Here is a 57,671-nt window from a genome sequence, read left to right on the forward strand (position 1 = left end):
AGCTGCAGGTAACACAGTGGTTATTCAACCATCTTCTTCAACGCCTTTATCATTAATTGAACTTGCTAAAATTTTCCAAGAAGTTTTACCTAAAGGTGTAGTGAACGTTTTAACTGGTAAAGGCTCTGAATCAGGCGACGCTATCTTTAACCATGAAGGTGTAGATAAGTTATCATTCACTGGTTCAACAGATGTAGGTTACGGCGTAGCAAAAGCAGGAGCTGAACGCATTGTACCTACAACATTAGAACTTGGTGGTAAGAGTGCCAATATCATCTTTGATGATGCGAATTTAGAACAAGTTGTTGAAGGCGTTCAGTTAGGAATCCTATTTAACCAAGGTGAGGTTTGTAGTGCAGGTTCAAGATTGCTAGTACAATCTTCAATTTATGACGAATTATTACCTAAACTAAAAGAAGCTTTTGAAAATATCACAGTTGGCGATCCATTTGATGAAAACGTAAAAATGAGTGCGCAAACTGGTCCAGATCAATTAGAAAAAATTCAAAGTTACGTAAAAATTGCAGAAGATGATGATAAAGCTAATATCTTAACTGGTGGTCATCGTATTACAGACAATGGATTAGATAAAGGTTATTATTTCGAGCCGACTATTATTGAGTTAAAAGATAATAAACACAAATTAGCTCAAGAGGAAATCTTTGGTCCAGTTTTAGTAGTTGAAAAATTTGATGATGAACAACAAGCGATTGATATCGCGAATGACTCAGAATATGGTTTAGCTGGTGGTATTTTCACAACTAATATCAACCGTGCATTAAATGTTTCTAAAGCAATGAGAACTGGTCGTATTTGGATTAATACGTATAACCAAATTCCAGCAGGCGCACCATTCGGCGGCTATAAGAAATCTGGTATTGGTCGTGAAGTTTATAAAGACGCAATTAAAAACTATCAACAAGTTAAAAATATCTTTATTGATACAAGTAACCAACCAAATGGTATGTATTAATATAAATAAAAAATTAAAAGAGGGCGAAAGCCCTCTTTTTTTATGTGTTTAACACTAAGTTTTTATCACCATGAATCTTAATGTCAAAGCCTTCTGGTGATGTTAAATGTTTAATCTCTGCATTAGGTTGATATATATATATATACATGAGTTAACCCATATGATAGTTGATTATGTGTTCTTGCTATATTTGACTGCCAAGTATTCACCGCAATGTGGTGATGATATTTCTGCGTGGACATGAAGAGTGCTTGGGGGAAATTAGAAATTTGTTCTAACCCTAGATCATCAATATAAAATGCGCGTGCTTGTCCTAGATCATGTGTTTTAAGATGTAAATGTCCAATTATCCCATCTTCTGGCCAACCTTGCCATCCTTCTTTAGAACGTTGAGCAATTAAATCATTGGCATCAACTTGTAGTGTATCCATTTTGACAAATCCATCATTCCATTGCCATCCTTCATCAGGACGGTCTTGATAGACCTCAATGCCGTTACCTTCTGGATCATTAAAATATAAAGCCTCACTTACAAGATGATCGCCACCACCAACCGCGATATTGAGTTGGCTAGCATGATAAAGGAAGTTTGCTAAGTCAACACGCGAAGGGAGAAGGTAGGCGATATGGAATAATCCAGATTCTCTCAATCCAGGTTGACGACCATCAATCAATCTATTCAAAGTTAATGTATGTCCATGTTTACCGATATAAAAAATGGTTTGTTGCTCAGTTTGTTTATTGATTGTAAAACCTAAAACATTAGAGTAAAAGTCAGTCATTGTATTTAAATCTTTAACGTTCAGAGTGATATTTGTAACTTGCGTTACCTCTGATGAGTGAAAGGTATGCAAAGTGTAGTCCTCCTCAAATGAAAAAGTCATCCTCATTTAATATTTATACTAAGTATAATAAATATACTACTAGGAGGTGAAAAGAGCAAGTTTGAATCAAAAAAATTCCAAGAAGAAAGTATCTCCTTGGAATGATTAAATATCAATGTATTAACCTAAATAAACATCTTGCGCGTGGTCATCTTTTTCTAAAACATCTTTAGCAAATGGGCAAGAAGCAATGATTTTTAAGTTATTATTACGCGCATATTCTACAACGCTATTCACTAATTTTTTCCCTAAACCTTGTCCACCTAGTTCATCAGATACACCAGTATGGTCAATATCGATTTCATTGTTATCTACGTCTTTGAAAGTAATTACTGCTTGTGGATTATTCTCATCTTCTCCCACATAAAATTTATGATCGCCTTGTTTAATTTCTTCAGCCATTAACGTTCACTCCTTTAAAATGTTTATACATATATTTATCACTCATCTTAAATTTTAAAACATGATTAATGTTTTAAAGGCTTAGCTATTGCTTTTTTAGAAGGTTACCGATATAGTGATAAACGAAATAATTACGCTTTGTGGAGGGCTCATTTTGAAAAGAAAGGCAATTATCTTTATTACGTTATCATTAATTTTAATATTAAGTGGATGTAGTAAGAGTATAAATTCTAGCAAAAAAGACAATGTCAATAGTCACAACAAAATGAAAATATATACAACCGTCTTTGCATTTCAAAGTTTTACAGAACAAATTGGCGGTAAATACGTCGATGTAGAATCTATTTATCCTCCAGGTGCTGATTTACATTCTTATGAGCCTACACAAAAAGATATGATCAATATTGCGAAAAGTGATTTATTCATCTACTCTAGCGATGACTTAGATCCGGTTTCAGCTAAAATAACTCAATCAATGGAAAATAAAAATATGAAATTAGCCCTTGCAAGCGATTTAAATCAAAAAGAATTAATCCATTCCGATGATCACGATGAAGATGAAGGTCATAATCATGCTGAAACTGAAAACGACCCACATGTTTGGCTAGACCCAGTATTAGATCGCATTTTCGCTGAGAAAATCAAAGATAAGCTTATTCAAAAAGATCCTAAACATAAGTCATACTATGAAAAAAACTATAAAAAGTTAGATAAAGATATCGCAAATATCGATAAAAAGATGCAAAAAATCACTAAAAGCCCTAAACGTGAAAAAATTATTATTTCTCACGATTCTCTAGGCTATCTTACTCATCGTTATCATTTTAAACAAGAGGGCGTTAATGGAACGAATGATGAAGAACCAAGTCAAAAGAAGATATTGAGTATCGTAAAGAACATCAAAAATTCCAAGCTCCTTATGTATTATATGAACAAAATATTACTTCTAAAATTACAGATGTGATAAAAAGAGAAACAGATACCCAACCTTTAAGTTTCCATAATTTAGCAGTACTTACTAAAAAAGAAAAAGACAATCAGTCAATCACTTATCAATCACTAATGAAAAAAGATATTGAATCGTTAGACAAAGCTTTAAATCAATAATTAAAAACCCTTTTAGAATGGCATGTTCACTCTAAAAGGGCCTTTTCATATACTACTGATATCTTAAATAACTTACTGTAGTGTTATAGTATTCTTCAAAGCCGTGAATACCATCAGCGCCTCCTAAACCAGATTCGCGCCATCCTGCGTGATAACCGTTCACTACTTCTTCTGCTTCACAATTGGCGTAAACTTCACCAAATTTTAAACGTTCTGAAGCGGTCATCACTTCTTTAAAGTTTTCGGAGAAAATGTATGAAGATAAACCAGCATTTGTATCATTAGCGTCATCAATCACTTGATTGAAGTCGTTATACGTTGTAACCGCTAGGACTGGTCCGAATATTTCTTCTTTAAATACACTATCTTCAGGATTTACATGATCTAATACAGTTGGTTCGTAGAAGAAACCATCACGTTGTAATTTTTGTCCGCCCAATACTAATTTGGCACCGTTTTTCACTGCAGTTTCGACTTTTTCATGAATACTATTGAGTTGAGTTTGGTTAATAATAGCTCCGTAATCTGAATTCTCATCGAGTGGGTCTCCTACAGTTAATTGACTCATTTTGTTAGAAACCTTTTCAATAAATTCGTCATGAACATCTTCGTGAACAAAGATACGTTCAGGGCATGTGCACACTTGACCAGCGTTATTAATACGAGCTGCGACAATATAGTCTACAGCTTTGTCGATATCCGCATGAGGTGTAACGATAACAGGTGCGTTACCACCTAACTCAAGGTTTACCTTCTTAACTGTTTGTGCTGCATGTTCATATACTGATTTACCAGCACGCATACTACCTGTAAGTGAGATGAGTTGAATATCTTTATGCGTTGCAAGTTGTGTTCCAACCGTTTCGCCCGTGCCTGGAACAATTTGAATTAATCCAGCTGGTATTGTTGAAGCACGGAATAGTTCAGCTAATTTTAATGTTAAAAGTGTCGTTTCTTCACTTGGTTTAATAACGACTGAGCATCCCGTAACAACAGCGGGAATAACTTTTCGCATTAAAACCATAATAGGGGCATTCCAAGGAACGATGCCCGCTGTGACACCAATAGGTTTCTTCGTAATTTGGATAATTTCGTTTTCTACGCTATTTTGAAGTACTTCGCCTTTATTACTCATACTTAAACTAGTCATATAATCAATAAATGCGATAGACTTATCAATTTCACCATAAGCTTCAGCTAACGTTTTTCCTTGCTCTTTCACATATAATTGTGCTATTTCATCGCGATTTTGTTCTAATAATGGAATGAGTAATTTCACATGTTCAGCACGTGTAGGTTGAGGAACACGTTCCCATTCACGTTGAGCATGTTTAGATTTTTCAATTGCGTTATTGACTTCTTCTTTAGTCGCAAATGTAATTGTATCGAATTTTCCCCTGTAGCAGGATTAATCACATCCATCGTTTCATTCGATTGACTCTCGATAAATTCATTATTAATAAATAGTTGATTTGTCATTTAAGACACCTCCACAATTTATATTCCCGAAATTTTTTATCCTAATTTTGAAAATTAAAAACATATGGAGAGTAATAATCTTTGAGAAATATGAAGGGGAAGTAAGATACATTTAACAAAAAAGCCAGACGAGCATTAACAGCTCGCCTGACTCATATTTAGTGTCTAAGAAAACCTTTATATATGACAGGGATAAGCAAGATAAAACCAAATAATCCCATAATAGGGAATACCTTACCAATCAGTGAGATAAATCCAATAAATGTACAAATGAAAGTAATGATAGCCATCATAATAATTAAACTAAAATAACGTTTTGTAAAGGGTTGGCTAAAACGTGTAGCAAATGCATACATTAGACCTACAACAGTGTTATATATTACTAACACCATAATCACAGACATAATTGTGCCGATAGAAGGTGAAATCTGTTTTGCTAAGAGTAGCGATGGTAATGCCACATGTTTTATTTTATCGAACTCAGTAATTAATCCTAGATTAATCATTAGCAATAGGAAAGTAATGATGAGACCACCAATTAAGCCACCATAAATAGTCGATTTCTGAAACTTCAACTTACCACCCATAACTGTTAGAAAACTGAAAGCAGCGGCAATTTGTAAACTGGCGTAGTTGATTGCATCGAACCACCAACCTGGAGAAATTGATTTATTGTTATTAGAATATTGATTCGCGGCAGTAAAATCAATGTGACCAGTAACAAAATAATACACAGCAATCATTACTACTACAGCGACTAGGAAAGGTGTAACCCCACCAAGTACAGCAATTAATCGATCAAACTGTAAAAACAACGTGAGTAATATTAGCACTACTAAGATTAAAGAACTTAGCCAAAAAGGTATGCCAAAGCTCTCATTAATTGTTGATGCACCACCTGCCGTCATAATTATAGCAAGTGAAAATAAAAATATAGTCAGTATGATATCGAAAACTTTTGCAATCAAAGGATGTAAATAGAAATTGATTGATTCAGAATGATTTTGAGATTTAAGACGGAAGCCAGTGTTTAAAACAAATATTCCACCTAAAGTAACGATAAGACCAGTAATGATAATTCCAGCGATACTATAGATACCATTACTTGTGAAAAATTGAAATATTTCCTGACCTGTCGCAAATCCAGCTCCAACGACCACGCCAACGAAAGCGAAGGCAACGATGATGGATTCTTTAACAGTATTCATTTAACATGCATATCCCTTCAAATTTATATATTTTAAAGATGTTGTATGTATTCATTTATTTTAAAAAATTGAAAAATCACATCTATCTATTGTAGATGATATAGACGAAAAAATAAACAGTGAAGTTCATCACATATGTACTATTGTATAAATGTGACGTACGATAATTTGACTTTAGTGTATAATAAATATGTATCATAAACTTAAGGTACTCAGTAATTGTAAGTTTAATTTTAATCAATTTAATTATTTTTATACATTTACAAAAGTTTTAAGCAAATAATAATGCATTTACACATCATTTTTGATAGTATTAGGCAATATTGAATATATTAGGCAAATAAATATATTAAGAAGGTGTTCATATGTCATTGGACTTACCCATTATGCTGATGATAGTTCTATTTCTAGCATTAGGGATTTTTAGTCAATGGTTAGCAGATAGAATTAAATGGCCATCTATAGTAGTTATGGCGATTGTTGGTTTACTCGTTGGCCCGATATTAGGTATCACTAATCCTAAAGAAGCGTTAGGATCTGAAGTGTTTAGTCCAATCGTTTCCTTAGCTGTTGCAATTATTTTATTTGAAGGTAGCAGTAATTTAGATTTTAGGGAACTTAAAGGAATTTCTAAAGCGGTTATTCGAATCATAACAGTCGGCGCAGTTATTGCATGGATTTTAGGTGCGATAGCCTTACATACAATCCTAAACTTTCCAATCTCCGTATCCTTTGTCATGGGAGGACTCTTTTTAATTACAGGTCCAACTGTGATTCAACCATTATTGAAACAAGCGAAAGTAAAGAGGAATGTTGACTCTATATTAAGATGGGAAAGTATTATTCTCGACCCAATTGGTCCGATGCTTGCATTGACAGCATTTTATATCTTCCAAATCATTGAACAAGGTATAAGTTTCATTGTTATTCTCATATTCGTACTGAAAATATTAGCCGTTGTCGTAATCGGCTTTGGTGCGTCATATTTATTTAATTGGTTCATACGCCAAGATATGATTCCACAAAATTTAATGCCACCTATCCAATTCGTTTTTATTCTCTTAACATTTAGTGTTTGTGATGCAATATTATCGGAATCTGGATTATTAGCGGTGACAATTTTTGGTTTAATAATGGCACGTAAAAAACGTCATGATTTAATCTTTAAAGAATCAGATCATTTCATCGATAATGCATCTTCTATATTAGTAAGTACAGTCTTTATTTTAATCACGTCATCACTTACGAAAGATGTATTACTTAATGTAGTATCATGGCAACTCTTTATTTTCTGTATTGTCATGATTGTCTTAGTTCGACCTATTTCAGTGCTTTTCTCAACATTTAAAACTGAAATTTCTAAGAAAGAACGAGCGATTGTTGCAATGATGGCGCCAAGAGGGATTGTCGTATTAACAGTGGCCCAATTTTTCTCAGGATTATTTATGGATGACAAAGTAGCTATGGCGAAGTATATCACGCCCGTGACATTCGGCTTAGTATTTATTACCGTGGTCATTTATGGCTTTATCTTTACACCATTAAGTAAATTATTCGGTGTCGCTAGTAATGAACCGCCAGGTGTAATTATAGTAGGTGAGAGTGAGTTCTCATTCCACCTAGGGGTGAATTTACGAGATCATGGTATTCCAGTTATGATGTTCAATTTATTTGAAAATACATCTGAGAAAGCACATGAAGCGGGATTTGAAGTCTTCAAAGGTAATTTATTATCAAGTAATGATCGTATTTACTCCGACTTACTTCGATATAATAAATGTATCTTAATGACACAGTCATTTATTTTCAATAGTCTGGCATTTAATGAATTAGTACCAGAATTCGGTTTAAATAATGTAGATATGATGCCTGTTTCTTTCAATGATGAACAGGCGAGAAATAATTTAAGTGGCCCGATTCGTAATCATATATTATTTGATGAAAATCACAGCCCACGCTGGTTTAATAACTACATTACACAACACAATATCGTAGAAGTGCCAGCAGAAGAGTACCATGAACTTACAGATAAAGACATGTTGATTTACTACATTAGTGAAGATAAAGAAGTCACATTTAAACGTAGTAATAGAGAATTACCAGAAAATGACACAGGGGTTTATGGTATTTTAAGAGATGCACATGCATGATAATGACTGAGGTCATTTTAATGTAAACTAATAACCCGTAGATGAAGTTGAGTTATCTACGGGTTTATTTGTGATTCATTGATATGGTTAGGGCATAATGACCCATTAATAAGTAAACAACTCATCAACTGTAACTGAGAACTGTTTAGCTAATTTAAACGCTAATACTAATGATGGGTCATATTTGTTATTTTCAATAGCATTGATAGTTTGTCTAGAAACCCCAAGATTCTTACTTAATGTTTCTTGAGATATTTTCATCTTTTTACGATAGTACAAAATATTATTTTTCACTTTATTACCTTCAAGCTGAGTATTTTTTCTTAGTATGATAATAGAATATTATTAAAAATCCTGATATTAAAATTAAATAATGTAACTCTGGATAATTGCTAAAAAATCTGGTGAAAACATTTTTTTGTGAGTCAGTAAAATCACAGACTTTTAATAGTATAGCAACAATCAAACTAAATACCGTCCATAATAATGTTTTGGCGAATATTTCAACGACCATTTGAGATTGTCTTTCGTCATATTTTTTATTTTTCACATCGGTTAAAATAGTTGGCAAATATTTGTTTATGATTATATTCCATAATACTCCAAAGACTAAGAATACTACTAATAAAAGAATAATTTTCATCATTTCCACTCCATAATGTAAAAAGTTTTTGACATTATTATGATAACGTACTGATATAAAATGTCAAAAGAATTTTACATTTTGAAATGACCAAGATATAAAAAGGTCATCCGGCTCCTGTGGGAATAGGGCGAGTTAAAAACTTGCTGAGCAAGATTGAGACCGTCCCCACGGAAAGCAAGATGACCTTTAAATAGAATTCACTTTATTTATGACAAGAAACTAAGGATTTTATGCTTAGTATTCCTATTTATTTTAAATATCTATCATGCATTAGAATTTTTAAGATATCAATTTGGTTTTGTAACTCTTTACCAACATTGGTATCTTTTATTTTTTTACGTTGCAATTCTTCATCTACAACACGCTTCACTGATAGCTCATCAGAACCATCTGATAATACTTTTTCTTTAGTATTGAACTCTTGATGAGCCACCAATTGCATACCGAATGAGTTATAAAGCAGTGTATATCCTGCAATGCCAGTCGTGGATTGATAGGCTTTAGAGAAACCACCATCGATGACAAGCATCTTACCATCAGCTTTGATTGGATCTTCACCGTCGATTTCTTTAACAGGAGTGTGACCATTAATAATACGACCTTCATCTGGATTTAATCCAAAGTCTTTCAACATCTTGCGAATCATATCAACATCTTCACGTAAGTGATAATATGGATTCTTCTCCTCTTTATGAGAAGCTTTGTTTTCTATAAAGTAGCGTTCAAATGTTGTCATTGCACGCTTACCAAATAGAGATGAATACTTACCAGTCCATAAATACCATACTAGGTCAGTTGATATATCATCAGTGATTTCTTTGTGGTCAAAAGCTATGCGTACATGGTATTCAAAGACATCTAATAACTCACGTCCACTTAACTGCTCGCCTTCTATTTCGAAAGATTCCATTTCTCCATTTTCATCAACGGGGATACACCCATGAATCAGAAGGTTGCCATTGTAAGGAAGGTATAGTTTACCTTCGCGCATTAAGAATGACATATGACGACGTAATTTCTCAGATTGTTGGAATGAAAGAAGTAATTTATCTACAACTTCCTCTTCTTCAGGCAGTAATTTCGCCGGATCGTTTCGGTCTACAGTTTGGAAACAAGTATCTTTAAGGGGATAAGTTTTGCCATAAACTGTAATTTCATTGTTGTCGTAATCAATTTTTTCTAATACTAAACGTTCTTCCATTTCGAAAGAAGGGCGACGCTTAATAATAGGCATTTCGAGTTTAAATTGAATCATAGCAATTGCTTGATGTATTTTAGTGATTTGGCTTTCTTCACGTTTAGTTAGACTTACATCTTTATCAGGACGTTTCTTAGGCTTGAAAGCAGGGTTCTCAGCGTCGTAATACTTTTCAGCTAAAGTAAGTAAAGGACGTAAGTTAATGCCATAAGCATCTTCAATAATATCTAAGTTATCATAGCGCGCACAGATACGAAGTAAGTTAGCTAAACATACTTTAGAGCCTGCATAAGCGCCTATCCACAACACATCATGGTTACCCCATTGAATATCAACTGAATGATAGTTTATGAGTGTATCCATAATCTTGTCTGGTTTCGGTCCACGGTCATAAATATCACCAACTACGTGAAGATGATCGACTACAAGACGTTGGACGGTATATGATAAACCGATAATAAGATCGTCAGATTGTTCTAATTCAATAATTTGGTTAACTAAAGTTTCATAATAGGGCTTTTTATTATGAAATTCATTACTTTTATATAGTAGCTCTTCAATAATATAAACAAATTGTTCAGGTAAAGCTTTACGTAGTTTAGATCTAGTATATTTTGATGAACAATATGTAATGAGTTCTATCAGACGTTCGATAGTAGTGATATACCATACGTTGAGTTTACCTATGGAATCAAAATTATTTTTTACTAATTTTAATTTTTCTTCTGGATAATACACTAAGGCTGCTAAGTCATCAATCTCTTGTTGAGATAATTTATTTTCGAATATATCATTGATTTTTGCGCGAACGTTTCCTGAACCATTACGTAAAACGTGCTGGAAAGATTCATATTCACCGTGTAAATCACTCACAAAGTGTTCTGTGCCTTTAGGTAATTCTAAGATAGATTCTAAATTAATGATCTCTGTTGCTAATTTCTCAGCACTATCAAATTTTTGAGAGAGTAAATCTAAATATTTTTGTTTCATTTCACTTTCAGTAATAGGAGTCATGCTTAGTCACCTCTGTTAAATATTTCCATCACATATGCATTATTTTAAAAAGTAACGCGCTTACATAAATTATCTTTAAAATGTAGTGTTTTTTCAATGATAGCGTACTAAAAATTTTAATTTGTATGAAAAAGCTGAGTAAGCCCTAAATAAGGCTTACTCAGCTAAACTTATTTAACATTTTTGCGTCTTTTCATGAAGTAACGGATAACGAAGTAAATAATAGCGATAATGATAATGACATACATGATACGTGAGTATGTATGAATGCCATTCATCAGAGCGCCGAAACTATCACTTAATAAGCGTCCAAGTAAAATAAGTGCGAAATTCCAAATTGTTGTTCCTAATAAGGAAAGGATAGTAAATTGAACTACATTCATACGGTTAATGCCAGCTGGTATAGTAATCAGCACACGTAATACTGGTACGAAACGACATAAGAAGACAGCCCATGCGCCATATTTTTTAAACCAATCATTGGCGCGTTTTAAATCTTTGCTTTTTAATTTCATCCATTTACCATGACGGTCCACAAATCGATATAATTTTTCCTCAGATATAAGTCTACAAATATAGTACAAAATGAGTAGACCAATAAACGAAGCTATAGTAGCAATAATTAATAGTGTCCATATAGATAAGTGGGATTTCACTGATAGTAAACCAGCAAAGGTAAGAATAATCTCTGAAGGAACTACAGGTAAGACGTTCTCTAATAAGATTAAAATAAATATAGCGGTATAGCCCCACTTACTAATAAACTCTGTAATAATCTGTTCCATTAATAACTCGTTTCTCCTTTAAATTAAGCAATGTTAATACATTGTATGTTAATTATAATAGATAATAACAATAATTGCTTAAAATTGATAATAAAGGCAAACCTAATTTGTACGAAATTATCGAATAGATTTGATTAAAGTATGATATAAACCACTAGCTTCTTCATCACTATGAACCCCGTAAGCATTCATACGTCCATCTTTAAATAGAGTAAATTCATAATTTTCATATTTGATAAGTTTAGCGAATGAAGTAGCTTTTACAATATTTCCAGGGAAATGATTTGAGTAATCAAATGCATGTTTAGGCATTCTAAATAGGTACGTATGACCACACATTTGCTCAATAGTATTTTCTTGTTTTGTTTCTAATAAGTCATATTGATGGTTTTCACACACTGGGCATTCATCATTCTTCAATATATCTACGTTCATCGCTTTATAACTAAGATCAAACGCATCGATGGTAATCATTTGCTTTGAAAATCCTTTTCCACTTAAGTAGCGAATCACTTCAGCCACTTCATAACTTGCTACAATTGAGACAATAGGTGGGAGAACACCATTAATAGCACAACTTTCTCCAGTCTCAGGTATGGTTTGCATGAGACATTTTAAACAAGGACCTTGGTAATCAATGCCGTAAACAGTTCCTTTACTACCTACAGCTGCTCCATAGACCCACGGTATTTCATACTTATGACACACTTCATTTATGAGAAATCTCACTTTAAAATTATCCATTCCATCAATAATAATGTCTGGATTAATCTCACTTACGATATCCTCAATATTTGAAGAAGTGACTTCAACATCATAAGCAGTAAGAGTGACTTCTGAGTTGGTTTGACTCACCTTATTTTTTACAGCTTCAACTTTAGAAACAAGATGATAGGCATCTTCTTCGTCATAAAGCGTTTGACGATGTAAATTTGATGTTTCAACGATGTCCATGTCTATAACTGTAAGATGATTAGCACCCATGCGAGCAAGCTGGTCTATGATATGGCTCCCTAGAGCTCCAGCACCAAAGACAAGTATTTGTGATGTAGAGAGTTGATGTTGTCCGTCTTCGCCAAAAGGGTGAAATCTCGTTTGTCTATCGTAGCGTGACATTATAGAAAACCTAAACCTTCAGTAGGGCTTGATGCTTGTGCAGTATATTTTACTGGTATACGTCCAGCTTCGTATGAAAGTCTACCCGCATTAATTCCAAGCTTCATTGCTTCAGCCATTTTAACAGGATCTTTAGCTGCAGAAATCGCTGTGTTGAGTAATATACCGTCAGCGCCTAGCTCCATTGCATGACATGCATCTTTCGGTGAACCGATACCTGCATCAACAATAACCGGTACATTTGCATTTTCAATAATATAACTTAAATTAAGTGGATTATTAATACCACGACCAGTTCCAATAGGGGATGCAAGTGGCATGACTGCATGTACACCTAGTTCTTCCAAACGTTTCGCCAAGACGAGGTCATTTGAGATATATGGACATACGATATATCCTTTTTCTAAAAGTACCTTACAACCTTCATATGTTTCAAATGGATCAGGAAGTAACGTTTCGTCATCGCCAATAACTTCAACCTTAATCATGTCACATACACCTGCATGGTTAGCAATTTCAGCAATTCTAATTGCTTCTTCAGCTGTTTTAGCACCTGCTGTATTCGGAAAAGTAATAAAGTCTTCTAAGTTAACGTTAGCTAAAGGATTAGGTAAATCACGATCATATAAATTCATACGACGAACAGCAAAGGTTAAAACATTGGTTTCTGAAGCTGCAATCGCTTGTGATTGAATATCTTCATTGTCAAATTTACCAGTACCTAATAATAAACGAGATTGTAATTCTAAATTTCCAATTTTAAACATTTTATCCGCCTCCAACAATTTCTAATAATTCTAATCGATCATCTTCTCTAACAGTATGTTCATGATACTTATCTTGTTTAATTAATTCTTTATTGAATTCAACGATGACGCGCTTAGGATCTAATTCTAGCGCTGTTAAAACATCATAAATTGATTGTTCTTGGTCAAAGTTGAATGAGTCTCCATTAATAATACACTTCATAATTGTTCCTCCTTTTCACACTAAAGCTTGAATAACGGGGTGGTTTAATGCCAGAAATTAACCAATTTGCTATATCGCGTCCAATTACGGGAGATAATAAAATCCCATTACGGTAGTGCCCTGTAACAACGAACAAGCCATCATCAATTTGATCCATCATTGGCATTTCATTATTCGTGTAAGGACGAACACCTGACCATTCTTTTAGAACACGACTATTCTTAAGTTCTGGAACACGAGCGCTTGCATGATCTAAAAGCCAATTTAAACCGCCTTTTGATGTGCCTACAGAGTAATTGTTAAATTCACTTGTTGCTCCTATTAAGAAACGATTGGGTTGTTTTGGAACGATATAACATCCATTAGTCATAAATAATGTCTCTTTAAGTTCTAGTTCATCATGTTCCAGTAATAGAACTTCGCCTTTAACTCCAATGACTTCTCTAGGAAGAGAGTAGTTTTTTAATAATTGAGAGGACCAAGCACCACTTGCAATGATCACTTTATGTGCTTCAATAGGTGACATTTGGTCAGTACACACAGCGTAGTAGCCATTTCTTCTATCAATCGATTGAACCTCTTGGTGATAATATCGTGTGATGTGATGTTGTTGTAACGATTTAAACAAAGCTTTCGTGTATTTATTAGCATTGATTTGACCATCATTTGGTATATGAATTGCGCCATAAGCTGGTTCAACATTCCCATTGGTAAGCTGTATAAGTTCATCATTGGATAGTAGTTTGACACTAGAATCCATTTGTCTAAGGAACTCATATTGACGTGTGAGTGATTCGAGGTCATCTTCTTGGTTAGCAATCTTAATAAGTCCTGAATCTTTGAACTGTATGTCGATTCCAGTCTCATTTAATAAAGATTCGCTTAATTTAGGAAACATCCCACGCGATTCAATGGCTAATTTATATAAATCGTTATCTTCAATAAACTCATTTTGTGCTCCTAACATGCCTCCAGCTTTATATGAAGCATGTTTACCTGGAACATCTCGGTCGATGATCGCGATGTCATAATTTGTTGCGCTTAATTGTCTAGCAATTGACATACCTATGACACCAGAGCCAATAATAAGTACATCATGCATGTTGCAACCACTTCCTTCTTAATTCCTTAATTTCTTTTAAAGACGCATTCATGAAAAATGAAATAGCACAAATACCATCAAATCCATATTCCAGCTTTGAAATCGTTTGTTCAGAAATTCCTCCGATAGCATAAATAGGTATAGGTAGAGTTAATGCTTCTACAATTTCATCATGTGAACGTGGCGCGTCATGCGGATGTGAGGGAGTAGGGAAAATATGACCGTAAAAAACATAATCAATTCCTTCATCTATACATGTATAAATAGTATCTATGCTATGTGTGGACATACCCACTTGGATTTCTGGATGTGATTTTTTATATGCAAAAGCTGTTTTAACATTTTCTTTAAAATGAATACGACTAAGGTTTAATTCTTCTAATAATGCCGTGTCACTATGAATAATCATTTTATCCTTAGGAAAACCTTGGTTAATGAGTTGAATCAAAATCTTCTTTAATTCATTTTTTGGCATAGACGTCCGAATTAATAGGGCATCAATACCTTCCTCGATATTTAAGAAGTGTTCTAAGTCTTGTGTTGTAAGTGTCTTATCGTAAGTTATTGCGATAAATATGTGCATCACCTCAAATTTATAAATAAAAAAACGCTACCTCCCTGAATGGGAAATAGCGCTTAAATCATCTATATAAGTCCTAAAACTCTCTTGTCGCCACTTCCCTACGCCAGTATGAACTGGATCAGGTTCTAGGAATTATAAAGTCACTTCTTTACTCTCAGCCCTAAACAAAGGCACTTCCAGTGGATTGATATGAAATTGTATCAAAAAATTTCAAACTTTTTCTTTGAATTCAGTTTACTATTTTTAGGAATATTCTTCAAACTTCTTTAGCTTTTATTAATCATATTCAATTTATGCATAAAATTACATATATGCTTCATATAATGAATAAAAAATAATTACTTTAATGTTTTAAGCTACTCAATTTTATAAAAAATATGGTTTTAGACACCATTATATAAGTGAATCTAAATCACATGCTTAAAACTGGAGATTCCAGTAAAATATACGAAAAATATACATTTTTTAAAGAAATTTCGTCTAAACTATTGTAACCGTTTTCACAACGTGCTATATTATATAAAAATTGTAGCGCTACAACTTTAAAAAGTTGTTCTAAAAAGGGTAGTTTTAACAGTCATCGCAGGGAATTTCTGAAACTTAACGACATCTTATATAGAAACAACATAATTTAAATGGAAGTAGGAAACAAATATGAATGAAAAACGCAGTAATGTACGCTGGTATTTTGCAATTGGGTTCTTCCTCATCGGTGTAATTGCATATATGGATAGGTCTAATATTTCATATATTGCAGCTCCAATGATGAAAGATTTAGGTATGACAAAAACACAATTTGGTTTATTAGCCTCATTTTTCTCACTAGGTTATGCATTTATGCAAGTGCCTTCTGGAATGTTATCTGAGAAATTTGGTCCTCGTAAAATGATTACTATAGCTCTCGTATGGTGGAGTGCATTCACAATTTTGACAGGTATGATTAAACATCACGGTTTATTATATTTTGTAAGATTTTTATTCGGAGTGGGTGAAGCCCCAATGTACCCATCGAATGCTGTATTTAACTCATTTTGGTTTGCTAAAAACGAAAAAGGAAGAGCTTCGAGTGCTCTTCTAGCTGGGTCTTATTTTGGACCAGTACTAGCACCGATTATCACAATTGCAATTGTTAATGCCTTTAACTGGCAAGCAGCATTTTATATCTTTGGTGCAGTTGGTACTGTTATGGCTATCTTATGGGCAATCATTGCTAAAGATTTACCTGAGCATCACAAAATGGTAAGTGAAGCGTAGAAGAAATATATCACTGAGCATCGTGATATTGTTGCAACTGAAAAGTCTTTACCACCTTGGAAACGTTTCTTAAGTCACTTTAGTTTCTATGCAATTGCACTACAATATTTTGTAGTACAATTCGTTATCGCATTATTCTTAATTTGGTTACCAACATATTTGGCTGAGCAATATCATGTGGATTTCAAAGATATGGCAATCAGTTCATTGCCATGGTTGTTTATGTTCTTCCTTATACTCTCAGCTGGGGCAATCTCAGACAAAATTTTAAATTCTGGGCAGTCACGATTTGTAGCGCGTGGTGCGATTGCTATCGCTGGATTTGTAGTGTTCTCTGTATCAATCTTTTTAGCAGTTCATACTGATAACTTATACATGACAATTGTTTGGTTATCCTTATGTTTAGGTGGCGTAGGTATTTCAATGGGTATGAGCTGGGCAGCAGCGACTGACCTTGGTCGTAACTTCTCAGGCACAGTGTCTGGTTGGATGAACTTATGGGGGAACATCGGCGCACTAATTAGCCCATTACTTGCCGGTATAGTAGTCGATCAACTAGGTTGGTCAATGACATTACAATTATTAATTGTTCCTGCAGTTATAGCTGCTATTCTATGGTTCTTCGTTAAACCAGATCAACCACTTGTTGTAGATGAAGAACAATCAAATTAATATTTTTATCTCGAACATACTAAGATTCCCAAACCACTCATCTTAGTATGTTTTTTATTTTCTTCTGAATTTACAAGAGTTTAAAGCATGATGTTTCAGGTTATCTATGTATTAAACTGTTAAGAAGTTGAGGAGATGATTCATATGATTATCATTAATGCTAAGATTAAAGTTGATGAAAATAAACGCGAAGATTACTTACAATTAATGGCTGACTTAGTGGAACATTCTAGACAAGAAAAAGGAAATTTATTCTATCATCACTATGAAGATGTAAGCGAAGCGAATACATTTGTGGTCGTTGAAAATTATAAAGATGAAAATGCTGTTGAAGAACACAATCAATCTGAACACTTCCAAACATTTAGCCAAAATATTAGTAAGTTTATTACTGAGGAACCTAAGATAGATGAAAGTCGAACAGTAGAAAAATAATTCAATTCGCACGTTCAACATAAATGAATAATCAGTGTTATAATTGGTAAGTAAATGCAACACTTATGAACATCATAGATTATAAAAAATGAACGAGACAATGTTATTCAACTCATAAAATTAAATTGTCTCGTTCTTTCTTATGTTCTTATTTGGGGATGTAAATTAGAAAGGAAGATTAAAGTGAATCACGTACTTAATTCACTGACCCGTGTTGATAAATCTAAAATTGATTATTATAAAGGGCTAAGACAAGGATTATTACTTATTATACCTGCTTTAATAGGCTATTTTTTTGGATTTTTCAATTTTGGCTTATTAATATCAACAGGTACACTTGCACATGTCTATGTGTTTAAAGGCTCAACGCAATCTATGTTAAGAACAGTTATTATCTGCTCACTGTCGTTCTCACTTTGTATGATGTTAGGTACGTTAACGATTATACAGCCGATAGTATTTGGTCTTATCTTACTTGTTGTAGTTGCGGTACCGTATTATATTTTTAATGCACTCAAAGTAGCTGGACCGTCTTCTACCTTCTTCTTAGTAACATATTGTTTGCCTATTAATTTACCTCATGCGCCAGAAGAAGCATTACTACGTGGGTTAGGCATTCTTATTGGTGGTATATTAGCGACAATAACTGTAATGTTAACCATCTTATTTACCAAAGTTAAAGCAGAAGATAGAGCGATTAACGCGGATTTTGCTACAATTCATAACTTGTTACATCATTATAATGACCCTGAAGCGTTTAAAACATACGCGAGAAATGCTGTAACTGAATTTAGAACATCGGAAAAGCTCCTTATCACTTCTACATCAGGTGGTAATGGAAAGTTAAGTTCACGTTTCCAAAAGTTAATACTCCTACATACTGCAGCACAAGGTATCTATTCAGAGTTACTCGAATTAAATGAGAAAAATGTTCGTCCTATTCCACAAGATCTTATTGAAATGATGGATCATATTTATAATGGAATACAACAACCTCGAACTTCAAGACCATGGACAAAGCCTGTGGACGTACCTTCAGAATTTGAAAATTTATTGAATCATATATTGAAAATCGATGAAATGGTACATGCGAACGACAATCAAATTGAACATGAAGCTGATATTCGCAAACCACTCTATAGTAAACGTATTTATCAAAACTTAACTTTTGATTCAATCGTCTTTAGAAATGCACTACAATATACAGTTATTATGGCTATAGCAATTTTTATTGCGTTAGGATTTAATATTCAAAAGGCTTATTGGGTACCACTTTCAGCACATACTGTACTTCTTTCAAATATGACGACAATCCGTTCACTTGACCGTGCATTAGCAAGAGGAATAGGTACAATTATTGGCGCCCTTATTTTGTCAGGAATATTAGCCTTAAACATTAATCCGTTAATTGCAATATTAATCATGGGTGTTTCAGCAGTGATAACTGAAGCATTTGTTGCGGCAAATTATGCATTTGCTGTTATTTTCATTACTACGCAAGTAATTATGCTGAATGGTCTAGCTTCGCATAACTTAAGTATAGAAATTGCTTATACTCGTATTATCGACGTTATATTAGGTATTGTCATAACTGTTATAGGGATATTCTTAGTTGCCAGAAATACGGCCTCCTCAATGTTACCAGGAGCGATTGCAGAACTAGTTCGTAAAGAAGCCACGCTATTTCATTATTTATTTTCTAAAAATAAATACGAAACGAATGAAGTAGATAAGCGAGAACGTTTAAATTTAAACGTAAAAATTAGCAACGTCAATCAAATGTATAATTCTGCCAACGGAGAATTGTTCAGTAATAAAGAGGTTGTGCGATATTATTATCCAAGTATCTTTGCGTTAGAGGAAATTAGTTTTATGTTAGAAAGAGCGATGAATAACAAACATCGTATAACTATCGATGATGAGCAAATGGGTGAGTATCTTTTAGCGTTTGAAAATATTGCCAAGCATTTCCAACTACAAGGCAGTTTAGAGGAAAGAGAGTTAAGTCATTTACCTCAATATAATTATATTCGATCAGCATTAATTAATATTCAGCGTAACAGTGTTCACGCACGTAAAGATATCACAGAAAATGAAGAAGAACATCATACTTCAAATGACTCTCAATCAAAAGGTTAGTAAGCGTACCTTTCGTTTAATAACTCACGATAGTGGTAAATACTATTAAAAGTTATTTTATTGGGAGGTAAAGTTATGCCTTGGACAATGGACGATTACCCACAAAGTTGGAAAAATTTCGATGAACTTGAACGTAAGAAGGCAATTGACATCGGAAATGCTATGCTAAAAGATGGCTATAAAGAAGGCGACGTGATTCCTATTGCTACACAACAAGCTGAAAAATGGTATAAAGACGCGTCTAAAGAAGAATTAGATGAATTAAAGAATAAACATATCACACAACACCAGAAAGATCAGTCAGCTAATCCAAAATTAAATGATGAAAATATACATGTTTATTACGAAGACAATGAATGGAAAGTTAAAACTGAAGATGCTAAACAAGCTTCAGATACATTCGATCAAAAGCAAGACGCCGTGAAACGTGCGAACGAGATTGCTGACAATAAAGGAACTAAAGTCATCGAACATAAAAAAGATGAATAGATTAAATTGAACCGCGTAAGTGCTCATACTTATGCGGTTTTAGTTTGCTTACTTAAATGAGGCGAAAGTATGATGGGCTAACGTTTCTCTATCGATTTCAATTCCGATATAATGGAGGTATATAGAAAACGGAGGTCGAGATATATGTACGTAGAAAGAAAGCCTTCATTATATGTCGAAGACTTAAGAAATGAATTCAAAAATAGTTTAAACAACTTTCAGGATAGCGAGGCAGCATTTGATACACTATTAGGTTTTGTTGAACTAGACCATGTGTATTCTTCCGCACTTAAAGAAATTAGTACGAAGTTAAGTATTTTAGATGAAAACTTTAACTATCAATTTAAACATAATCCCATACATCATATGGAAAGACGAGTTAAAGAAATGCACAGCTTAGTTAAGAAACTAAGTCGTAAAGGTCTTGAAGTGAGTGCACAAAGCGCCAAAGAGAATATCATGGATATTGCAGGTATTCGAGTGATTTGTAATTATTTAGATGATATTTATGTGATTGAACAAATGCTACTCAAACAAGAAGACGTTAAATTGTTGAAACGAAAAGATTATATTGAACATCCCAAAGAAAATGGCTATCGTAGTTTGCATATTGTGGTATCCATTCCTGTCTTTTTAGCTGATGCTGTAGAAGTGACCCCAGTAGAAATTCAAATTCGTACAATTGGTATGGATATGTGGGCAAGTTTAGAACATAAGATTCGATATAAGAATGACGCAGACACTGAAAAGTATAAAGGATTACTTGAACAATGTGCGACTGATATTACAAATGTTGAAAGTAAGATGCAACAAATACATTCAGAGATATCGAGTAATTAAAGTGTATTATAGAATGAATTTTATTAACCATCTGGTCACACAGATGGTTTTAATTATGTTAAATTCAATAACCACTTTATTTTGGCTATATTTATATAAAAATTATTTATATGTTATTATTATTTTAATTGATATATTAGAAATACGAGGTTATTTATGATTAAGCAGAATTTTACAACTAAGGTTTATCCACTGAAACGATTCAAAGATGAATATAGCGAAGTCGCATACGCAGGAGATATGAATTCTAATAATGTAATTGTCTTTATCCATGGAGCATTATTAACTTATAAAATAATGACAATGTTCGAACCTTATTTTAGAGAATATAAAATGATCTTTGTGAATTGTCCTAGTAGAGGAAAGAGTTCTGATTTAGACAGGGATACACACACGCTTGATGATTACTCTGAACGTATTTATGATGTCTTAACGCAAGTGGTTGGGGAACAACAAATTCACGAATTAAGTATCGTCGGTTATTCAATGGGAGGTATGATTGCAACGCGTCTACTTAAATACAATACTCTCCCGATTACTCATCTTATTTATTTACATAGCGCAGCTAAAATTACCCCAGATGCTAGTATGCTCGCGCGTCTATTTACAAATAATAGTAAGAGAGATATTTTGAAGGACGAAGTGAAAGCAGTTAAAAATCTTCCTCAATACATCTTGAACAAAACCATTTATGCTCATAAAGAGAATGCGTTAGATTTAATACAATATGTCGCCCCAATAAAAACCATCATTACCGACATACTCTATACTATTAAGACAGATTACTTACCCGATATAGATGAAATAAAGCAGTTCCCTAAAATCATGTTCATGTCTGGTAAAGAAGATCAAATTATTCCATACACAGATTCACAAGCCACACTTGAAAAGTTTAAACAATTGGGCGGTGAAACAAAGGAAATATTATATCCAGGAATAGGTCATATCGATTTTCCTAGTGTGTTGGAAACAACTTCTAAAGATCAAATAGGCGTAGTAGACCACATTAAAAATTGGATTTCGAATTAAATGAAAAAGCTAGACGGAAGGGCGTCTTAAACACATTTCTGTGTTGAAGTTTCCAAAACTTAAATAGAAAACAGATACTAACCTTGACGTAATTTTACGTTAAGGTTTTTTATTTTGAAAAATAATAACAACTAAAGAAAGCGCTTGCAAAATAAAAACGTGTATATTATCATACTTGTATACAAGTTAAGATGTTCAAGTTTGGAGGGTGGAGACAATGACTTATGGCTATCCTAAAAAGTGGATGGAAGGTTTAACAACCGGAGAGTCTATTGCAGCTGAAATACGTTTAGGAATCGTAAGCGGAGAAATCTTAGCTGACACATTATTAACAGAGAATCAAATAGCCAAGCAATTTAATGTTAGTCGCTCTCCAGTTAGAGATGCTTTCAAATTGTTACAAACTGACCAATTAATACATCTTGAACGTATGGGAGCTCAAGTTTTATCTTTTGGAGATCAAAAGATAAGAGAAATGTATGATTTACGTCTCATGCTTGAATCTTTCGCATTTTCAAGATTAAAAGGTCATGACACACAAGCGATAGCTAAAGAAATGAAGAAACAATTAGAAATGATGAAAGTGGCGGTTCAGTTTGAGGATGCAGAGGCATTTACAAAACATGATTTTGAATTTCACGAAGTCATCATTTATGCTGCGAATCATCAATATCTTAAAACATTTTGGAATCACTTGAAGCCAGTAATGGAGTCGCTCATATTACTATCTATGAGACATCGAATGGCTACAGACAAACAAGATTTTGAAAGAATTCATCGCAACCACCAAGTATTTATAGAAGCAATTGAACATTATGATGCTGAGAAATTAAGAGAAGCGTTTCACTTAAACTTTGATGACGTTGGAAAAAATATAGAAAGTTTTTGGTTACGTTAAAGATTTGGAAGAGAGGGACCCTATAATGAAATATATGATTGGCGTTGATATCGGAACTACAAGTACTAAATCTGTACTTTACGATGAAAATGGTCAATTTATAATGAAACATAATATTGGTTATGACTTACATACACCCAATGTAGAAGTATCAGAAGAAAATCCAGATGATTTATTTGATGCAGTGTTAATGACGGTGAAATACATCGTTCGAGAATCTGGTATTTCGAAAGAAGATATTAAGTTAATTTCATTTAGTGCTCAAATGCACAGCTTAGTGGCAATGGACGCTCAAAATAAACATTTAACTGAGAATATAACTTGGGCTGACAACCGCTCAAGTCGCTATGCTGATTTAATTGAAAATGAATATAATGGCTTTGAAATTTATCAGCGAACAGGTACACCGTTACATCCAATGTCACCACTATCTAAGATTTTCTGGATGAAACATGAACAACCTGCCATATATAATCAAACAGCTAAATTTGCTGATATTAAGACTTACATTTTCTATCAATTATTTGATAAGTATGTCATCGATTATTCAATGGCGTCAGCAACTGGGATGTTCAACTTAGAACAATTAGACTGGGATGAAAAAGCGCTAAAACTACTAGGTATTAGTAGAGATCAATTACCAGAGCTTGTACCAACAACCCATATCTTAACTGGCATGAAGAAACGTTTTGCCGAGCTCATGGATATTGATGAAAATACTCCAGTAGTTGTGGGAGCAAGTGATGGTGTACTTTCGAATTTAGGTGTTAATAGCTATAAAAAAGGTGAAGTTGCAGTGACTATCGGTACATCCGGTGCCATTAGAACAGTTATAAATAAACCACGTACAGATTATAAAGGTCGTATATTTTGTTATGTTTTAGATGATGAACACTACGTCATTGGTGGTCCAGTGAATAATGGTGGAGTGATTCTACGATGGTTACGTGATGAGATTCTTGCAAGTGAAGTAGAAACTGCTAAGCGTTTAGGTGTTGATCCCTACGATGTGTTAACGCAAATTGCTAGTCGAGTAAAACCAGGTGCAGAAGGTCTTATCTTTCATCCATATCTTGCTGGTGAACGTGCCCCACTATGGAATTCAGACGCTAGAGGTTCATTCTTTGGTTTAACGCTCTCTCATAAAAAGGAACACATGATACGTGCAGCATTAGAAGGTGTACTTTACAATTTATACACTGTATATCTTGCGTTAATTGAAGTCATGAATGAGACACCAAATACAATTAAAGGGACAGGTGGTTTCGCTAAAAGTGAGATTTGGAGACAAATGATGGCAGATATTTTTGATACTGATCTTATCGTGCCAGAAAGTTATGAGAGTTCATGCTTAGGTGCATGTGTACTAGGACTGAAAGCAATAGGGGAAATTGATGACTTCTCTGTTATAGAAGAAATGGTAGGAACAACGAACGCTCATCAACCAAATGAAGATACTGTAGCAATTTATCAAGAGCTTGTTAAAATCTTTATCAATATAAGTCGTTCTATAACTGAAAGCTATAGTGAAATAGCAAACTTCCAACGTAAACATATAAGCAATTAAGCACACAGAGGATTAACTATAAACTTGTAACTCAGACATTTAAAAGAGAAAGAAGGGGAATGTTATATTTGGAGAAATTTGGCCACTCATAAGTGTTGTACTCGGGATTGTTATCTTACTTACTTTAATTATATTCTTGAAATTAAATACATTTATTTCATTAATCATTACTTCAATTATTACGGCACTATTATTAGGAATGCCTTTAAATAAAATTATGGAAACGATTGAAAATGGAATGGGTAGTACCTTAGGTCATATTGCGCTCATCTTCGGGTTAGGAGCGATTCTAGGTAAATTACTAGCTGATGGTGGAGGTGCTACTCGAATTGCAGATACGCTCATCGCTAAATTTGGTCAGAAACATGTTCAGTGGGCTATGCTAATCGCTGCTTTCATCGTAGGTATTGCATTATTCTTTGAAGTTGGTTTGGTACTATTAATACCACTCGTATTTACAGTAGCTAAGCGGGCAAATGTTTCAATCTTAAAATTAGGACTACCAATGGTTACAGCATTATCAGTAACTCATGGTTTCTTACCACCACATCCGGGGCCTGTCGTGATAGCAAAAGAGCTTAAAGCTAATATTGGTGAAGTATTATTATACGGTATCATCATTGCAATTCCAGTGACACTTATCGCAGGCCCATTCTTTAATCATATGGCTCAAAAAATAATTCCTAGTGCTTATAGACGCGAAGGGGATATTACTTCATTAGGTACTCAAAAAGAATTCAAAGAGGAAGAAATGCCAAGTTTTGGTATTAGCTTACTTACAGCAACATTACCGGTTATTTTAATGTTAATTTCCACAATTGTGCAATTAGTGACAGGTCATGAAGATCCAACAAACTGGTTTGAACAAATCATTTATCTTATAGGAACAGCTGGTACAGCAATGTTAATTGCGGTTATCTTTGCGATTTTCTCCATGGGTGTAATGAGGCAACGTAAGATGGAGAATATTATGGAATCCGTTACAAATGCAATTTATCCTATAGGTATGATGTTACTCATCATTGGCGGTGGCGGTACATTTAAACAAGTGTTAATTGATGGAGGCGTTGGAGACACCATCGCTAAAATGTTTGAAGGTTCCAACATGTCACCTATATTGCTCGCATGGATTGTGGCAGCTGTATTACGTATCGCGCTTGGATCAGCTACAGTTGCTGCGGTCTCAACAACAGGAATTGTGATACCTTTATTACATCATTCAGATACGAACGTTGCATTAGTTGTGCTCGCAATTGGTGCAGGAAGTGTTATCCTATCCCACGTCAATGATGCAGGTTTCTGGATGTTCAGAGAATACTTTGGTCTCACGATTAAAGAAACATTCTTAACGTGGTCATTACTAGAGACAATCATCTCTGTTTCTGGAATTATTTTCATACTATTTATCAGTTTATTTGTTTAATTAAATATAACCGAATGATTATCGATATGAACAACAGTCCCTTCACTAAGTAAATTAGTGAAGGGGTTAACTCTACTATGAAAGCATTTTAAATAATGATACACTTTAAAATGAATACGATAAACAATATAAATAAAGGGGCTTACATATTGAGACAAATTAAAAAAGCAATTATACCTGCAGCTGGCCTAGGTACGAGATTCTTACCAGCTACAAAAGCTATGCCTAAAGAAATGTTACCAATATTGGATAAACCAACAATACAATACATAGTAGAAGAAGCTTCACGTGCAGGCATCGAAGATATTATCATCGTTACCGGAAAACACAAACGAGCAATTGAAGATCATTTCGATAATCAAAAAGAACTTGAAATGGTGTTAGAAGATAAAGGTAAAACTGAATTATTAGAAAAAGTTCAATATTCTACTGAATTAGCTAATATTTTCTATGTACGACAAAAAGAGCAAAAAGGTCTAGGACATGCAATTTATTCTGCTCGTCAATTTATAGGTGATGAACCGTTTGCTGTGCTTCTAGGTGATGATATTGTTGAATCTGATACACCAGCTATTAAACAATTAATGGAAGTATATGAAGAAACTGGTAATTCAGTGATAGGTGTTCAAGAAGTGCCAGAGTCAGAAACGCATCGCTACGGTATTATTGATCCTTTATCTAAAAAAGAACGTCGTTACGAAGTTCAGAAGTTTGTTGAGAAACCTGAACAAGGTACAGCACCTTCTAATTTAGCAATTATGGGACGTTATGTCCTAACTCCAGAGATTTTTGATTATTTAAAAACACAGAAAAAAGGTGCAGGTAATGAAATACAACTCACAGATGCTATCGAAAGAATGAATAGTGAACATCAAGTATTTGCATATGACTTTATCGGTAACCGCTACGATGTTGGTGAAAAGTTAGGTTTCGTAAAAACTACTATTGAATACGCACTAAAAGACGAAAGTATGAAAGATGAACTTAAGCGTTTTTTAAAAGAATTAGATATTAAATAAAGTAAAAGCGACTCTCATAATGGAGAGTCGCTTTTATGCATCATAATTCATAAAAAATAGTCTCTCGATTATTAATAATATTACTCTATAAATATTACAAGATACGAAAATAGTTTTTTACATATTTATCCCCTTAAAGAGTAAAATTTTATATTTAGTGGAAAGTAAATAATCGTCTATTAATAAATATAGTGTATACTATATATTTGTAATTAACAACTTATGAAATAATTTATATATTGGTGTGTTGCTTGGGATATTTGATTAGAAAATAATATCTAAATTTTTGATTATTATTAACTAATCACTTAAATGAAGGTAAACAAAGATTTTGTTAAAGGAGATAAGTTGAAAAATGATATACACGGTAACTTCCACTTTGCCACTTACACATGGTGGTAGAACTAAATCACTTTTGAAGCGAGTGAAATTTTTAGATAAGGAAATGAATATACGTAATAAAATTTTAACTACAAATTATAATGTGAATTATGAAACAGTCTGCGAAAAATTTCTGAATAGTCAATTTATTACTGAAAACACTGAATTTGAAAATATTTATGACTGGTTATCAGGGTTTAAATTATTTCAAATTCCTAAAACTAAGTTTAGAAAAAAACAATCTATCATGAAGTGAACAAAGAAATACCAGGGTTAAAATGCAAAGAAAAAGATAACGTACTTAGATATTATGATGGGGATACATATGTACTTTACCGTAAATTTTATGAGGATAGTAATATTTTAAAATTTGAAGATGTAATGTCACCAATTTCAAAAAGAAAAATTGAAAGAAGAGAGTATAATAGTTATGGAATACTCCATAGAAAGTCATACTTTTCTCGAAAAACATACAATAGGATTTTAGAAGAATATTTTGATATTAAAGGGAATATCTATTGTAAAAAATTCTATAATTCACAAATTAAGGACCAAGTTGATTTCGTACAGATACTTAAAGATAATATTTATTTAAAATCTTTCAAAACAAATAAAGATTTGTTCAAATACTATTTCGAAAATCGATTCAAAAATGAAGATATTGTTTTTTGTGATGCAAGATTATTAGATGAACCTCTTCTTAATCAAGCTAAAAAAACTAAGAATATATTGGTATTCCATAGTAACCACTTAAAAAACGAAATAACTCGCCCATCATATGAATTTGCACTAAACAATTCTCATAAAATAGCCCAATATATTTTATTGACGCAAAAACAAAAAGAAGATATTCAAAAATCATACAATATTGGAAATGATAAAATAACTGTTATACCACATTTTATTGAAGCATATCCTAAAATAGACAATACTGAAAAATTAAATAGGTTTATTTTTATTGGAAGACTTGCTCCAGAAAAACAGATAGATCATATAATTGAAGCATATAAACTATTTTTATCATATGGTCATGATACAAAATTAGAAATATACGGCGCAGATGAACGTGATCAAAAGAATCACTTATTAGATTTAATTGATAAATATGGTATTAAAAATTATGTACAAATACATGAATTTACTGAAAATCCTCTTAATGAATTTAGAAAATCTAAAGCTTCATTATTAACAAGTAAAAATGAAGGGTTTGGTTTAACTATTATGGAAAGTATTGAAGTTGGTTGTCCAGTTATCTCATATGATGTGTGTTATGGTCCAAGTGAGATTATTCAACATCGTTCGAATGGTTACTTAGTTGAAAAAGATAATATTGAAGAATTTGCGAAATATATGGACAAAATTATCAATAGACCATTAAAAAAGTTGAAACTAAAGCAACACTCAAACAAGAAAGCGCAAAACAAAATTATAAAGAATTATTTCAGAAAATAAAAAGGTAAACTTTCGCTTCTCAGTAATTTTAAACAAAGCATATTTAATGAATAATAAATACTTATATAATTTATAATAAAATTATAGGATATATTAAGAAAATTAAAGGTTCTAATGAGTTTTCAATAATATAGGTACTAATAGAAAGCGATAATAAAAATATAACTACAGCGAAGACCTATTTAGATTCGTATGAATCAAAAAATTTTAAACTAAAGATATAGTTTCTATGTTAGTTAAAATTAAATTAGTCGAATGGTTCAATATAGCTGAAAATTACAAAATGAATCCCAAAAAATATATTACTAAAGTGAAAATGTTGGAAGGTGATTAACAGTGGAATTCCTTACAAAATATGAAGTGCACAATCACGCCAAAAAAGCAGTAGGAAAAACTATGAAAGAACTAAACAAAGGTATTTCGGTTTCTAAAAACTAGAGGATATAATATATAGTAAAGGTATATTTGCTAAAGGTTTTCCAATTGAAAATGTAGCCAATAAAAATAGAATAAATTCAACAACTATTTCAGAAGATATTGTGGAAATTTCAGATGAATTTAGTTTCAATTTTTTTAATAGTGGAGTTATGAGAGAAGGACAACTATTGACAATTGATACTATACCTAAGTATGAAGAACCCACGCCATTAAGAAATATAGTGGAAGATGTAGTTACTGAAAATCATTATTTAACAGATGAGCAAGTTAATAAATTTAAATATTTACGAGGTCCTAAAAAAATTAAAAGAACCTCTAAAGATGGACATGAATATTTTTTCTCTGAAGGTGGAATGTCTGAGACAGATTCCCTAGATTTACCATCTAGAACAATGTTAACTAGTGAAGCTTCAGTTAATCGAAGTACTCATTTTCTTAAAGTGAACGAAATTTATAGAACTTTAACTCCTATTGAGGCAGAGAGACTCAATGGATTTCCAGATAATTGGACAGATACGATGCCAGATAGAATGAGATATTTCTGCATGGGCAATGCTCTAGTAGTACCCGTAATTACCAGAATAGCAAATCAAATTGAAAATATTGAAATAAATAATCAGGATAATTTTAGTCAACTTAAATTATTCTAAAAAAGAGATGTTTACACATCTCTTTTTTAATTTTTTAGGAAAATTTACATAAAAATTAAGAAGTGATGATTTTGTGAAAAGTATCACAAAATACTTTTATTTTACATGAAAAGGTGTAGTATATGAATTGTAAGGAGTAAGTAATAAATTATGGAGTGATTGACTATGAGAAATGTAATTGAGAATTTAATTAACTCTGATGTAAGTAGTTATGAAATTTATGTACACACTGGCGTAAATCAAGGTCTTATAGGTGATCTTAAAGATGGATATTTAACAATTGACTCAATCCCTTATATTGATGCCGAGAGATTATATTATTATAGTCTAGAACGTAAATCCCTTGTTACAAGTTAACCAAACCAATAACGCTATTGATAACTCCCGAAAATGATGAAATGAACTTGCTCTCAAAGAGTAATTGAGAGCAACAAACACTCTATATACCCCTAAAATCTAGAATAATGTGTTAGAAGACCACATCCTACGCCCCAGTAAGATGTGGTCTTCGCTATGTTTATTCAACTTATTGATTATTTAATAAAAAAATGTAAATCCTAAAATTACTCTCTATGTATTTAATATTTTTTGAAGGATGAACGAAAAATAAGGTCATCCGACTCCTGTGGGAATAAGACGAGTTGAAAACTTGCATAGCAAGGTTAAGACTGTCTCCAAGGAAAGCATGATGACCAAACTATATTTATCTTCTAATGAATTATTCTAGACTAATCTATTGAGTAATACGACCTCTTGGGTTTTCTTTTTTATCATTTTGTTTAAAGTTCTTTTTAATACCATTATATTCATAAGTGATATTAAATAACTTATTCTTTGCTGCATCTCTACTCGCAAATGGTAATCTCACGTCTTCCATTTTCTCAACTTCATGTCTAAAAGCTTTTTCTTCTTTTTGACGTTCTTTTATAGACATATTTAACCATTCTTCTTCAGTAAATAAATCCTCGAAATGAAATTCAAATGCAGTACGGTGCTTTTCTTCTCTTAACTTTAGAACGCGATCATAATAAGACATCTCTCTCACTACCTCCTTCTAGTATATACTCATAATTATATATCACTACTTTATATTAATTATTAAGTACCCACACTGAAATTATAACATTTTTTAATTTTTGCAATCATTTCAATTTTATAGAGTATTGAAAAACGTTAAGATAAATATAACTTATATTGAAATTCATTTTCCAAAAAGGAGACTAAAGATATGTCAGAGTTAAACAATAAAGTAGCAGTAATTACAGGAGCAGGTAGTGGGATTGGAGAAGCTATCGCTAAAGCACTAAGCCAACACGGGGTTAACATTGCGCTTGCTGGAAGAAATGAAGAAAAACTACAAACCGTGGCACAACAACTTGAAACTGAAACTAAAGTCATCCCTACCGATGTCACTCAAAAAGATAGTGTTGACCAAATGCTACAGGTAGTTAAAGGACACTATGGCAAAGTCGACGTCGTTGTTAATAGTGCTGGACAAAGTTTATCATCTAAAATCACAGATTATGACGTTGAACAATGGGACACAATGATTGATGTGAATTTAAAAGGGACGCTTTATGTATTACAAGCAGCATTACCACATTTATTAAATCAATCAAGTGGACATATTATAAATATTGCTTCTATTTCTGGATTTGAAGTTACGAAGACAAATGCTGTATACAGCGCCACTAAAATAGCAATCCATACTATTACACAAGCCCTTGAAAAAGAACTCGCACGTACCGGTGTAAAAGTGACAAGTGTATCACCAGGAATGGTTGAAACACCAATGACTGAAGGTAATGACTTTGGTGGACGTAAAAAGTTAGATACACGCGACATCGCCGAAGCAGTTGTATATGCGTTAACGCAACCAAGCCATGTAAATGTTAATGAAGTGACAGTCAGACCTGTATAGAAGTATTAAAGAGCATACTATTAAGATGACAAGCACTTATAGAATGTTAAACTTGAATTGTAAACTATTTGATACTTTTAATTTACATAAAGGAAGGGATATCAAATGAATCAACGTCAATTCGAGATTTTAAACATGCTTGTTGAATTTAACACGGAGAGTCCTCCAGGAAGAAATACAGACCCATTACAAAATGAAATTGAATTATTATTAAGAGATTTAGGTTTCTCTATTCAGCGGGAACACCTTTATGACAATGATAGTATCATTGTGGCCACTTTAAAGGGTGAAGACCCTGAAGCACCCAAGTTAATATTAAATGGCCATGTTGATGTCGCGTCTGTAGATGATGATCAATATTGGCAATATCCTCCATTCAAGTTAACAGAAGTGGACGGATGGTTATACGGCCGAGGTGTCAGTGATATGAAAGGCGGTATGTCATCCTTATTTTATGTTTTGGAAAGGTTAAATCAAGAAGGGCATCGTCCTAAAGGTGACATTATCGTACAATCAGTTGTAGGTGAAGAAGTTGGAGAAGCAGGTACGAAACGTGCATGTGAGATAGGCCCTAGAGGGGATTTAGCCTTAGTATTAGATACGAGTGAAAATCAAGCTTTAGGACAAGGTGGCGTTATCACAGGTTGGATTACTGTTAAAAGTAAAAATACGATACATGATGGCGCCCGTAGTCAGATGATTCATGCGGGTGGTGGTTTATTTGGTGCAAGTGCGATTGAAAAGATGACAAAGGTCATTCAAGCATTAAATGAACTTGAATCTCATTGGGCAGTGATGAAAAAGAGTCCAAGCATGCCACCAGGTGCGAATACGATTAATCCAGCAGTGATAGAAGGCGGTCGCCATCCAGCTTTTATTGCAGATGAATGCCGATTATGGATTACCGTACATTATTTACCTAATGAGCGATATGAAGATGTTGTTGAAGAAATTGAAGATTACTTAAATCGCGTGGCTGAAGCGGATGTTTGGATGAGAGAGAATCCACTTGAGTTTGAGTGGGGTGGAGCATCTATGATTGAAGACAAGGGAGAAATCTTCCCAAGTTTTACAGTTCCGATAGAACATCCAGGATTTAAACAACTAGAAGATGCACATCAACATGTGCATGGCAGTGCGTTAAGACATGGCATGAGTACGACTGTAACAGATGGTGGTTGGATTGCGCATTTCGATATTCCAACTATATTATATGGTCCAGGTAGTCTAGAAGAGGCACATAGTGTTGATGAAAAGGTTGAGAAACGTGAATTAGAGCAGTATAGCGAAGTGTTATATGAGTTTCTGAAACATTGGTATGAGCACCCTGAGAAGTAATATAAAATGTGAATTAAATCCAAAATTGTAAGGGTTAAAGTGGATAAAAAACCCCCTCACTATTTCGTATAGTGAGGGGTTGCTTCATATCAAGCAGAAAGACTTGTTACTATAAGTAAAGTTTAAGATTTTATCTTCTAAACGATTCTTTCAATCTACTCATCCAACTACCACCACGTTTTGAACGAACGGGTTGACCTGTCGGCTGTGCAGTTTGTTTCTTGAGCTCTTGTCCATATTTGATTGCTTTTTGCATTAAGTATACTTGAGAATTTAATGGTGACAAGTTGTTTTTAACATAGTGATACACACCATTTTCATCTTGGTAACGTCCTTTTTCATTATCTGAAAGTTGTAAGTTCATGTAATCGACTAAACGCTTACCAATGGTTTTATTTTCAACAGGGAACAAGATTTCAACACGTTTAATCATGTTACGTGTCATAACATCTGCTGAAGATAAATAAATACGTTCGTCGCCATTATTATGGAAGTAGTAAATACGAGAGTGTTCAAGTAAACGTCCAACAATACTTACTACTTCAATATTTTCGCTAATTCCAGGAACACCAGGTTTGAGACAACAGATACCACGGATAATAAGCTGAATTTTAACACCAGCTTGAGAGGCTTCAAAGAGCTTTTCAATAATAGCTTTATCGGTAAGAGAATTCATCTTCATCATAATCTTACCGTTTCCATATTCTAAGTGATTACTGATTTCCTTATCTATGCGATCGATAAAGACATCACGAATATCAAATGGCGCTACGATCAGTTTGTTATATTCTGGTTTGATAGAGTAACCACTTAAATAATTAAAGAAGTTAATCGCATCCTCTGCAATTTCCTGATTTGTAGTAATGATTCCCATATCTGTATAAAGTTTGGCTGTTTTGTCATTATAGTTACCAGTACCAAGGTGTACAAACGATGTTAATTCGCCACCAATACGTTTAACTACTAGCGCTATTTTACTATGTGTCTTAAGGTGCGTCATACCATAAATCACGTGACAACCTGCATCTTCAAGCATACGTGCCCAATGAACGTTATTCTCTTCATCGAAACGAGCTTTTAGTTCCACAAGCACTGTAACTTGCTTACCATTTTCAGCGGCTTCTTTCAGACTATTGATGATTGGCGAGTCTTTACTCACACGGTAAAGCGTCTGTTTAATCGCAATGGTATTTGGATCGTCAGCTGCTTCACGAATAAAATCAACGATAGGCTCAAATGATTCATAAGGATGATGGAAGAAAATATCTCTTTCTAAAGCTAATTTATAAATATTATTGTTCCCTAATGATCTAGGTACTTGTGGCGTGTATTTCTCATAAGTAAGATATTTAAGTTTATTTGAAAGATGGTCAACTAAGCCGAATAAAAATGTTAAATCTAAGGGACCATTTAAGAAGTATACGTCATTTTCTTCTACTTCTAATTGTTCATTAAGCCATTCGATATTCTCTCTTTGAGCTGTACGTCCATCGACTTCTAAACGTACGGCTGAACCACTTTTACGTTCTTTTAAGAAGCGTTCAATTTCAATCAGTAAGTCTTCAGCACCGTCTTCATGAATCGTTAAATCGGCATTTCTGGTAATTCTAAAAGTAAATGTATTTAAAACCTCATATCCTGTAAATAGGTAGTTGATAAAGTATGTAATGACATCTTCAACCATTACAACATATTGTTTATTACCTTCGTTAAGTGTTAAAAAGCGAGGAATTAAAGATGGAATTTGTACAATTGCAGAATTAATAGCATCTTCAGTATCGATATCTACAAAAATATTTAAACTTTTGTTATTTAATTTTGGAAATGGGTGATACGCGTCAATACCTAGTGGCGTCAGAGTAGGTAGAATGCGCATTTTGAATTCTTTTTCAAGTTTCTCTAAGAGCGTTTCTGATAAACAATCAGGTTTAACCATTTCAATATCATAATTACGTAACTCTTCAATAAGTTCGTTGTAGCGCTGATATTGCATATGAACATACTCTGTATTCTTTATCTTAATCGCATCAAGTTGTTCTTGAGGCGTCATTTGAGCTTTATTTTCAGGTTTGTCATAACCCATTTTCACTTGGTCTTTTAAACCAGCGACACGAACCATGAAAAATTCATCTAAATTCGAACTGAAAATAGATACAAAATTAAGCATTTCGAGTAGTGGATTATTCTTATCATAAGCTTCCTGTAAGACTCTATAGTTAAAATCTAACCAACTTAGCTCCCTGTTATTATAGTACTGTGGTAAATTAATATCCTTTTCTCCCAATTGAGTTTGCATAACTCTCAATACACCTCATTATTTAGTCTTTATAGTTGTGTAGTCTAAAAATATCATATGAATTTTAAGATTTTGTAAAGAAGATTGAAACTTTCCCCTTTAAAATCTTTTCGATATGTTTCTTTTGTCTATTGGCTTGATATTCTTCTGCAATAGGCTCTCCTTTGTAGTAAACATAGAGTTCATATTTATCGTCCTTTTTCTCTTTAAGTTTAACCTCTTCTACAAAGCTGGTATGTGAAATATTTAACGCATTCACAAATTTAATAATGCCTCCTAAAGCCTGAATGGTATCAACTTCCTTACCACTAAACCATTCTGTTTCTTTAACATAGAACTTAAGTAATGATTTATTTTTAAAACTTGCAAGTAATGCTAGCTTCACGCGGTCTTTATGAGAAAATCCATTAATCATAGAATTCGCAATTAAGTAATAGGTATGTGGTGAACTTGAATCTGAATCTATAAAGCTACCAAGGTAATAAATGTAAGCACCTTCGACGAATAAAGCTTTTTCTTGATCTGAAACTTTCAAATTACCGTGTTTTAATAGTTGATTCAGTAAAGATTGAGCTAATTTTAATCGACGATTCGCACTATCTTCTTCAATGTTATACTCATTCGCAAGATGTCTTAATGCATCTTGACGTACGTTATCTTTTTTAAACTCATTAGGGTGACGTTGACGTATCAAGTTCATAACATAGCCTTCACGAATACCGTTTCTTGAGAAAGTGAATTGTGTAGCATCAATTTTCTTGAAAAGTGTTTTAAACACTGAGACGGCAGGTAGGATAATATCTACGCGATCTCGACTTAGGCCATCAAGGTTAGTTAAATCATCTCGTGAACTTTTACGGATGATATCATATACTTCATCGATGTCTTTAAGTGACATGGTATAGTTATGAACGCCACCAATAGGGTAGGAATGTTCTGATTGATGTATTCGCGCAACGTTACGTGCAGAGCCACCTACACCAACGAGTGCAATCTCTTGATCTTTTAACCAATCAAGTTGATTAAACTGTTCGGATAAAAACTTTTCCATACTTTTAATGGTTGGTTTATCGTTATGGTCTTTGTCGCCAAAGAATTGACGTTTTAATGTTACTACTCCAAATGGAAAACTATGTGCCTCTTTAAGTTTCTTGTCTTTGAAGAGCGTCACTTCTGTAGATCCGCCACCAATATCTACAGAAATACCATTTTCAATATCTGTCGTATGTGAAATAGCATAGTATCCATAGAAAGCTTCATCTTTTTCAGGTACAATTTGAATTTCAATATTCAAATCTTTTTTGATTTGCTTAATGATGTCATCTCTATTTTTCGATTGACGTATTGCTGCTGTCGCAATAGGATGTAATTCTTGAACATCAAACTTGTCAGCAACTTTCTTGAAACTACGAAGCGCTTCTTTTAACACTTCAATACCTTCATCGTTCATTTTTGTGTCTTCTGTTAAATATTGACTAAGACGTGCAGGTGTCTTAATGTTGAGGATTTCATTCAGTCCTGTTTCTGTAGTGAAACCAAAAATAACGAGTCGAATCGTATTTGAGCCAATGTCTATTAAACCTATTCTTTCTTCCATCTCTGCCTCCTGTGATTCTTACGGGAAGTTTGAAATTACCCCTGTTTAATTTTATTTTACATGATATAGATAAATTGAAAAGATTTTTAAGAAACTTTTTGTTAAAGTTTTATAGTAATTTGGGAAAACTATAATATTTTAGGCAATATGTATTTAATTACGCAGATAAAAGGGTGTCTGTAATAAAATTTTGAATTTAAAAGTTGAAAAAGCTAGTACATCTAGAGGGAAGACATACTAGCGATTATTTTTAATATAAGTGAGTTTAAAATGCCAGGAATGATAGACGGGCTACGAAAAGCAGGTCAATCGACAATAATACGCAATTCGCAAAAATTTGAGGAACAATTTTAGCTCATTGCTAGTTATTGCTCATGACCTAAGCGCTCACTTCCGCACCTTGATAGACGGGCTTCAGTGAGCAGATTGCTCAACAATTATACGCATCGTGCAAAAACTAAAGAACAGTTTTCGCTTGATGCTAGTAATTGCTCGCAACCTAACCGCTCACTTCCGCACCTTTTTTACACCTTAATTGGTCCTCCGGGGCCTACTGGTATACCAAGTAGGAACCATATTAATGTAAAGGCTATCCATACAATAGTGAGGGCGATAGAGTAAGGCATCAAACTTGATAGTAGTGTACCGAGTTTCATATTTTTATCATACTTTTGTGCATATGAAAGTAATAATGGTAGATATGGCATCATCGGTGTGATAGGGTTTGTAATTGAATCGCCTACACGATAAATTGCTTGTGTGAATGCTGGATGGAATCCAACTAAGATGAGCATTGGTACAAAGATAGGTGCTAGAATACCCCATTTGGCAGAAGCGCTACCTACGAGCATATTGACTAAAGCACTTAGTAAAATAATTCCTATAATTAAAACTATTCCATTTTGATGTTGTAATAATTTGGCACCTTTAACGGCTGCAATGACACCTAAGTTACTCCATTCTAAAAAGGCAAGTAATTGTGATGCGAAGAATACGATGACAATAAATGACCCCATTGAACCTAAAGATTCCGCTACCATACTGCCTAAATCTTTAGTATTTTTTATTTCGCCACTTAATATTCCATAAATTGTGCCTGGTACTAAGAACACAACTAAAATAATTAATCCGACACCATTAATTAACGGTGCATCGTCGAGTAGACTTCCAGTCTTCGCATTTCTTAAGAAACTATGTTCTGGTATTGCGCATATAATGAGTAAAACGATGAGTACTACAAAGCTTATGTTTGTCCAAAAGAGTGCTTTATTCTCTTGTGGTGTGATATGAGAAGATGTTTCTTCTGTGTCTTCATGGGCCTGGCTTTCATCATAGCGTCCTAATCTAGGAATAATGAGTTTTGTCGTAACCAAATGGATTGTTGGTAATAAGACAACAACACTTGCTGCGATAAAGTACCAGTTCATAGCCACGTTTGTCTTAATGTCTTTAGAAACAATACGTGCTGCTGGGTCTGTGAAAGAATAGACGAGTGCATCTTGCATACCTACTACTAAATTTGCAGCAAAACCTCCAACTGCTGAAGCGTACGCCATGGCTAAACCAGCGATAGGATGGTAGCCAATCTTAATAAATAACATTGCTGCAAGTGGTGGTAAGATAATTGTTGCCGCGTCTCCAGCAGTACTTCCTAATATGCCAATTAATATAATCGTTGGAACAATTAACTTTTTTGGTGCTTTGTTCACGACTGAAATCATTAATTTGTCGAAGTAGCCAGACTTTTCAGCAGCGCCAATTCCAATCATCACGTCTAATACTAAACCTAGTGCGGGAAATTCTGAAAAGTTCTTAATCGCGTTATTCATGATATAAGCGAAGCCGTCATGGCTTAATATACTCTTAATATGTATGACTTTCCCATCACCAGGATGTTTTACGGATACGTTGAATAATGATACAAACCAAGTAATGATTGCGAGTCCTACACACATAAAGAAGAAGAGTACCGCAGGATCTGGTAATTTATTCCCCACAAATTCGACTCCATTTAAAAATCTACTTACGAAAGACTTTTTTTCCTTTGCATTTGCCCCCATTAGTCATTTGCCCCCTTTGATTCATTATTGAATCTATACCCATCAATACCATCTTTAGGTAAGAATTTTCTGAAATTTAAAGCTAAGCTTACATGATAATTACATATATGTAAACGCTATCTATAATATTAAAGTTCATTTTCCGGAAAATAAATATCATAAACTAAAGCGATATCATTGATATAACAGCGTTTAAGAAGAATTTAAAAAGTGGAAGATATATATTGTAAATAATGAAGGAATTTTTATGAAGGAATTAAAAAATCGGGAGAGTGACGAGCGATGAAACGTTTAGAAAACAAAATTGTAGTAGTAACCGGCGCAAGTACAGGTATAGGCCAAGGTTCTGCAAAGGTCTTAGCCAATGAAGGTGCACATGTCTTAGCATTAGACATTTCTGATAAGTTAGATGACACAGTGAAGGAAATTAATGAGGCTGGTGGTCAAGCTACAGCCTATAAAGTAGATATTTCCAATGAACATCAAGTAGAACAATTTGCCGAGGAAGCTAAAGATAAATATGGTCGTATCGACGTGATATTTAATAATGCAGGTGTAGATCATGGTGCGGGTCGTATTCATGAATATCCAGTAGAGGTCTTCGATAAAATTATGGCTGTAGATATGAGAGGAACTTTCTTAGTAACTAAGTTCTTATTACCTTTAATGATGGATCATGGTGGCTCTATCATTAATACGGCATCATTCTCAGGTCAAGCAGCTGACTTGTATCGTTCTGGTTACAACGCTGCTAAAGGTGGCGTGATTAACTTTACAAAATCTATTGCCATTGAATATGGTCGTGAAAATATTCGTGCAAACGCGATAGCACCTGGTACAATCGAAACACCATTAGTTGATAATTTAGCAGGTACCTCTGAAGATGAAGCGGTTAAAACATTCCGTGAAAATCAAAAATGGGTTACACCTTTAGGCCGTTTGGGTACGCCTGATGAAGTAGGTAAACTAGTGACATTCCTTGCTTCTGATGACAGTTCATTTATTACAGGTGAAACGATTCGTATCGATGGTGGTGTGATGGCATATACATGGCCTGGTGAAATGTTAAGTGACGATAGTTGGAAGAATTCAACGAAATAATGATGACCATATCATATATGATATAATCACAAACTCCCAGTTTCCATAAATGAGGAACTGGGGGTTTTATGCGTTTCAGATATAGGCGTTTATTCTATTGTTGAGCGCAGTTTTCACATAATTTATATTGCGAATCAGCCCAATTTGCTAGATGGGTATAACCTTTTAGGTCTTTCGCTTTAACTTGTATTATAAGATTTTCATCTTTACTGATTTCTTTGCCACAATTAGAACATTTCATTGCTCCAAAAATAGTTGTCTTTTTATCATCATCTTTAGAAAACATGATTTGCCTCCTTGTTTTTTTGTTACCACATTAATGATTGATAGCTGTCGTCATTTAACGAGCGTACGATCTCAGTAATCAGTTGAACAGAATTTTCATAATCATCTGTGTGCATGACTGAAACATTAGAATGCATATATCTTAATGGTACACCAATAGTGATTGTCGGAATTCCTTCATTGGCTACATGAATGCTACCAGCATCAGTACCGCCTCCAGGAGTTGTAGCCCATTGAACAGGAATATGATGAGCTTCTGCAACCTCTTTAATATGTTTACGGAAACCATCATGTGCAATACTTGTAGCATCCATCATGATAACAAGAGGGCCATCACCTAAGTTGCCTTGATTCTTCTCACTAGTCATACCTGGAACATCATATGCCACGCCGACATCTACTGCTATTGCAAGATCTGGTTTGATAAGATTAGCTGCGACTTTAGCACCACGTAACCCGACTTCTTCTTGAACTGTGGCACCAGCGAATAAGTTGATATCAATACTGTCATCTTTTAAACGGTTGAGGACATCAATAGCTAATGCGCAACCATACCGATTATCAAACGCCTTCGCAGTTAAATATTTATCATTTGCAAGTGTTTCAAATTCACTATAAGGTGTAATCATATTTCCAAGCTCTATTCCCGCAGCTTCAGCTTCTTCTTTGTTTGCTACACCTATATCAATATACATATGCTTAATTTCAACTGTTTTCTTACGTTCTTCCTGTGAGAGTGCATGAGGAGGTTTTGAACCAATAATACCTCTAATTTCTTTACCATTTTCAGTAGTGATTGTTACTTTCTGAGATAACATCACTTGGTTCCACCAGCCCCCGATAGGTGTGAAATAAATATAGCCGTCTTTATCGATTTGAGTCACGATAAATCCGATTTCATCAAGATGACCTGAAATCATTAATGATTTTGAACCATTTTGGGCACGCTTTTTCCCGAAAATGCCTCCCAAATTATCTTCGACGATATCATCACTTACAGGGGTTAAGTAATCTTTCATTAGTGATTTAACATTTTTTTCATGTCCAGCAATGCCGTTAACGTCTGTTAATGATTTAAGTAGTTCCTTTGAGTCAGACATAGCTATCTCCTCCAATAATAAGTTTTCAATTTTAGTATAACATTTATGTGACATTCTTTATGATGTGGCAGTAGCTTTTGAGTTCATTTTCAAGAAATAAAATCAAATAGTGGAAAGTAATATGAGTAACATATTTGTATCGATGGTGGTATAATTTATTTGAAAAAAGACGAGAGAAGGCGACAACAATGAAAAAAGTGATTTCTCTTATAGCAGTGTTAGTTCTAAGTGTGGTTGCACTTTCTGCGTGTAGTAAGGAACAAACGAAGACATATGAGGGAGACGTTAACGGTAAGTATGTCATTACGTCATTAACATATACGGATGACGAAGTACTTAAGCAATCTACCATTGGAACGGTTAAATATGATGATTTAGGGATTGATCAATCACAAGCTAAAGAAATGTTAAAAAAAGATGAGAAAGCTTTTAAAGGCGTTAAAGGTGTAACGTATAAAGTCGATTACAAAGATCAAAAAGCTGTCGAGCATATAGATGTCGATTATAAAAAAGTAGACGTAGATAAATTGAAAAAGAATTTAGGTTTCGAGTCTGCTAAAGCTAAGAAAAAAGATTATGTAAGTATGAAGAAATTAGTTAAACAATTGAAACGTAACGGTTTGAAAGAGAAAAGCAAAATGAATGATGAATAATTGTTGAAGTTGATTGAACAAGTATTTTAGAAGATGAAGAGTGCGGGACGTGAATCTCGCACTCTTTTTTTAGTTATGAAATTAATTTAAGTTTATAATCTTTAATTTTTTGAGTAGCTCCATCAAGCTCTCTATAAATAATATGTTCTGATGTGATTTCAGTCGGACTATTAACACCAACAGCTGCTGCGATATTAAATAAACCTTCATGTAAACTAGTTACATAATTTGTCACACGGTATTGTTTCTCATCAACGATGAGCGCTTTTTCTTTTTTAGGATCAGTTGTAGCGACACCAACTGGACATGTATTTAAGTGACATTGTTGACTCATGATGCAACCAACACTAATCATCATACCTCTAGCAATATTTACTAAATCAGCACCTAAACCTAACGCAATGGCAATTTTATCGGGTGTGATGAGTTTACCAGATGCAAATATTTTAATTTTATCTCTGACACCATATTTTTCTAACATACCTGAGACGATGGGTAGTGCGGTAAGTAAAGGTAATCCGACACTATCTTCAAGTTCTTGGAAAGTAGCCCCCGTACCACCTTCACCGCCATCGACAGTGATAAAACTTGGATAAGTATCGAGTTGAACCATTGTTTTTACTAGTTTTTCGATTTCATCAACTTTACTTACTACGATTTTAAATCCTACAGGTTTTTGACCTAGATTCTTAATTTGATCAACAAATTTGAGTAAGTCTTCTGGATTTTTAATAAAGTCAAAACGGTTTGGTGAATTAATTGTTTCATGGGGTTTAACATTACGAATTTTAGCAATTTCTTCTGTAACTTTATTGCCTTCCATATGACCACCACGTGTTTTAGCGCCTTGAGCTAACTTTAATTCAAATGCGCGAATATTTTCACGATCAGCCAATTGTAAAAACATGTCTTTATTAAAGTGTCCTTCTTTATCTCTCACGCCAAAAAGTCCTGGGCCAATTTGGAAAATGATATCACCATCACCCTTAAGATGGTAATCTGATAGCCCACCTTCACCAGTATTCATCCAAGTGCCTGCTTTAGATAACCCTTTTGATAAAGCAGTTATAGCATTTCTACCGAGAGCACCATAACTCATACCTGATTGTCCTACTAAACGTTTTACTTTATATGGATGTTTAAGTTCAGGTCCTAGGACAACTGCATGTTCATCTGATAAGAAGAAAGGATCGATTTGAGATCTTTTTCTGTGTTCATCACGACTAAATAATCGTTCGTTTTCAATTTGATATAAAAATGTTGAGATTAAATCTGAATTATCGACATGTAATTCTGAGGCTTGTAATGGAAACATTGTGTTTTGTATGTAAAACCCATCTTTATATTCTCTTTGAGTACCGTAACTCGTCATGCGAGAGTTATATTTACCTGCAAGAACAATATGTTTATAATCATTTCTTGAAAATGGTTTACCTTCATTATCATCAGCGAAGAAGTACTGACGAAGTTCGGGCCCTATTTTTTCAGAGATATAACGGATACGTCCTAAAACTGGAAAATTTCTAAGTACACTATGTTGATCTTGACCTTTATCTTTAAATAGCCAAATTAAACTCATGATAACAATACCTAATAGCACAATCATTATGATGATATTGACTATAAATTGCATCGTTGTCAATATAGACATAAACATTCCCCCTAAACTAGTTTCTTCATTATTATGATACATCAATGTATGCGTTTTACAATGAAAGCGTATAAAATTAATTTTAAAATTTCAATTAAATTATTACATTTACGTACTTTAGTGATAATGTTTAAGTGATAGGTAATAAGAGGTGAGCTATGAATAGAGAGACACAATCAATAGAGAAAAAACGACATATCCCTTTATGGAACACTAAAAAGGTTGTTAAAAAAGACATTCTACTTATACCAGCATACATATTTTTTCAAAGTATAATACCTATCATCGTTGTTTTTGGAACACTAGGTATTACTGCAATGATTACACAGCATGCACCACCTGCCTGGTTTTACAACCTTTCATTAAGTATAAGCTTTGTTCTGGCACAAGGTTTAGTGCTCATGCTGTTTTTTGCCTTACATAAGTTTTATATTGCCAGTGTCGCAAGTAGACAGTTTAAAAACGCTAAAAAGTATGTACGTCAAATACTTATTGTAGTTATGATTACATTTGTGCTAATGTTACTTATTGAGTGGTTTGTTCAGTGGCTACCTGCCTCATTAAGATTTAGTGCAACACAATATGAACGTCGAGTAGAAGGATTATTTCTACACCCAATCGCCTTATGCTTTACGTTTATATCAATGGTAATTTTACGCCCTATGATTGAACAACTTATCTATAGACACATCATTATTCATGAGTTAGGTAAGAAATGGAATAAGAAAATAATGATTGTGATATCAATTGTTATCGAATCTATAGTACATACGTATGACATGGCTTCTATTTTCGAAATAATTCCGTATTTACTTATTGCGAGTGGTGCAACTTATTTATACATTAGAACAGGTCAAAATTTAGCAGTAGCCTATCTTTACCAAGTAGGTGTGCAATGCTTCATATTTTTAGAGATATTGAGTAAAGTGTATATCTTTTAAAGTTATTAAATAAAGGAGTATTAAATGAGCAACGAATCACATGAAATACATCAACAAACAAATACACCAGTTATGAACGAATTTGATTCGAAGAAAATAGTGAAGAGAGACTTCTGGTTAATTTCAATTTATATATTAAACTTAACAGCGATACCTATTATATGTGGAATTATTGGTGCCTACATTGGTTATGCAATAGTAGGTAACATGTCAAAGAAAATATTTGAAGATTATTATATGAATGCTGCAACCATTGGAAGTGTAATTGGAGCATTCATTTTACTAATTGTGTTTTATCTTATGCATAAAAACAACATTAAACCTATAGCTATATCACGATTCAAAGCACTTAAGAAACATATTATATTAATTATAGGATCTATCATCATGATTTATGTATTTGAATCTTTTTATCAGATTTTAATGCAGTTTTTACCGGAAAAGTTTCAATTTAATGATACTGAAAATAATAAAGATATAGCGAAAATGTTTACACATGGATGGTTAGTGCCATTTCTTTTTTTAGATATTGTTATACTCACACCTTTTGTTGAAGAGCTAATATTTAGACATTTGATTATTCATGAATTAGGTAAAAAATTAACTTACGGGCTCATGTATATAGTCTCGATACTTATATTTGCTAGCTTACATTGTGTGGGTGCTAAATCACCATTTGAAATAGGCCCCTATATTATCATCGCGTCCATGATCGTTTTTGTTTATCACAAAACTGGTAGAAATTTAGCAGCTACCATTACGATGCATACTATAAACAATGCTGTTTCATTTCTAATAATGGTAATGGGTTTATAATGTAAATGAGTACACATTTGTGAGTGTGTACTCATTTTTTGTGTAATGATAAATATAATATTCAGAAAATATAAATATTTATTTAATGTTAATATAAAACTTAAAATAGGGAATATAAACAACAATAGTTTCATAGAAAGGAGCGTTAGTCTTGCTATTAAAAGTTGAGAATCTTACATATGAAGCGGATAAACGTACAATATTAAACAACATCAATTTAAATATTGAAAAAGGGGATACCATAGCAGTTATAGGTCCATCTGGAAGCGGAAAGAGCACCTTATTTAAGCAACTTAATAATTTAATTAGTCCTACTGAAGGTGAGCTATATCTAGATGGCAAAAATTACAATGACTATTCGCCAGAAGAATTAAGATCACGTGTAAGTTATCTTATGCAACAAAGTGGCTTAATAGGTTCAACGATTGAACATAATATGAAATTCCCTTGTGAGGCAAGAGGGGATAAGTTTGATAGGGAAAAAGCAAAACAACTTATTAAACAAGTCGGACTAGGAGATTATGACTTAGATGCTGAAATTGAACATATGTCTGGTGGGGAACGTCAAAGAATTACGATTGCGCGTCAATTGATGTATGAGCCAGAAGTGTTACTATTGGATGAATCGATAAGTGCACTAGATACTAAGAACAAAGAAAATATTGAAAATATTATCTTTGATTTAGCTAAAAAAGGCGTAGCCATTCTTTGGATTACTCATAGTGATGATCAGAGTATGAGACATTTTAAAAGAAGAATCACCATTACTGACGGTAAAATCACTAAGGACGAGGAGTTGAATAGTGATGAGTAATACAGCATTATGTTTAACAGCACTACTATTATTGATTCCAATCTTTATTTCATATAAAGAAGGTTTACATATCATTAAAGATTTAGTAGTGGCAACGATACGAGCTGCAATACAATTACTTATTTTAGGATTCTTGCTACATTACATTTTTAAAATTAATGAAAAATGGCTACTCATGCTATGTGTGTTAGTGATTATTATTAATGCATCATGGAATACTATAAGTCGTGCTTCACCAGTGATGCATCATGTATTTTGGATTTCATTCGTAGCTATATTTATCGGTACAGCATTACCATTAGCAGGCACTTTAGCTACAGGAGCGATTAAATTTACTGCGAATGAAGTTATTCCAATTGGCGGGATGTTGGCGAATAATGGCTTGATTGCCATTAACTTAGCTTATCAAAACTTAGATCGGTCATTTGTTCAGGACATTTCAGGTATTGAATCTAAATTAACGCTATCAGCAACTCCGAAGATGGCATCAAAGTCTTCTATTAGAGAGAGTATCCGTTTGGCCATTGTACCAACTATTGACTCTGTGAAAACGTATGGACTTGTATCTATTCCTGGGATGATGACTGGCTTAATTATTGGTGGGGTGCCTCCATTACAAGCCATTAAATTCCAATTATTAGTAGTCTTTATTCATACGACAGCAACGATTATGTCTGCATTAATTGCAACTTACATGAGTTATGGCCAATTCTTCAACGCTAGACATCAGTTGATAGCGCGAAACTCAGATGTAGTAGGGGACGAATAATATCTAAATCCATTCTACACAAAACATAATTTCTTATTATATAATGAAACAGTTATGAACATTACAGCGTTTGTAGCTGTTTTATTTTTGCTACAAACCTTTGCAATACAATTTAGTTTTAAAAGAAAGGAGTTTATTTATGTCTATCGTGCGTATTGCCACTTTTATATTGAGTGTGTTTATCGTGGGAATGGTGGAGATGATGGTAGCTGGTATTATGAATTTAATGAGTCATGATCTTAATGTTTCCGAAGCGGTTATAGGTCAGCTGGTTACAATGTACGCATTAACATTTGCAATTTGTGGTCCGATTTTAGTTAAATTAACGAATCGATTTGCTGTACGACCTGTTTTATTATGGACGTTATTCACCTTTATCATTGGTAACGGAATCATCGCAATTGCACCGAATTTCACGATTTTAGTTATAGGACGTATACTATCGTCAGCTGCAGCATCACTAATCATTGTTAAGGTCTTAGCCCTAACTGCAATGTTAACGAAACCGAAGAATAGAGGTAAGATGATAGGTGTTGTGTATACAGGATTTAGTGGTGCTAACGTATTTGGTGTCCCTATTGGAACAATGATAGGTGATTGGGTTGGTTGGCGCTTTACATTTCTATTTATTATGGCAGTTAGTGTTTTAGTAGGTATATTGATGATTATCTATCTTCCTAAAGAAAGCGAATTAGCACATGCCAATCGTTCTAATCATTCATCGGACCATGATTCCGAAATACCTTCACGTATCTTACGTCCTATGGAAATCGTAAAATACTTGATTATCACTTTCTTAGTTTTAGTAGCAAACTCAGTCACTTTTGTGTATATTAACCCATTAATTTTGTCTAAGAGACACGAGTTATCTTTTGTATCTCTAGCATTGTTAATCAACGGTGTTGCTGGAGTAATAGGAACATCACTCGGCGGAGTCTTTGCAGATAAAATTACAAGTAAGTGTTGGTTGATGATATCAGTATCAATCTTCATTATCATGATGCTTGTGTTAAACCAATTACTTGCAGGAACTGTTATTCTACTCATTGGATTGTTTGTATGGAATATTATGCAGTGGAGTACGAACCCTGCGATTCAAAGTGGGATTATTGAACACGTTGAAGGTGATACAAGCCAAGTAATGAGTTGGAATATGTCATGTCTGAACGCCGGTATTGGTTTTGGTGGCATCGTTGGAGGATTAGTGATATCTCATATTAATGTTCAAACCATAACCTATACAAGTGCTATAATTGGCTTACTCGGACTTATTGTTGTTTTAACTTTAAAGAACATTCATTACGCTAAAAATTAAAACCTGAATCGCTCATGTTAGTGGATGAGCGTTTCAGGTTTATTTATATATATGAAAGTATTCAGTATTTTTATGGTATTTAGACCAAGGCATTCTATTGTATCTTACAAAGTGACCTAAATCTGCCATCATGTCATGACTTAATTGAATATCTAATTGCGTATATTTATAGTTATTTGCTGATAAAATATTTAAGTTGCCAAACCAAAATATCATATCGAGAATATGGTAAGCAGATTTAAAATGAATGCTTTTAGGTTTACACCAGTCGAAACGTGCTAACCATTTATGTTGAGAATGTGTAGATTGTAGAAAGTTCAATGCCATATTTTTAAAATAAGATGTCGTTATTACTTCTCTTTGTTGTTGTGCATTTTGAACATCTTCTAAAATGGGAATATCGAATAAGCGCATGATTTCTTTAAAGCGGAATGGTGACAGTTTCCGTGAATCATTCTCTATATAAATATCTCCCTCAGAATTCGTGAAACCAACGAATACTGGTTTTGAAAATGCAGTTACAGATCGTGTCATTTCAGGGCTTAGGATAGGTTGATAAATCAAATCAAGACTTCTCGATGGCCCTCGTTCTACTTTATGTAATCTCATTAAATCTAAAATTTCATTACTAGTTAATGATTCAATTGATTTATCAGAATAATGCACGTGAACTAACGATTCAAATTGTTGCGCCTTCTTATTTGCAGTTAGAGGAGAATCACTGTGTAATGTGCCACTGAGCAACATCACTTTGTGATAATACTGGTCTAATTCTGGTATTTGCATGAGTGCCATTATGCTCATACTTCCCGCAGATTGACCCATCAACGTTATGTTTTGAGGATTACCACCAAAGTAGGCAATATGATGGTGTACCCATTTTAAAAGGTTGATTTGATCAGACATACCATTATTGTAATCATAATGATTATTGAAATAAGACCAGTCTAAATAACCTAAAGCACCTAAACGATAATTGAAGGTAATAACAATAATATCTTCTTGTTCTACGAGATGATAGGGATTGTATAAATCTGCTGTTCCGTGCCCTTGAGTAAATCCTCCTCCATAGAAATAAATAACCACGGGTTTTAAATTTTTGGTATTACTTGCTCGCCAAATATTAAGATAAAGACAATTCTCATCTTGTTTAAAAGTTTCAAACGTCTGAACACCATTTGAGAAGAAATCTTCAAGTGAATTATAAGGTTGGGGAGGAATAGGTTTAGCTTTCTTAGCATCAATAAAGTCATCGACAATGTTGTATAACTGTGAATGTTGAAAACGTGTCTTAGAATTAAATGATTGGGCATAAGGTATACCTAGAAACGTATCGATATGACCGTCACTTGTTCCAATAACCGTTCCTTCATTGATATTTACTTTAACCATATTCCCATCTCCTTATCAATCTCTTAATTTTAACTATACCATTAAAAAAACGCTCGAGATATTTATCTCGAGCGCTATAAGTTATGCGTTAGTTATTTTGTTCTTGACGATCTCTTTCTTTCCAGTCTTTACGTCTTGCTTTTCTGCGACGTTTTCTTAATTTATCGCCCATCTTCTTGTTTAATTTATTGGCACGTTTGAAGTAAATACTTTCGAAGTAACTTGTTGTACCTAATTGATAGAAGATTAAAGCTACAATTGCGATAACTAAGAAATCCCATGGGTAATGAATCCAGTTCATACCCTTGAATTCTTTACTTCCGATGAATGATAAGAATGCGAGTACGACTAAGTAAATAATAATCCATAAACTACCGCCGATTTGTTTTTTAGTGTTTTTCCAATTCATCTTATATTCATAGAAGAAATAAATTGGTAAACCTAAAATGATAATGAAAATAACTTCTGCAGTCGTAGGCCACATAGCCCAATAAATTGCTAGTGACGCAAGTACGAATGATAATGGCGCCATAAATTTTAAGATATTTGCTTTAAATGGACGTGTCATTTTTGGTGCCATTTTACGTAATGAAATAACTGTTGTTGGGCCTGTTAAATATGCTACTAATGTTGCTGTAGAAATAACAGCTGCTAATGTACCCCAGTCACGGAAAAGTGTAACCATAATCATACTGATGATTGCGTTAAATACAATTGCTACACGTGGAATATTATATTGTTCATTCATTTTACCTAAGAATTTAGGAATATGACCATTCTTTTCCATAGCGCGTAACACACGGCCAGTAACAGCTACGAATGATACACCTGTACCAAATGGTGAAACAACAGCCTCAACATAAAGTAAAATTGCTAACCAATTGATACCTAATAAAATTGCCATATCTGCGAAAGGTGAATTGAAATTAATTCCATTCCAACCATGTTCATGAATCATTGAACTTGGCATTGATGTAATAAACGTACTTTGAAGTACAATGTATAAGATTGCACTTAATGTAAGTGAAATCGCAATACCTCGAGCGATATTTTTCTCAGGATTTTTAATCTCAGATCCCATATTAATGATAGTTTGGAATGCGTTGAATGAGAAAATGATACCTGATGTAGTCGTTGCAGCGAAGATTGGTGCACTACCATATGGCATAAATGCACTTGCTGAGTGACCATAGTTATTTGTATCAAATCCAGAAATCATTAACATAATAATAGTTAATAAAGGTACTCCTAATTTAAATACTGAAATTAAACTAGTGAAAGAAGTTAATAGTTTGACAGACCAGTAGTTTAAAAGGGAGAATATTGCGATAATAACGTAAACGGCGAATAAACCAATTGTACTGATTGAGCCGTCTTTCATTAAAGCTCCCATAGGTTTAGCCCATTCCCAAGGCCACGAACTCATATATTGTACAGCTGAAACAGCTTCAATTGGAATAATTGTTACGAGTGAAACCCAGTTAGCCCATGCCGCTATGAATCCAAGTAGTGATCCATGTGTGTATTGAGCATAATTACTCATGCCACCTGATTGTGGGAACATTGTCCCAATTTCAATATAGTTATAAGCTATCGTTCCAATAACTATGAAACCGATGATCCATGAAATAATGGCGGCTGGACCAGCGATAGAAGATGCCTCCCATGCACCGAATAACCAACCAGAACCGATTAATGAACCAAGCCCTAGTAAGACGAGTTGCGAGAGGTTAATCTTACTACTTTTTGATTTATTTTTATTTTCCATATTTACTCCTTCTTATGTGCTGAAAGATTTTTCAACAAATTACTGGTACAATTATACGCGAGTTTAATTAATAGTCAAATTGTGTTTTTGTAAAATTTTAATTAACGTTACATAATTAGATTTTTCTGAAAATTAATTATACAATAGCTAATAATATTTAATAAAAGGATTGAAGGGGGTAGCTAATGATGAATAAACAAAAAAATGAAAAGGTTGAACAATTTTTACAAAAAGATAGTCAATGGCAGGCGTGTTATAAATATTTGAGAAAGTTAATTTTTGAAGAAACTGAACTTGAAGAAACATATAAATGGATGCACCCATGTTACACATTAAATAATAAGAATGTAGTGCTTATTCATGGTTTTAAACATTATGTAGCACTACTATTTCATAAAGGGGCTATCTTAGAGGATAAATACCATACGTTAGTGCAACAAACTGAGAAAGTTCAAGCAGCCCGTCAATTGCGTTTTGAAAGTTTAGACGAAATTAAAGAACGAAAAGATGAGATTTTATTCTATATAAATGAAGCCATTCAAACTGAAAAAGCAGGTAAGAAAGTTGAAATGAAGAAAACCGAAGATTATGAAGTGCCTGAAGAGTTAGAGGAAAAATTCTCAGAAAATCCACAATTTAAAGAGGCGTTTGATAATCTGACCCCAGGTCGTCAGCGTCAGTATTTATATCACATTTCACAAGCGAAACGTAGTCAAACTAGAATTAATCGCATTGAAAAGTATTATGAGCACATTTTAAATGGAAAAGGCATGCAAGATAAGTGATGAAAAGAAAGAGCAGGCGCATGATTTTATTCTCTAAGCATAAATAAAAAACTGTCGACATCGTCAGAGACCATGCCGACAGCTTTAAAGCGAACAGATTCCACCCTCTTTGCTTATTTATTTCACTCTAATTGTTGAATTATTTTTGATCACCATTTAAACGGACTAAAATTTTAGCTTGCGATTTATCATTAACAAGTTGATTGAAACCACTTTCGACTATATTTTCTAATTCAATTTCATCAGTAACTACATCTTTAACATTTAAACTGCCATTAGCGATTAAATCGATTGTTTGTTGGAAAGTTGTTGGTGTATAAGCAATTGTAGTAGTTAATTTAACCCCTCTATTCATTTGAAGAAGAGGATTAAATTCTACTGGGTGACCGAAAATAGCTACGATAACTGAAGTACCACGTGGACGTGTCACTTCAATAGATTGTTGTAATGTAATACCAACACCAGCTACTTCGAATGAAACATCTACACCATTTTCAGTGTTATCATATACAGCTTTTACTGGGTCTACATTTCCAGAGTTAAAGGTATGAGTTGCTCCAACGCTTCTTGCTTTTTCTAAGCGTTCTTCAGATAGATCGAAGACAAAGATTTTACTTGCACCAGCTGCTTTAGCTGCTATAACAGTTAGTAAACCAATAGGTCCAGCTCCAAATACCGCAACTGTGTCACCGAATAATAATTCGCCTTCCTTAACAGCTTGAACAGCTACAGCTGTAGGTTCAACAAGTGCGCCTTCACGTGCTGATACATTGTCAGGTAAATGATACACGTTTGTTTCAGGTGCGTTAGTAAACTCTGCAAACCCTCCATCTGAACCTAAACCTATAAATGAATAACCATCATATAAATCAACATTTTCTTCTTTTTCACGTTTAGAAACAGTTGGGTTTACGACAACTCGATCACCTTTTTTGAAACGTGTGACATCTTTACCAACGTTTTCAACTACGCCAGAAAACTCATGACCCAATGTTACAGGTGCTTTTTGACCTAACAACGGATCAGGTTTGTCTGTTGAAATGAAAATAGGTCCTTCTAAATATTCATGTAAATCTGTACCACAAATACCTGTCCATGAGACTTTCACTTGAACTTCATCATCTTTTAATACTTTTGGATCGCGGTCCTCTACACGAACATCTTTTTGTCCATACCAGACTGCTGCTTTCATAATTTAACAACCCCTCAATTGTTTATTTGACATCGAAACTACATCTTTAGTCTTTCATTTGGTGTAATAATTCTTATCACACTTTGAGAATAATACTATTAGGGTAGGTTTTCAATAGGTTAAAGCAAATTTATGTGAAAAAAATCACGAATTTTTGCGGTTTGATTTATTTTTTCATCGAAATTTAACTTTTAGATGGTAAATATTTATTTAGGCTCTATTTTATAAAAAAGTTAACATAGAAAAATATGACTTTGTAAGTTGACTGATGTTTAATAAATTAATATAGGGTATAGACTTATATAACTGCCGAAGTTCACGTGTGCACATATTAGTGTTAGTATGATATTCAGATTGCTAACATAATTATGTGAAATATTACATATTCAAAATTTTAAAAGCAAAGGCCTCTGTGCTCTTGTTTAACTTATGAACCTATTTGTTTAACAACTGCTCTTGAGGCCTTTTATTTTTTGAAATTTGAGGAAACTTCGTCACTTTAACAATTGGAAAGGGGAACAAAACTATGTTAAGTATTAAAAACTTAACCAAAATTTATTCAGGGAATAAAAAAGCAGTTGATAATATTTCCTTGGATATTGAATCTGGTGAATTTATCGCCTTTATTGGGACAAGTGGTAGTGGTAAAACGACCGCATTACGTATGATCAATCGTATGATTGAAGCGACTGACGGTCAGATTACGATGAATGGTAAGGATGTACGTAATATGAATCCAGTAGAATTACGCCGTAGCATTGGTTACGTCATTCAACAAATCGGTTTAATGCCACATATGACCATTCGAGAGAACATTGTTTTAGTACCTAAACTTTTAAAATGGTCTAAAGAGAAGAAAGATAGTAAGGCAAAAGAATTAATTAAATTAGTCGATTTACCTGAAGAATACTTAGATCGCTATCCAGCTGAATTGTCTGGTGGACAGCAACAACGTATTGGAGTAGTGCGTGCACTTGCTGCTGAACAGGATATCATTTTAATGGATGAACCATTTGGTGCACTTGATCCTATAACTCGAGATACGTTACAAGACTTAGTTAAAGAGTTACAACAAAAGCTTGGTAAAACATTTATTTTCGTTACGCATGATATGGATGAGGCGATTAAGCTGGCAGATAAAATTTGTATCATGTCTAAAGGGCAAGTTGTTCAGTATGATACACCTGATAATATATTAAGAAATCCTGCGAATGACTTCGTTAAAGACTTTATCGGTCAAAATCGTTTAATACAAGATCGTCCGAATATGAAGACGGTAGAAGTTGCGATGATTAAACCTGTAACAGTACAGGCGGATGATTCATTAAATGATGCAGTTAATATTATGAGAGAACGTCGAGTGGATACCATCTTTGTCGTGAATAATCATAATAAATTATTAGGTTTCTTAGATATTGAAGATATCAATCAAGGTTTAAGAGCAAAAAAAGAATTAATTGATACGATGCAACGTGATATTTATAAGGTACATATTGATTCAAAATTACAAGATTCAGTGCGTACGATTCTTAAACGTAATGTAAGAAACGTACCGGTAGTGGGTGATGATAATGAATTAATTGGTTTAATTACTCGTGCAAACTTAGTGGACATTGTTTACGATTCAATTTGGGGTGAGAGTGATGAGGGCTTAAGGAATGACTCATCTCATTTAAATAATCATCCTACCCACAACCGTGTTCAAGAGGAGCAAGAGGCTAACGTAGCTCAAGAGTCTGACTCACATAAAGGAGCTAATGAGCCTGATGATACTCAGAAAACGGGAGTTGATCAATAATGAGAGCATTCTTTCAAGAATACGGCGGTCAACTCATATCGAAAACAATTGAGCATTTCTATATTTCAATTATTGCTTTACTAATAGCAATTGTTGTAGCGGTGCCACTGGGTATTTTACTTTCTAAAACGACTCGCACAGCTAATGTTGTATTAACCATTGCAGGTGTACTCCAAACAATACCAACACTTGCAGTATTAGCAATTATGATTCCTATCTTTGGTGTAGGTAAGACACCGGCTATTGTAGCTTTATTTATCTATGTTTTACTACCGATTTTGAATAATACAGTATTAGGTGTAAAAAATATTGATAAAAATGTTATTCAAGCAGGTCAAAGTATGGGGATGACGAAGATGCAATTAATGAAAGATGTTGAATTACCACTTGCATTACCTCTTATCATTAGTGGTATCCGACTTTCAAGTGTGTATGTTATTAGTTGGGCAACTCTTGCAAGTTATGTCGGAGCTGGCGGATTAGGTGACTTGGTATTTAACGGTTTAAATCTTTATCAACCACCTATGATTATAAGTGCAGCTATTTTAGTAACACTTTTAGCGTTAATTGTTGACTTCTTACTTTCATTAGTTGAAAAGTGGGCAGTGCCTAAAGGTCTCAAAGTATCTAGATAATTAAAAAGGGAGGAAACGTCTTTGAAGAAACATATGAAATATACAGTCATTCTCATTGCATTGTCCCTCTTAGTATTATCTGGGTGTAGTTTGCCAGGCCTTGGTGATGGCAATGCAAAAGATGATGTAAAAATTACGACGACTGAAACAAGTGAAACAAAAATTATTGGTAATATGGAAAAATTAATGATTGAGCATGAAACAAATGGCAAAATCAAACCAACTTTAATTGGTAACTTAGGATCAAGTATTATTCAGCATAATGCGTTACAACGCGGAGATGTAAATATGTCGTCAGTTCGATACACAGGTACGGAACTAACAAGTGTACTTGATGCTAAACCGACGAAGGACCCTAAAAAGGCGATGTCAGAAACGCAACGCTTATTTAAAAAGAAATATGATCAAAAATATTATGATTCTCTAGGGTTTGCTAACACATACGCTTTTATGGTTACTAAAGAAACAGCTAAGAAATATCATTTAGAAAAAGTATCAGATCTTAAAAAGTATAAAGATAAATTGCGTTTAGGTATGGATACGCAATGGATGAATCGTGCAGGAGATGGCTATCCTGCATTCGTTAAGGATTATGGCTTTAAATTTGATAGTGCTCGTCCAATGCAAATTGGTTTAGTTTATGATGCACTTAAAAATAAAAAATTAGATGTGGCAGTAGGATATTCTACAGATGGACGTATTGCAGCCTATGATTTAAAAATCTTAAAAGATGATCGTAAATTCTTCCCACCATATGATGGCAGTCCTCTAGCTACGGAGAAATTAATTAAAGATAATCCTAAAATTGATAAAGCATTGAAAAAACTACAAGGTAAAATTAATACTAAAGAAATGCAAAAATTAAATTATGAAGCGGATGGTAAAGGCAAAGAACCTGCCGTGATTGCGGAAGAGTACTTGAAGAAACATCATTATTTTGATAATGAGAAAGGAGGGCAAAAATAATGAAAGCCAATTTATTGCATTCAATCCTAGAGTATTATTCACTCAACTGGGCCTTCCTTTTAGAACTTTTCTTTAAACACTTACTTATGTCTGTTTATGGTGTGTTATTCGCTTGTATCATTGGTATACCCATTGGGATTTTTATAGCGAAATATAAACGCTTATCATGGCCAATC

At 33.7% G+C, this 57,671-nt stretch carries 47 protein-coding genes, 6 pseudogenes and 1 riboswitch (2 of these 54 running past the window's edge); of the genes and pseudogenes, 30 read left to right on the forward strand and 23 right to left on the reverse strand.

The genetic code is table 11. The features are described from left to right. Window positions 1–973, forward strand: partial view of an aldehyde dehydrogenase family protein gene (locus tag V6C74_RS01970; protein ID WP_002432802.1) — the 3' portion only. 521 nt of this gene lie to the left of the window's left edge; only the last 973 of its 1,494 coding nucleotides appear in the window; its start codon lies beyond the left edge, outside the window; its stop codon occupies window positions 971–973. A 40-nt stretch (window positions 974–1,013) separates the two neighbouring features. Here the strand turns inward: V6C74_RS01970 and V6C74_RS01975 are convergent. Both V6C74_RS01975 and V6C74_RS01980 read right to left on the reverse strand, forming a co-directional pair. After that, window positions 1,014–1,827, reverse strand: a pseudogene (locus V6C74_RS01975) (VOC family protein). A 150-nt stretch (window positions 1,828–1,977) separates the two neighbouring features. Further along, on the reverse strand, window positions 1,978–2,259 hold the full coding sequence (locus V6C74_RS01980) for a GNAT family N-acetyltransferase (RefSeq protein ID WP_002453999.1): 282 nt from the start codon (window positions 2,257–2,259) through the stop codon (window positions 1,978–1,980). A 154-nt stretch (window positions 2,260–2,413) separates the two neighbouring features. Between V6C74_RS01980 and V6C74_RS01985 the strand changes: the two are divergent. Next, window positions 2,414–3,366 (forward strand): annotated as a pseudogene (locus tag V6C74_RS01985) (zinc ABC transporter substrate-binding protein). Window positions 3,367–3,418: 52 nt separating this feature from the next. Here the strand turns inward: V6C74_RS01985 and aldA are convergent. Then, a pseudogene (gene aldA / locus V6C74_RS01990) lies at window positions 3,419–4,845 on the reverse strand (aldehyde dehydrogenase). A gap of 158 nt (window positions 4,846–5,003) precedes the next feature. Continuing rightward, window positions 5,004–6,053: a membrane protein gene (locus tag V6C74_RS01995; RefSeq protein ID WP_002453996.1), complete on the reverse strand. Its 1,050-nt coding sequence runs from the start codon at window positions 6,051–6,053 to the stop codon at window positions 5,004–5,006. A gap of 365 nt (window positions 6,054–6,418) precedes the next feature. Here V6C74_RS01995 and V6C74_RS02000 point away from each other — a divergent pair, with 365 nt between their 5' ends. Then, the gene (locus V6C74_RS02000) at window positions 6,419–8,203 is read left to right on the forward strand and encodes a sodium:proton antiporter (RefSeq protein ID WP_002453995.1); all 1,785 of its coding nucleotides are present in this window, start codon (window positions 6,419–6,421) and stop codon (window positions 8,201–8,203) included. Window positions 8,204–8,308: 105 nt separating this feature from the next. Here the strand turns inward: V6C74_RS02000 and V6C74_RS02005 are convergent, their stop codons facing one another. From V6C74_RS02005 to V6C74_RS02045, 9 genes are all read right to left on the reverse strand, one after another. Beyond that, entirely contained in the window at window positions 8,309–8,497 is a 189-nt protein-coding gene (locus V6C74_RS02005; RefSeq protein ID WP_002432924.1) for a helix-turn-helix transcriptional regulator, read from the reverse strand. 10 nt (window positions 8,498–8,507) lie between these two features. Further along, the gene (locus V6C74_RS02010; RefSeq protein WP_002432312.1) at window positions 8,508–8,846 is read right to left on the reverse strand and encodes a hypothetical protein; all 339 of its coding nucleotides are present in this window, start codon (window positions 8,844–8,846) and stop codon (window positions 8,508–8,510) included. 250 nt (window positions 8,847–9,096) lie between these two features. Then, complete coding sequence (locus V6C74_RS02015; RefSeq protein ID WP_002453993.1) at window positions 9,097–11,061, reverse strand: fructose-1,6-bisphosphatase; 1,965 nt, start codon at window positions 11,059–11,061, stop codon at window positions 9,097–9,099. Between the two features lie 170 nt (window positions 11,062–11,231). Further along, on the reverse strand, window positions 11,232–11,846 hold the full coding sequence (locus tag V6C74_RS02020) for a DedA family protein (protein ID WP_002432789.1): 615 nt from the start codon (window positions 11,844–11,846) through the stop codon (window positions 11,232–11,234). Between the two features lie 117 nt (window positions 11,847–11,963). Continuing rightward, window positions 11,964–12,962, reverse strand: coding sequence for a thiazole biosynthesis adenylyltransferase ThiF (locus V6C74_RS02025; RefSeq protein WP_002453992.1), 999 nt, complete (start codon window positions 12,960–12,962; stop codon window positions 11,964–11,966). Beyond that, the gene (locus V6C74_RS02030; RefSeq protein WP_002453991.1) at window positions 12,962–13,729 is read right to left on the reverse strand and encodes a thiazole synthase; all 768 of its coding nucleotides are present in this window, start codon (window positions 13,727–13,729) and stop codon (window positions 12,962–12,964) included. The genes V6C74_RS02025 and V6C74_RS02030 overlap by 1 nt, the downstream gene beginning before the upstream one ends. 1 nt (window position 13,730) lies before the next feature. Further along, on the reverse strand, window positions 13,731–13,931 hold the full coding sequence (gene thiS, locus V6C74_RS02035) for a sulfur carrier protein ThiS (protein WP_002453990.1): 201 nt from the start codon (window positions 13,929–13,931) through the stop codon (window positions 13,731–13,733). Next, the gene (gene thiO / locus V6C74_RS02040) at window positions 13,915–15,033 is read right to left on the reverse strand and encodes a glycine oxidase ThiO (RefSeq protein WP_002453989.1); all 1,119 of its coding nucleotides are present in this window, start codon (window positions 15,031–15,033) and stop codon (window positions 13,915–13,917) included. The genes thiS and thiO overlap by 17 nt, the downstream gene beginning before the upstream one ends. Beyond that, complete coding sequence (locus tag V6C74_RS02045) at window positions 15,026–15,616, reverse strand: thiamine phosphate synthase (RefSeq protein ID WP_002453988.1); 591 nt, start codon at window positions 15,614–15,616, stop codon at window positions 15,026–15,028. The genes thiO and V6C74_RS02045 overlap by 8 nt, the downstream gene beginning before the upstream one ends. Before the next feature lie 78 nt (window positions 15,617–15,694). After that, window positions 15,695–15,804, reverse strand: a riboswitch (TPP riboswitch). 466 nt (window positions 15,805–16,270) lie between these two features. On the opposite strand from V6C74_RS02045, the pseudogene V6C74_RS02050 reads away from it, so the two are divergent. The 13 genes and pseudogenes from V6C74_RS02050 (at window position 16,271) to V6C74_RS02110 (ending at window position 30,659) form a co-directional block, all read left to right on the forward strand. Next, window positions 16,271–17,542 (forward strand): annotated as a pseudogene (locus V6C74_RS02050) (MFS transporter). Between the two features lie 144 nt (window positions 17,543–17,686). Beyond that, the gene (locus V6C74_RS02055) at window positions 17,687–17,977 is read left to right on the forward strand and encodes a putative quinol monooxygenase (RefSeq protein ID WP_002453985.1); all 291 of its coding nucleotides are present in this window, start codon (window positions 17,687–17,689) and stop codon (window positions 17,975–17,977) included. Window positions 17,978–18,160: 183 nt separating this feature from the next. Beyond that, window positions 18,161–20,116 (forward strand): FUSC family protein, encoded by a 1,956-nt coding sequence (locus V6C74_RS02060; protein WP_172601874.1) that lies wholly within the window; start codon window positions 18,161–18,163, stop codon window positions 20,114–20,116. A 75-nt stretch (window positions 20,117–20,191) separates the two neighbouring features. Beyond that, a complete protein-coding gene (locus V6C74_RS02065) occupies window positions 20,192–20,605 on the forward strand; it encodes a DUF2188 domain-containing protein (RefSeq protein ID WP_002453983.1) in 414 nt (137 codons plus the stop codon). Between the two features lie 144 nt (window positions 20,606–20,749). Further along, window positions 20,750–21,445 carry a GTP pyrophosphokinase family protein gene (locus tag V6C74_RS02070; protein WP_002453982.1) on the forward strand — a complete coding sequence of 232 codons (696 nt, stop codon included), beginning with the start codon at window positions 20,750–20,752 and terminating at the stop codon, window positions 21,443–21,445. Between the two features lie 156 nt (window positions 21,446–21,601). Further along, a complete protein-coding gene (locus tag V6C74_RS02075) occupies window positions 21,602–22,474 on the forward strand; it encodes an alpha/beta hydrolase (RefSeq protein ID WP_002453981.1) in 873 nt (290 codons plus the stop codon). A gap of 217 nt (window positions 22,475–22,691) precedes the next feature. Next, complete coding sequence (locus tag V6C74_RS02080) at window positions 22,692–23,372, forward strand: GntR family transcriptional regulator (protein ID WP_002453980.1); 681 nt, start codon at window positions 22,692–22,694, stop codon at window positions 23,370–23,372. Window positions 23,373–23,397: 25 nt separating this feature from the next. Then, window positions 23,398–24,939, forward strand: coding sequence for a gluconokinase (gene gntK, locus V6C74_RS02085; protein ID WP_002453979.1), 1,542 nt, complete (start codon window positions 23,398–23,400; stop codon window positions 24,937–24,939). 64 nt (window positions 24,940–25,003) lie between these two features. Next, window positions 25,004–26,362 carry a gluconate:H+ symporter gene (locus tag V6C74_RS02090; RefSeq protein ID WP_029625751.1) on the forward strand — a complete coding sequence of 453 codons (1,359 nt, stop codon included), beginning with the start codon at window positions 25,004–25,006 and terminating at the stop codon, window positions 26,360–26,362. Window positions 26,363–26,511: 149 nt separating this feature from the next. Further along, window positions 26,512–27,381: a UTP--glucose-1-phosphate uridylyltransferase GalU gene (galU, locus tag V6C74_RS02095; RefSeq protein WP_002453977.1), complete on the forward strand. Its 870-nt coding sequence runs from the start codon at window positions 26,512–26,514 to the stop codon at window positions 27,379–27,381. Between the two features lie 355 nt (window positions 27,382–27,736). Then, window positions 27,737–29,222, forward strand: a pseudogene (locus V6C74_RS02100) (glycosyltransferase). Window positions 29,223–29,648: 426 nt separating this feature from the next. Further along, window positions 29,649–30,302 (forward strand): annotated as a pseudogene (locus V6C74_RS02105) (DNA cytosine methyltransferase); the annotation flags it as partial. Between the two features lie 165 nt (window positions 30,303–30,467). Beyond that, the gene (locus V6C74_RS02110) at window positions 30,468–30,659 is read left to right on the forward strand and encodes a hypothetical protein (RefSeq protein WP_002432938.1); all 192 of its coding nucleotides are present in this window, start codon (window positions 30,468–30,470) and stop codon (window positions 30,657–30,659) included. Between the two features lie 376 nt (window positions 30,660–31,035). Here V6C74_RS02110 and V6C74_RS02115 read toward each other — a convergent pair whose 3' ends face one another. Then, window positions 31,036–31,338: a DUF1413 domain-containing protein gene (locus V6C74_RS02115; protein WP_002453973.1), complete on the reverse strand. Its 303-nt coding sequence runs from the start codon at window positions 31,336–31,338 to the stop codon at window positions 31,036–31,038. A gap of 192 nt (window positions 31,339–31,530) precedes the next feature. On the opposite strand from V6C74_RS02115, the gene V6C74_RS02120 reads away from it, so the two are divergent. Together V6C74_RS02120 and V6C74_RS02125 are read left to right on the forward strand one after the other, a co-directional pair. Further along, complete coding sequence (locus V6C74_RS02120; protein WP_002453972.1) at window positions 31,531–32,223, forward strand: SDR family oxidoreductase; 693 nt, start codon at window positions 31,531–31,533, stop codon at window positions 32,221–32,223. Window positions 32,224–32,328: 105 nt separating this feature from the next. Next, window positions 32,329–33,561 carry an acetylornithine deacetylase gene (locus tag V6C74_RS02125; protein ID WP_002453971.1) on the forward strand — a complete coding sequence of 411 codons (1,233 nt, stop codon included), beginning with the start codon at window positions 32,329–32,331 and terminating at the stop codon, window positions 33,559–33,561. Window positions 33,562–33,691: 130 nt separating this feature from the next. On the opposite strand, the gene V6C74_RS02130 is transcribed toward V6C74_RS02125, so the two are convergent. From V6C74_RS02130 to V6C74_RS02140, 3 genes are all read right to left on the reverse strand, one after another. Further along, window positions 33,692–35,857: an RNA degradosome polyphosphate kinase gene (locus V6C74_RS02130; RefSeq protein WP_002453970.1), complete on the reverse strand. Its 2,166-nt coding sequence runs from the start codon at window positions 35,855–35,857 to the stop codon at window positions 33,692–33,694. 64 nt (window positions 35,858–35,921) lie between these two features. Then, window positions 35,922–37,454 (reverse strand): exopolyphosphatase, encoded by a 1,533-nt coding sequence (gene ppx / locus V6C74_RS02135; protein ID WP_002453969.1) that lies wholly within the window; start codon window positions 37,452–37,454, stop codon window positions 35,922–35,924. A 524-nt stretch (window positions 37,455–37,978) separates the two neighbouring features. Beyond that, entirely contained in the window at window positions 37,979–39,514 is a 1,536-nt protein-coding gene (locus tag V6C74_RS02140; protein ID WP_002453968.1) for an AbgT family transporter, read from the reverse strand. A gap of 282 nt (window positions 39,515–39,796) precedes the next feature. Between V6C74_RS02140 and V6C74_RS02145 the strand changes: the two genes are divergently transcribed. Next, window positions 39,797–40,615, forward strand: coding sequence for an SDR family oxidoreductase (locus tag V6C74_RS02145; protein WP_002453967.1), 819 nt, complete (start codon window positions 39,797–39,799; stop codon window positions 40,613–40,615). Between the two features lie 94 nt (window positions 40,616–40,709). Here the strand turns inward: V6C74_RS02145 and V6C74_RS02150 are convergent, their stop codons facing one another. Next, on the reverse strand, window positions 40,710–40,901 hold the full coding sequence (locus V6C74_RS02150; protein ID WP_002453966.1) for a hypothetical protein: 192 nt from the start codon (window positions 40,899–40,901) through the stop codon (window positions 40,710–40,712). Window positions 40,902–40,923: 22 nt separating this feature from the next. Next, a complete protein-coding gene (locus V6C74_RS02155) occupies window positions 40,924–42,000 on the reverse strand; it encodes a M42 family metallopeptidase (protein WP_002453965.1) in 1,077 nt (358 codons plus the stop codon). A 188-nt stretch (window positions 42,001–42,188) separates the two neighbouring features. Between V6C74_RS02155 and V6C74_RS02160 the strand changes: the two genes are divergently transcribed. Further along, the gene (locus V6C74_RS02160; RefSeq protein WP_002453964.1) at window positions 42,189–42,653 is read left to right on the forward strand and encodes a DUF1307 domain-containing protein; all 465 of its coding nucleotides are present in this window, start codon (window positions 42,189–42,191) and stop codon (window positions 42,651–42,653) included. 73 nt (window positions 42,654–42,726) lie between these two features. On the opposite strand, the gene V6C74_RS02165 is transcribed toward V6C74_RS02160, so the two are convergent. Beyond that, entirely contained in the window at window positions 42,727–44,304 is a 1,578-nt protein-coding gene (locus V6C74_RS02165; RefSeq protein WP_002453963.1) for an FMN-binding glutamate synthase family protein, read from the reverse strand. Between the two features lie 158 nt (window positions 44,305–44,462). On the opposite strand from V6C74_RS02165, the gene lnsB reads away from it, so the two are divergent. From lnsB to V6C74_RS02190, 5 genes are all read left to right on the forward strand, one after another. Beyond that, on the forward strand, window positions 44,463–45,245 hold the full coding sequence (gene lnsB / locus V6C74_RS02170) for a CPBP family lipoprotein N-acylation protein LnsB (protein ID WP_002453962.1): 783 nt from the start codon (window positions 44,463–44,465) through the stop codon (window positions 45,243–45,245). Between the two features lie 24 nt (window positions 45,246–45,269). Beyond that, window positions 45,270–46,061 (forward strand): CPBP family intramembrane glutamic endopeptidase, encoded by a 792-nt coding sequence (locus tag V6C74_RS02175; RefSeq protein WP_002453961.1) that lies wholly within the window; start codon window positions 45,270–45,272, stop codon window positions 46,059–46,061. Window positions 46,062–46,212: 151 nt separating this feature from the next. Then, complete coding sequence (locus V6C74_RS02180) at window positions 46,213–46,875, forward strand: ATP-binding cassette domain-containing protein (protein ID WP_002453960.1); 663 nt, start codon at window positions 46,213–46,215, stop codon at window positions 46,873–46,875. Further along, a complete protein-coding gene (fetB, locus tag V6C74_RS02185; protein ID WP_002432324.1) occupies window positions 46,868–47,644 on the forward strand; it encodes an iron export ABC transporter permease subunit FetB in 777 nt (258 codons plus the stop codon). The genes V6C74_RS02180 and fetB overlap by 8 nt, the downstream gene beginning before the upstream one ends. 139 nt (window positions 47,645–47,783) lie before the next feature. After that, on the forward strand, window positions 47,784–48,959 hold the full coding sequence (locus V6C74_RS02190; protein WP_103175483.1) for an MFS transporter: 1,176 nt from the start codon (window positions 47,784–47,786) through the stop codon (window positions 48,957–48,959). A 39-nt stretch (window positions 48,960–48,998) separates the two neighbouring features. On the opposite strand, the gene V6C74_RS02195 is transcribed toward V6C74_RS02190, so the two are convergent. Both V6C74_RS02195 and V6C74_RS02200 read right to left on the reverse strand, forming a co-directional pair. Continuing rightward, window positions 48,999–50,351: a carboxylesterase family protein gene (locus V6C74_RS02195; RefSeq protein WP_016898591.1), complete on the reverse strand. Its 1,353-nt coding sequence runs from the start codon at window positions 50,349–50,351 to the stop codon at window positions 48,999–49,001. 88 nt (window positions 50,352–50,439) lie between these two features. Beyond that, window positions 50,440–52,119, reverse strand: coding sequence for an APC family permease (locus V6C74_RS02200; RefSeq protein WP_002453957.1), 1,680 nt, complete (start codon window positions 52,117–52,119; stop codon window positions 50,440–50,442). Window positions 52,120–52,304: 185 nt separating this feature from the next. On the opposite strand from V6C74_RS02200, the gene V6C74_RS02205 reads away from it, so the two are divergent. Beyond that, window positions 52,305–52,904, forward strand: a complete 600-nt coding sequence (locus V6C74_RS02205; RefSeq protein WP_002453956.1) for a YdeI family protein — start codon at window positions 52,305–52,307, stop codon at window positions 52,902–52,904. A 139-nt stretch (window positions 52,905–53,043) separates the two neighbouring features. Here the strand turns inward: V6C74_RS02205 and V6C74_RS02210 are convergent, their stop codons facing one another. Next, window positions 53,044–54,096, reverse strand: a complete 1,053-nt coding sequence (locus tag V6C74_RS02210) for a 2,3-butanediol dehydrogenase (protein WP_002432347.1) — start codon at window positions 54,094–54,096, stop codon at window positions 53,044–53,046. A gap of 526 nt (window positions 54,097–54,622) precedes the next feature. Here V6C74_RS02210 and V6C74_RS02215 point away from each other — a divergent pair. The 4 genes in view from V6C74_RS02215 to V6C74_RS02230 are tightly spaced (at most 21 nt apart) and all read left to right on the forward strand, a layout consistent with a single transcriptional unit that may run on beyond the window. Then, window positions 54,623–55,894, forward strand: coding sequence for an ABC transporter ATP-binding protein (locus V6C74_RS02215; protein WP_002453955.1), 1,272 nt, complete (start codon window positions 54,623–54,625; stop codon window positions 55,892–55,894). Next, window positions 55,894–56,529 carry an ABC transporter permease gene (locus V6C74_RS02220; RefSeq protein WP_002432732.1) on the forward strand — a complete coding sequence of 212 codons (636 nt, stop codon included), beginning with the start codon at window positions 55,894–55,896 and terminating at the stop codon, window positions 56,527–56,529. The genes V6C74_RS02215 and V6C74_RS02220 overlap by 1 nt, the downstream gene beginning before the upstream one ends. Window positions 56,530–56,550: 21 nt before the next feature. After that, window positions 56,551–57,495, forward strand: a complete 945-nt coding sequence (locus V6C74_RS02225) for an osmoprotectant ABC transporter substrate-binding protein (protein WP_002453954.1) — start codon at window positions 56,551–56,553, stop codon at window positions 57,493–57,495. Then, window positions 57,495–57,671 carry the start of an ABC transporter permease gene (locus tag V6C74_RS02230; RefSeq protein WP_002453953.1) on the forward strand. 519 nt of this gene lie beyond the right edge of the window, so the window shows 177 of its 696 coding nt (coding positions 1–177); its start codon is at window positions 57,495–57,497; its stop codon lies off the right edge, out of view. Before V6C74_RS02225 ends, V6C74_RS02230 begins: the two co-directional genes overlap by 1 nt.

The organism is Staphylococcus capitis subsp. capitis (genome assembly GCF_040739495.1).
Taxonomy (GTDB): Bacteria; Bacillota; Bacilli; order Staphylococcales; family Staphylococcaceae; genus Staphylococcus; species Staphylococcus capitis.

Bases quoted from the DNA above. Each gene is read 5' to 3' on its own strand.
- V6C74_RS02110 (WP_002432938.1), top strand. From the start codon at position 30,468: ATGAGAAATGTAATTGAGAATTTAATTAACTCTGATGTAAGTAGTTAT.
- thiS (WP_002453990.1), bottom strand. From the start codon at position 13,931: ATGAAGTGTATTATTAATGGAGACTCATTCAACTTTGACCAAGAACAA.
- V6C74_RS02000 (WP_002453995.1), top strand. From the start codon at position 6,419: ATGTCATTGGACTTACCCATTATGCTGATGATAGTTCTATTTCTAGCA.
- V6C74_RS02125 (WP_002453971.1), top strand. From the start codon at position 32,329: ATGAATCAACGTCAATTCGAGATTTTAAACATGCTTGTTGAATTTAAC.
- V6C74_RS02205 (WP_002453956.1), top strand. From the start codon at position 52,305: ATGATGAATAAACAAAAAAATGAAAAGGTTGAACAATTTTTACAAAAA.
- lnsB (WP_002453962.1), top strand. From the start codon at position 44,463: ATGAATAGAGAGACACAATCAATAGAGAAAAAACGACATATCCCTTTA.
- gntK (WP_002453979.1), top strand. From the start codon at position 23,398: ATGAAATATATGATTGGCGTTGATATCGGAACTACAAGTACTAAATCT.
- V6C74_RS02210 (WP_002432347.1), bottom strand. From the start codon at position 54,096: ATGAAAGCAGCAGTCTGGTATGGACAAAAAGATGTTCGTGTAGAGGAC.
- V6C74_RS02215 (WP_002453955.1), top strand. From the start codon at position 54,623: ATGTTAAGTATTAAAAACTTAACCAAAATTTATTCAGGGAATAAAAAA.
- V6C74_RS01995 (WP_002453996.1), bottom strand. From the start codon at position 6,053: ATGAATACTGTTAAAGAATCCATCATCGTTGCCTTCGCTTTCGTTGGC.
- V6C74_RS02055 (WP_002453985.1), top strand. From the start codon at position 17,687: ATGATTATCATTAATGCTAAGATTAAAGTTGATGAAAATAAACGCGAA.
- ppx (WP_002453969.1), bottom strand. From the start codon at position 37,454: ATGGAAGAAAGAATAGGTTTAATAGACATTGGCTCAAATACGATTCGA.
- V6C74_RS02195 (WP_016898591.1), bottom strand. From the start codon at position 50,351: ATGGTTAAAGTAAATATCAATGAAGGAACGGTTATTGGAACAAGTGAC.
- V6C74_RS02165 (WP_002453963.1), bottom strand. From the start codon at position 44,304: ATGTCTATATTGACAACGATGCAATTTATAGTCAATATCATCATAATG.
- V6C74_RS02220 (WP_002432732.1), top strand. From the start codon at position 55,894: ATGAGAGCATTCTTTCAAGAATACGGCGGTCAACTCATATCGAAAACA.
- thiO (WP_002453989.1), bottom strand. From the start codon at position 15,033: ATGCATGATGTACTTATTATTGGCTCTGGTGTCATAGGTATGTCAATT.
- V6C74_RS02075 (WP_002453981.1), top strand. From the start codon at position 21,602: ATGATTAAGCAGAATTTTACAACTAAGGTTTATCCACTGAAACGATTC.
- V6C74_RS02200 (WP_002453957.1), bottom strand. From the start codon at position 52,119: ATGGAAAATAAAAATAAATCAAAAAGTAGTAAGATTAACCTCTCGCAA.
- V6C74_RS02025 (WP_002453992.1), bottom strand. From the start codon at position 12,962: ATGTCACGCTACGATAGACAAACGAGATTTCACCCTTTTGGCGAAGAC.
- V6C74_RS02010 (WP_002432312.1), bottom strand. From the start codon at position 8,846: ATGAAAATTATTCTTTTATTAGTAGTATTCTTAGTCTTTGGAGTATTA.
- V6C74_RS02155 (WP_002453965.1), bottom strand. From the start codon at position 42,000: ATGTCTGACTCAAAGGAACTACTTAAATCATTAACAGACGTTAACGGC.
- V6C74_RS02160 (WP_002453964.1), top strand. From the start codon at position 42,189: ATGAAAAAAGTGATTTCTCTTATAGCAGTGTTAGTTCTAAGTGTGGTT.
- V6C74_RS02175 (WP_002453961.1), top strand. From the start codon at position 45,270: ATGAGCAACGAATCACATGAAATACATCAACAAACAAATACACCAGTT.
- V6C74_RS01980 (WP_002453999.1), bottom strand. From the start codon at position 2,259: ATGGCTGAAGAAATTAAACAAGGCGATCATAAATTTTATGTGGGAGAA.
- V6C74_RS02130 (WP_002453970.1), bottom strand. From the start codon at position 35,857: ATGCAAACTCAATTGGGAGAAAAGGATATTAATTTACCACAGTACTAT.
- V6C74_RS02020 (WP_002432789.1), bottom strand. From the start codon at position 11,846: ATGGAACAGATTATTACAGAGTTTATTAGTAAGTGGGGCTATACCGCT.
- V6C74_RS02030 (WP_002453991.1), bottom strand. From the start codon at position 13,729: ATGTTTAAAATTGGAAATTTAGAATTACAATCTCGTTTATTATTAGGT.
- V6C74_RS02145 (WP_002453967.1), top strand. From the start codon at position 39,797: ATGAAACGTTTAGAAAACAAAATTGTAGTAGTAACCGGCGCAAGTACA.
- V6C74_RS02070 (WP_002453982.1), top strand. From the start codon at position 20,750: ATGTACGTAGAAAGAAAGCCTTCATTATATGTCGAAGACTTAAGAAAT.
- fetB (WP_002432324.1), top strand. From the start codon at position 46,868: ATGAGTAATACAGCATTATGTTTAACAGCACTACTATTATTGATTCCA.
- V6C74_RS02065 (WP_002453983.1), top strand. From the start codon at position 20,192: ATGCCTTGGACAATGGACGATTACCCACAAAGTTGGAAAAATTTCGAT.
- V6C74_RS02140 (WP_002453968.1), bottom strand. From the start codon at position 39,514: ATGGGGGCAAATGCAAAGGAAAAAAAGTCTTTCGTAAGTAGATTTTTA.
- V6C74_RS02150 (WP_002453966.1), bottom strand. From the start codon at position 40,901: ATGTTTTCTAAAGATGATGATAAAAAGACAACTATTTTTGGAGCAATG.
- V6C74_RS02115 (WP_002453973.1), bottom strand. From the start codon at position 31,338: ATGTCTTATTATGATCGCGTTCTAAAGTTAAGAGAAGAAAAGCACCGT.
- V6C74_RS02190 (WP_103175483.1), top strand. From the start codon at position 47,784: ATGTCTATCGTGCGTATTGCCACTTTTATATTGAGTGTGTTTATCGTG.
- V6C74_RS02045 (WP_002453988.1), bottom strand. From the start codon at position 15,616: ATGCACATATTTATCGCAATAACTTACGATAAGACACTTACAACACAA.
- V6C74_RS02080 (WP_002453980.1), top strand. From the start codon at position 22,692: ATGACTTATGGCTATCCTAAAAAGTGGATGGAAGGTTTAACAACCGGA.
- V6C74_RS02015 (WP_002453993.1), bottom strand. From the start codon at position 11,061: ATGACTCCTATTACTGAAAGTGAAATGAAACAAAAATATTTAGATTTA.
- V6C74_RS02120 (WP_002453972.1), top strand. From the start codon at position 31,531: ATGTCAGAGTTAAACAATAAAGTAGCAGTAATTACAGGAGCAGGTAGT.